The 54,920-nt window shown below is 63.1% G+C and carries 53 protein-coding genes and 1 pseudogene (1 of these 54 running past the window's edge); 27 read left to right on the forward strand and 27 right to left on the reverse strand.

Features of this window, described 5'->3' with window-relative positions; all coding sequences use genetic code 11:
- Positions 1-236: 236 nt before the first annotated feature.
- Positions 237-836 (reverse strand): LysE family translocator, encoded by a 600-nt coding sequence (locus tag NKJ90_RS24875; protein ID WP_023761866.1) that lies wholly within the window; start codon positions 834-836, stop codon positions 237-239.
- A 96-nt stretch (positions 837-932) separates the two neighbouring features.
- On the opposite strand from NKJ90_RS24875, the gene NKJ90_RS24880 reads away from it, so the two are divergent.
- On the forward strand, positions 933-1,802 hold the full coding sequence (locus tag NKJ90_RS24880) for a LysR substrate-binding domain-containing protein (RefSeq protein WP_023761865.1): 870 nt from the start codon (positions 933-935) through the stop codon (positions 1,800-1,802).
- Positions 1,803-1,995: 193 nt separating this feature from the next.
- Here NKJ90_RS24880 and NKJ90_RS24885 read toward each other — a convergent pair whose 3' ends face one another.
- The 3 genes from NKJ90_RS24885 to NKJ90_RS24895 form a co-directional block, all read right to left on the reverse strand.
- Positions 1,996-2,646 carry a dihydrofolate reductase family protein gene (locus tag NKJ90_RS24885; protein WP_023761864.1) on the reverse strand — a complete coding sequence of 217 codons (651 nt, stop codon included), beginning with the start codon at positions 2,644-2,646 and terminating at the stop codon, positions 1,996-1,998.
- Between the two features lie 109 nt (positions 2,647-2,755).
- Entirely contained in the window at positions 2,756-3,610 is an 855-nt protein-coding gene (locus NKJ90_RS24890; RefSeq protein WP_023761863.1) for a protein-L-isoaspartate O-methyltransferase family protein, read from the reverse strand.
- A 90-nt stretch (positions 3,611-3,700) separates the two neighbouring features.
- Positions 3,701-5,065 (reverse strand): Nramp family divalent metal transporter, encoded by a 1,365-nt coding sequence (locus tag NKJ90_RS24895; RefSeq protein ID WP_023761862.1) that lies wholly within the window; start codon positions 5,063-5,065, stop codon positions 3,701-3,703.
- Positions 5,066-5,301: 236 nt separating this feature from the next.
- Between NKJ90_RS24895 and mntR the strand changes: the two genes are divergently transcribed.
- On the forward strand, positions 5,302-5,757 hold the full coding sequence (gene mntR, locus NKJ90_RS24900; RefSeq protein WP_023761861.1) for a manganese-binding transcriptional regulator MntR: 456 nt from the start codon (positions 5,302-5,304) through the stop codon (positions 5,755-5,757).
- 76 nt (positions 5,758-5,833) lie between these two features.
- Here the strand turns inward: mntR and NKJ90_RS24905 are convergent, their stop codons facing one another.
- Positions 5,834-7,903: a hypothetical protein gene (locus tag NKJ90_RS24905; RefSeq protein WP_031260924.1), complete on the reverse strand. Its 2,070-nt coding sequence runs from the start codon at positions 7,901-7,903 to the stop codon at positions 5,834-5,836.
- A gap of 240 nt (positions 7,904-8,143) precedes the next feature.
- Here NKJ90_RS24905 and ypfJ point away from each other — a divergent pair, with 240 nt between their 5' ends.
- Entirely contained in the window at positions 8,144-9,058 is a 915-nt protein-coding gene (ypfJ, locus tag NKJ90_RS24910) for a KPN_02809 family neutral zinc metallopeptidase (protein ID WP_023761859.1), read from the forward strand.
- 119 nt (positions 9,059-9,177) lie between these two features.
- On the forward strand, positions 9,178-10,479 hold the full coding sequence (locus NKJ90_RS24915; protein WP_502904947.1) for a TCR/Tet family MFS transporter: 1,302 nt from the start codon (positions 9,178-9,180) through the stop codon (positions 10,477-10,479).
- A gap of 59 nt (positions 10,480-10,538) precedes the next feature.
- Here NKJ90_RS24915 and carA read toward each other — a convergent pair whose 3' ends face one another.
- Entirely contained in the window at positions 10,539-11,756 is a 1,218-nt protein-coding gene (carA, locus tag NKJ90_RS24920; RefSeq protein ID WP_352487095.1) for a glutamine-hydrolyzing carbamoyl-phosphate synthase small subunit, read from the reverse strand.
- 278 nt (positions 11,757-12,034) lie between these two features.
- Here carA and NKJ90_RS24925 point away from each other — a divergent pair, with 278 nt between their 5' ends.
- Together NKJ90_RS24925 and NKJ90_RS24930 are read left to right on the forward strand one after the other, a co-directional pair.
- Positions 12,035-12,484, forward strand: a complete 450-nt coding sequence (locus NKJ90_RS24925) for a GatB/YqeY domain-containing protein (protein WP_023761856.1) — start codon at positions 12,035-12,037, stop codon at positions 12,482-12,484.
- Positions 12,485-12,733: 249 nt separating this feature from the next.
- Positions 12,734-13,027, forward strand: a complete 294-nt coding sequence (locus NKJ90_RS24930) for a hypothetical protein (RefSeq protein WP_023761855.1) — start codon at positions 12,734-12,736, stop codon at positions 13,025-13,027.
- A gap of 58 nt (positions 13,028-13,085) precedes the next feature.
- Here the strand turns inward: NKJ90_RS24930 and NKJ90_RS24935 are convergent, their stop codons facing one another.
- The 5 genes from NKJ90_RS24935 to NKJ90_RS24955 form a co-directional block, all read right to left on the reverse strand.
- The gene (locus NKJ90_RS24935; RefSeq protein ID WP_023761854.1) at positions 13,086-14,003 is read right to left on the reverse strand and encodes an NADP-dependent oxidoreductase; all 918 of its coding nucleotides are present in this window, start codon (positions 14,001-14,003) and stop codon (positions 13,086-13,088) included.
- A gap of 235 nt (positions 14,004-14,238) precedes the next feature.
- The gene (locus NKJ90_RS24940) at positions 14,239-14,595 is read right to left on the reverse strand and encodes an SPW repeat protein (RefSeq protein WP_023761853.1); all 357 of its coding nucleotides are present in this window, start codon (positions 14,593-14,595) and stop codon (positions 14,239-14,241) included.
- A 200-nt stretch (positions 14,596-14,795) separates the two neighbouring features.
- On the reverse strand, positions 14,796-15,707 hold the full coding sequence (locus NKJ90_RS24945; protein WP_023761852.1) for a hypothetical protein: 912 nt from the start codon (positions 15,705-15,707) through the stop codon (positions 14,796-14,798).
- A gap of 125 nt (positions 15,708-15,832) precedes the next feature.
- Positions 15,833-16,267, reverse strand: a complete 435-nt coding sequence (locus tag NKJ90_RS24950) for a CBS domain-containing protein (RefSeq protein ID WP_023761851.1) — start codon at positions 16,265-16,267, stop codon at positions 15,833-15,835.
- Between the two features lie 395 nt (positions 16,268-16,662).
- Complete coding sequence (locus NKJ90_RS24955; protein ID WP_023761850.1) at positions 16,663-17,640, reverse strand: hypothetical protein; 978 nt, start codon at positions 17,638-17,640, stop codon at positions 16,663-16,665.
- 405 nt (positions 17,641-18,045) lie between these two features.
- Between NKJ90_RS24955 and NKJ90_RS24960 the strand changes: the two genes are divergently transcribed.
- Entirely contained in the window at positions 18,046-18,759 is a 714-nt protein-coding gene (locus tag NKJ90_RS24960; RefSeq protein WP_023761849.1) for a DNA helicase, read from the forward strand.
- Positions 18,760-18,767: 8 nt separating this feature from the next.
- Here the strand turns inward: NKJ90_RS24960 and NKJ90_RS24965 are convergent, their stop codons facing one another.
- On the reverse strand, positions 18,768-19,691 hold the full coding sequence (locus tag NKJ90_RS24965; RefSeq protein WP_023761848.1) for a hydrogen peroxide-inducible genes activator: 924 nt from the start codon (positions 19,689-19,691) through the stop codon (positions 18,768-18,770).
- Positions 19,692-19,950: 259 nt separating this feature from the next.
- Between NKJ90_RS24965 and katG the strand changes: the two genes are divergently transcribed.
- Together katG and NKJ90_RS24975 are read left to right on the forward strand one after the other, a co-directional pair.
- Positions 19,951-22,146, forward strand: a complete 2,196-nt coding sequence (gene katG / locus NKJ90_RS24970) for a catalase/peroxidase HPI (RefSeq protein WP_023761847.1) — start codon at positions 19,951-19,953, stop codon at positions 22,144-22,146.
- A gap of 281 nt (positions 22,147-22,427) precedes the next feature.
- Positions 22,428-22,985, forward strand: a complete 558-nt coding sequence (locus NKJ90_RS24975; RefSeq protein ID WP_023761846.1) for a GNAT family N-acetyltransferase — start codon at positions 22,428-22,430, stop codon at positions 22,983-22,985.
- A gap of 114 nt (positions 22,986-23,099) precedes the next feature.
- Here the strand turns inward: NKJ90_RS24975 and NKJ90_RS24980 are convergent, their stop codons facing one another.
- On the reverse strand, positions 23,100-23,516 hold the full coding sequence (locus NKJ90_RS24980; protein ID WP_352487097.1) for a MerR family transcriptional regulator: 417 nt from the start codon (positions 23,514-23,516) through the stop codon (positions 23,100-23,102).
- Between the two features lie 107 nt (positions 23,517-23,623).
- Here NKJ90_RS24980 and NKJ90_RS24985 point away from each other — a divergent pair, with 107 nt between their 5' ends.
- Positions 23,624-25,822 carry a heavy metal translocating P-type ATPase gene (locus tag NKJ90_RS24985; RefSeq protein WP_023761844.1) on the forward strand — a complete coding sequence of 733 codons (2,199 nt, stop codon included), beginning with the start codon at positions 23,624-23,626 and terminating at the stop codon, positions 25,820-25,822.
- A gap of 11 nt (positions 25,823-25,833) precedes the next feature.
- On the opposite strand, the gene NKJ90_RS24990 is transcribed toward NKJ90_RS24985, so the two are convergent.
- The 3 genes from NKJ90_RS24990 to NKJ90_RS25000 form a co-directional block, all read right to left on the reverse strand.
- Positions 25,834-25,941: a P1 family peptidase gene (locus NKJ90_RS24990; protein ID WP_023761843.1), complete on the reverse strand. Its 108-nt coding sequence runs from the start codon at positions 25,939-25,941 to the stop codon at positions 25,834-25,836.
- Positions 25,941-28,109: an amylo-alpha-1,6-glucosidase gene (locus NKJ90_RS24995; RefSeq protein ID WP_023761842.1), complete on the reverse strand. Its 2,169-nt coding sequence runs from the start codon at positions 28,107-28,109 to the stop codon at positions 25,941-25,943. Before NKJ90_RS24995 ends, NKJ90_RS24990 begins: the two co-directional genes overlap by 1 nt.
- Positions 28,110-28,314: 205 nt before the next feature.
- Positions 28,315-29,418: a glycosyltransferase family 4 protein gene (locus tag NKJ90_RS25000; RefSeq protein ID WP_023761841.1), complete on the reverse strand. Its 1,104-nt coding sequence runs from the start codon at positions 29,416-29,418 to the stop codon at positions 28,315-28,317.
- Between the two features lie 176 nt (positions 29,419-29,594).
- Here NKJ90_RS25000 and NKJ90_RS25005 point away from each other — a divergent pair.
- Positions 29,595-29,855: pseudogene (locus NKJ90_RS25005) on the forward strand (hypothetical protein); the annotation flags it as partial.
- On the opposite strand, the gene NKJ90_RS25010 reads toward NKJ90_RS25005, so the two are convergent.
- From NKJ90_RS25010 to NKJ90_RS25020, 3 genes are all read right to left on the reverse strand, one after another.
- A complete protein-coding gene (locus tag NKJ90_RS25010; RefSeq protein WP_023761839.1) occupies positions 29,798-30,982 on the reverse strand; it encodes an MFS transporter in 1,185 nt (394 codons plus the stop codon). The pseudogene NKJ90_RS25005 and the gene NKJ90_RS25010 sit on opposite strands and share 58 nt — an antisense overlap.
- 174 nt (positions 30,983-31,156) lie before the next feature.
- Positions 31,157-31,354, reverse strand: a complete 198-nt coding sequence (locus NKJ90_RS25015) for a DUF2061 domain-containing protein (RefSeq protein ID WP_023761838.1) — start codon at positions 31,352-31,354, stop codon at positions 31,157-31,159.
- 107 nt (positions 31,355-31,461) lie between these two features.
- On the reverse strand, positions 31,462-33,126 hold the full coding sequence (locus tag NKJ90_RS25020) for a Na/Pi cotransporter family protein (protein WP_023761837.1): 1,665 nt from the start codon (positions 33,124-33,126) through the stop codon (positions 31,462-31,464).
- A gap of 397 nt (positions 33,127-33,523) precedes the next feature.
- Here NKJ90_RS25020 and NKJ90_RS25025 point away from each other — a divergent pair, with 397 nt between their 5' ends.
- The 9 genes from NKJ90_RS25025 (at position 33,524) to NKJ90_RS25065 (ending at position 41,965) form a co-directional block, all read left to right on the forward strand.
- On the forward strand, positions 33,524-33,895 hold the full coding sequence (locus NKJ90_RS25025; RefSeq protein ID WP_023761836.1) for an RcnB family protein: 372 nt from the start codon (positions 33,524-33,526) through the stop codon (positions 33,893-33,895).
- Between the two features lie 141 nt (positions 33,896-34,036).
- Positions 34,037-35,986 carry a DNA primase gene (gene dnaG / locus NKJ90_RS25030; protein ID WP_352487099.1) on the forward strand — a complete coding sequence of 650 codons (1,950 nt, stop codon included), beginning with the start codon at positions 34,037-34,039 and terminating at the stop codon, positions 35,984-35,986.
- Between the two features lie 511 nt (positions 35,987-36,497).
- A complete protein-coding gene (gene rpoD, locus NKJ90_RS25035; protein WP_023761835.1) occupies positions 36,498-38,519 on the forward strand; it encodes an RNA polymerase sigma factor RpoD in 2,022 nt (673 codons plus the stop codon).
- Positions 38,520-38,702: 183 nt separating this feature from the next.
- Positions 38,703-38,996 (forward strand): GYD domain-containing protein, encoded by a 294-nt coding sequence (locus NKJ90_RS25040; protein ID WP_023761834.1) that lies wholly within the window; start codon positions 38,703-38,705, stop codon positions 38,994-38,996.
- A gap of 134 nt (positions 38,997-39,130) precedes the next feature.
- The gene (locus NKJ90_RS25045; protein ID WP_023761833.1) at positions 39,131-39,499 is read left to right on the forward strand and encodes a thiol-disulfide oxidoreductase DCC family protein; all 369 of its coding nucleotides are present in this window, start codon (positions 39,131-39,133) and stop codon (positions 39,497-39,499) included.
- 222 nt (positions 39,500-39,721) lie between these two features.
- Positions 39,722-40,393: a PadR family transcriptional regulator gene (locus NKJ90_RS25050; protein ID WP_023761832.1), complete on the forward strand. Its 672-nt coding sequence runs from the start codon at positions 39,722-39,724 to the stop codon at positions 40,391-40,393.
- Positions 40,394-40,506: 113 nt separating this feature from the next.
- Positions 40,507-40,803 (forward strand): HlyU family transcriptional regulator, encoded by a 297-nt coding sequence (locus tag NKJ90_RS25055; RefSeq protein ID WP_023761831.1) that lies wholly within the window; start codon positions 40,507-40,509, stop codon positions 40,801-40,803.
- Between the two features lie 106 nt (positions 40,804-40,909).
- Positions 40,910-41,392 (forward strand): transcription elongation factor GreA, encoded by a 483-nt coding sequence (gene greA / locus NKJ90_RS25060; protein WP_023761830.1) that lies wholly within the window; start codon positions 40,910-40,912, stop codon positions 41,390-41,392.
- A gap of 132 nt (positions 41,393-41,524) precedes the next feature.
- The gene (locus tag NKJ90_RS25065; protein ID WP_023761829.1) at positions 41,525-41,965 is read left to right on the forward strand and encodes a lipid-binding SYLF domain-containing protein; all 441 of its coding nucleotides are present in this window, start codon (positions 41,525-41,527) and stop codon (positions 41,963-41,965) included.
- A gap of 137 nt (positions 41,966-42,102) precedes the next feature.
- On the opposite strand, the gene NKJ90_RS25070 is transcribed toward NKJ90_RS25065, so the two are convergent.
- Positions 42,103-43,305: an MFS transporter gene (locus NKJ90_RS25070; protein WP_352487100.1), complete on the reverse strand. Its 1,203-nt coding sequence runs from the start codon at positions 43,303-43,305 to the stop codon at positions 42,103-42,105.
- Positions 43,306-43,489: 184 nt separating this feature from the next.
- Positions 43,490-43,948 carry an Lrp/AsnC family transcriptional regulator gene (locus tag NKJ90_RS25075; protein WP_023761827.1) on the reverse strand — a complete coding sequence of 153 codons (459 nt, stop codon included), beginning with the start codon at positions 43,946-43,948 and terminating at the stop codon, positions 43,490-43,492.
- Between the two features lie 169 nt (positions 43,949-44,117).
- Between NKJ90_RS25075 and NKJ90_RS25080 the strand changes: the two genes are divergently transcribed.
- The gene (locus NKJ90_RS25080) at positions 44,118-44,852 is read left to right on the forward strand and encodes an AzlC family ABC transporter permease (RefSeq protein ID WP_023761826.1); all 735 of its coding nucleotides are present in this window, start codon (positions 44,118-44,120) and stop codon (positions 44,850-44,852) included.
- Positions 44,849-45,148: an AzlD family protein gene (locus tag NKJ90_RS25085; RefSeq protein WP_023761825.1), complete on the forward strand. Its 300-nt coding sequence runs from the start codon at positions 44,849-44,851 to the stop codon at positions 45,146-45,148. Before NKJ90_RS25080 ends, NKJ90_RS25085 begins: the two co-directional genes overlap by 4 nt.
- 58 nt (positions 45,149-45,206) lie before the next feature.
- Here NKJ90_RS25085 and NKJ90_RS25090 read toward each other — a convergent pair whose 3' ends face one another.
- The gene (locus NKJ90_RS25090; protein ID WP_023761824.1) at positions 45,207-45,842 is read right to left on the reverse strand and encodes an FMN-dependent NADH-azoreductase; all 636 of its coding nucleotides are present in this window, start codon (positions 45,840-45,842) and stop codon (positions 45,207-45,209) included.
- A 111-nt stretch (positions 45,843-45,953) separates the two neighbouring features.
- Between NKJ90_RS25090 and NKJ90_RS25095 the strand changes: the two genes are divergently transcribed.
- The gene (locus NKJ90_RS25095) at positions 45,954-46,910 is read left to right on the forward strand and encodes a LysR family transcriptional regulator (RefSeq protein WP_023761823.1); all 957 of its coding nucleotides are present in this window, start codon (positions 45,954-45,956) and stop codon (positions 46,908-46,910) included.
- Here the strand turns inward: NKJ90_RS25095 and NKJ90_RS25100 are convergent.
- A complete protein-coding gene (locus NKJ90_RS25100; RefSeq protein ID WP_023761822.1) occupies positions 46,843-47,469 on the reverse strand; it encodes a TetR/AcrR family transcriptional regulator in 627 nt (208 codons plus the stop codon). The genes NKJ90_RS25095 and NKJ90_RS25100 overlap by 68 nt on opposite strands.
- A 66-nt stretch (positions 47,470-47,535) precedes the next feature.
- Between NKJ90_RS25100 and NKJ90_RS25105 the strand changes: the two genes are divergently transcribed.
- Positions 47,536-47,961, forward strand: a complete 426-nt coding sequence (locus NKJ90_RS25105) for a VOC family protein (protein WP_023761821.1) — start codon at positions 47,536-47,538, stop codon at positions 47,959-47,961.
- A gap of 9 nt (positions 47,962-47,970) precedes the next feature.
- Here the strand turns inward: NKJ90_RS25105 and NKJ90_RS25110 are convergent, their stop codons facing one another.
- Positions 47,971-48,936 carry a S1C family serine protease gene (locus NKJ90_RS25110; RefSeq protein ID WP_023761820.1) on the reverse strand — a complete coding sequence of 322 codons (966 nt, stop codon included), beginning with the start codon at positions 48,934-48,936 and terminating at the stop codon, positions 47,971-47,973.
- Between the two features lie 224 nt (positions 48,937-49,160).
- Between NKJ90_RS25110 and NKJ90_RS25115 the strand changes: the two genes are divergently transcribed.
- The gene (locus NKJ90_RS25115) at positions 49,161-50,033 is read left to right on the forward strand and encodes a S1C family serine protease (protein WP_023761819.1); all 873 of its coding nucleotides are present in this window, start codon (positions 49,161-49,163) and stop codon (positions 50,031-50,033) included.
- Positions 50,034-50,041: 8 nt separating this feature from the next.
- Positions 50,042-50,677: a helix-turn-helix transcriptional regulator gene (locus NKJ90_RS25120; protein WP_023761818.1), complete on the forward strand. Its 636-nt coding sequence runs from the start codon at positions 50,042-50,044 to the stop codon at positions 50,675-50,677.
- A 7-nt stretch (positions 50,678-50,684) separates the two neighbouring features.
- Here the strand turns inward: NKJ90_RS25120 and NKJ90_RS25125 are convergent, their stop codons facing one another.
- Together NKJ90_RS25125 and NKJ90_RS25130 are read right to left on the reverse strand one after the other, a co-directional pair.
- Positions 50,685-51,071: a type II toxin-antitoxin system VapC family toxin gene (locus NKJ90_RS25125; protein WP_023761817.1), complete on the reverse strand. Its 387-nt coding sequence runs from the start codon at positions 51,069-51,071 to the stop codon at positions 50,685-50,687.
- On the reverse strand, positions 51,068-51,334 hold the full coding sequence (locus NKJ90_RS25130; protein ID WP_023761816.1) for a type II toxin-antitoxin system VapB family antitoxin: 267 nt from the start codon (positions 51,332-51,334) through the stop codon (positions 51,068-51,070). Before NKJ90_RS25130 ends, NKJ90_RS25125 begins: the two co-directional genes overlap by 4 nt.
- A gap of 167 nt (positions 51,335-51,501) precedes the next feature.
- Between NKJ90_RS25130 and NKJ90_RS25135 the strand changes: the two genes are divergently transcribed.
- On the forward strand, positions 51,502-52,368 hold the full coding sequence (locus NKJ90_RS25135) for an SDR family oxidoreductase (protein ID WP_352487103.1): 867 nt from the start codon (positions 51,502-51,504) through the stop codon (positions 52,366-52,368).
- A gap of 489 nt (positions 52,369-52,857) precedes the next feature.
- Here the strand turns inward: NKJ90_RS25135 and NKJ90_RS33595 are convergent, their stop codons facing one another.
- Positions 52,858-54,920, reverse strand: partial view of an OmpA family protein gene (locus NKJ90_RS33595; protein WP_031260918.1) — the 3' portion only. 154 nt of this gene lie beyond the right edge of the window; only the last 2,063 of its 2,217 coding nucleotides appear in the window; its start codon lies beyond the right edge, outside the window — the gene reads right to left on this strand; the stop codon is at positions 52,858-52,860.

The raw sequence follows: 54,920 nt of genomic DNA on the forward strand, positions 1-54,920 counted from the left end.
TCCCGCTCAGCCACAAACGACTCAAGGCACGATGGGCCGATCAAAACCTGCTTAGCCTCTTTACTCATATGCGATAGCCCTGCCCACAAGGGGGAGGGTGAGGAAGCGCCTCGTCCGCCCGTGCGACAATGGTCTTGTGGGGATGCGAAAAAGCTGCGCTCCCTACCTCCCCCTTGTGGGGAGGTCGGACCGTAGGTCCGGGTGGGGGTACTGGCGCGGATTTTGGCTTGGGCGCTTTATGCCGTCCGCCACATCGGGATGATCGATGCGGCAAGCACCAGCGCCAGCACGATGTTGAGCGCGCGCCATTGCCGCTCGGTCTTGAGCAGCCGGGCAAGCAGCATGCCGGCCACGCACCACAGCGACAGCGAGGCGGCGGCGGCGAGGCCGAAGGTGACGCCGAGCAGCAGCGCGAGCTGCATCGGCCCGCTGGCCAGCGCTGCGAACGAGGCTGCGGCACCCAATCCCATCGCCCAGCCTTTCGGGTTCATCCATTGAATGCCGGCGCCGCCAAGAAAGCTGTTCGGTCTGGCCATGGTCACATCCAGATTGGGCGGTCCGCTGCGGCCGATCTTGATCGCCAGCCAGACGAGATAAAGCGAGCCGATGACCTTCATCGCCAGTTGCAGCGAGGGCACGGCAAGCAGCAGCCCGGCGAGCCCGGCGGCGGTCGCGCCGGTCACGGTGGCGAGGCCGGCGGCGCTGCCGACCAGCAAAGGCACGGAACGGCGAAAGCCGAACTGCGCGCCGGACGCCGTCGACAAGGTCGTGGCGATGCCGGGCGTTGTGGTGGCAACGATCGCAAACAGGATGAGCGGGATGACGGGCTCGAGCATGTGGCTTCCTCTGTGAGAGCAGCGATCGTAGCGGAGAGTTAGCGTCAGTAAATGCAATGTTTGCCATGGTTAGCATTAGCAGCCATAATGCATGCCATGATCCGAAATCTCGACATGGCGCTGATCCGCACCTTCATCACCGTCGCCGACAAGGCCAGCATGACGGCGGCTGCCAACGCGCTGCACCTGACGCAAGGTGCTGTCAGCCAGCAGGTCAAGCGGTTGGAGGAGGCGCTCGGCTCAAGCCTGTTCGAGCGCGACAGGCGCGGCTTGCGGCTGACGCGCGCCGGCGAACAGCTGTTCGGCAAGGGCAAGCGGCTGCTGGCCTTGAATGACGAAATCTGGGCCGAAATGGCGGGCACTCCGGTTGCTGGCCAGGTGCGGCTCGGCGTGCCTTACGACCTTGTCGGCACCTTGCTTGCACCGGTGCTGAAGACATATGCCGAGACCTATCCGCAGGTCGAAATATCGCTGGTCTGCGCTTCGTCGCCCGAGTTGGCCGCTGCCCTTGCGGCCGGGACCATCGACCTCGCGGTGATCGAGGAACGCGTCGGTTCGTCGGCGGGCGAATGCCTTGCCATCGACCGGCTGGTCTGGGTCGGCGCCAAGGGCGGCGTTGCCCGTGCCAAGCGGCCGCTGCCGGTCTCGATCGTCGCCGATACCTGCGCCTTCCGTCCGGCGGTGCTGGCGGCGCTCGGCGAGCATGGGCTGGAGTGGCGCACCGTGTTCGAAAACGGCAACATCGACGCGACGACGGCGACAGTGCGTTCCGACCTTGCGGTCACTACCTGGCTTGCCTCCACGGTGCCGGCCGATCTCGACATATTGCCATCGGAGTCCGGGCTGCCGCCGCTGCCGAATTTTTCGATCAATCTGCATTTGCCGAGGCATGGGGTAGGGCCGGCGGCGCAGGAATTCGCGCGGTATATCAGGGATGGACTCGCACGGCGGCTGGTGGCGGCTTGAGGCCTGGAAGAACTTGGGTTCCTCGCCCCACGAATGTGGGGAGAGGTGGCTCGGCGAAGCCGAGACGGAGAGGGGATTGGCGCCGAAGTGCCAAGTTTTCACAAAGCATCCGCCCTACGAAGCCCCCGCTCCGGCCGCTTCGCGGCCACCTCTCCCCCATGTCATGGGGGCGAGGAACCCAGGCCCTGCAAAGCTACTTCCAGTTCTTGCGCCGCTCGAGTTCGGCTTCCGATGGCTCTCCCGTGACAAAGGAGCCGACCTTGATTTCGCCCGCGCGCTCGTAGGTCGCCATGATCACGCCGGTGCTGGAGACCTGCGACTTGGCAAGCCTGAAGGCGGCCGGCATCGCGTCATCGCCGAACAGCCGCTTGCCCTTGCCCAGCAACAGCGGGAAGGTCATCAGCCGGATCTCGTCGATCAGCCCGTTGGCGAGCAAGGTCTGGATCAGATTGCCCGATCCCTGGATGAGCAGGTCAGGTCCATTCTCCTGCTTGAGGCGGCGCAACGTCGCGACGATATCCGGCCCAAGCGATTGCGTGTTCTGCCAGGTGAGGGTGTCAGGCCGATGCGTCGCCACGTATTTGGTCGCGGGATTGAAGGCATCCGCGATCGAATCTTTCTGATACGGCCAGTACGCGGCGAAGATGTCGTAGGTTCTGCGGCCAAGCAGCAGGGCAAAGGGTTTGGAGAAGAGTTCATCCATTGCCGCGCCCGCCACCTCGTCAAAGTAATGAAACGTCCAGCCGCCGAACTTGAAGCCCCCGACAGGATCCTCTTCCGGACCGCCAGGTGCCTGCATGACGCCGTCGAGGCTGACGAATGTCGCAGCGATGATCTTTCTCATTTCAATGCTCCCTTTTCTTCGCTCCATGCCGTCGTGGCCGGACTTCAACCCAAGGACGGGCGGCCGCTCGCCGGTCCGACAGGACATATGAAATTTTTGCGAACCACCGTCATTTGCGAGGCCTGGTGCGCGGTTCGGCATCGAGATCTTTCGATGAGAACCAGACATCGCCGAAGACTGCGGTGGCCGTGCGGTCCGGCGCCTTGTCCTCCATCAGCCAGATCGAGCGGCTGCGCGCGGCCTGCTCGCGTGTCGGGATTCTAACCGCGGGGCCCGCAACCGAGGCGCCGACACAGGGAATGAACCACGACCGCATGAACGGATCGCAAGCGAAGCCCTTTTCGGTGCGGGTCACCATCACCGCGAGAGGGACACGCTCGGCCGGGCGCCAGGGAAAGATCATGCGGCCGCCTGGTCGCAGCACCTTCAGCCATCCGGCCGGCGGCGCGGCCACGCCGGCATTGACATAGACGATGTCGGATGGCGGCAAGGGCATCGTCACCGCATTGCCATGGACGACGGTTACATTGCCATAGGCTTCGAGATTTCGTTGCGCGAGGTTGGCTAGATCTTCATCGAGTTCGAAAGCGGTGGCGGTGCCGCCTGGTGAAACCAGCCTGGCCAGCACAGCGGTGTAGTAGCCAGTGCCGGCGCCGATATGAGTAACGGCTTCGCCGGGTTTCGGCGCAAGCTTCCCGATCCACATGGCGTGCAGGAACGGCTCGCCATTGTTGATGCCCTTGTCGGCGTCGAGCGCTACCAGAACATTCTGGTAGATGTGCGCCGGATCGGCGCTCGGCGTGGTGATCTTGCCGTTGCCAGCGATGATCGTCCACGGCCCGGGACCGAGGAACGCCTCGCGCGGCACCTCGGCGAAAACCGCCTCGAGGCGCGGGTCGGGCGAGCCAGCATTGGCGGCCATCAGCCGCGCGTAGAACTTCCTGATGTCTTCGATCCGGGGCATGATGCCGGAGAACATAGCGCGGATCGTCGAATTGTCGTGGAAGCTAGCCTCTGCGGGGAGGGGCAGTTCGATTTCCCGGCGAGGCGGAGTTCAGCCGACCCCGAACATGGTCTCGTAGAGCAGCTTGAAATTGAGCACCAGGATGATCGCGGCCACCACCCAGGCAAGAGCAGCGACGCCGCGCGGGATGGCGAGGTTGCCCATCTTCTTCTTGTCGGAGACGAACTGCACCAGCGGGATGACCGCGAAGGGCAGCTGCATCGACAGGATCACCTGGCTGAACACCAGCAGCTGGCCGGTGCCCTTTTCGCCATAGAGCGCGGTGACGACCACCACCGGGACGATGGCGAGGCCGCGCGTCAAAAGACGGCGCGCCCAGTTGGGAATGCGCAGGCGCAGGAAGCCTTCCATGACGATCTGGCCAGCCAGCGTCGCCGTCACCGTCGAGTTGAGGCCGGAAGCCAACAGCGCCACCGCAAACAGGATCGAGGCTATGCCGAGGCCGAGCAGCGGCGACAACAGCTCGAAGGCTTGGCTGATCTCGGCGACGTCATGGTGACCAGTGTTATGGAAAGCGACCGCAGACACGATCAGGATCGAGGCGTTGACGAACAAGGCCAGCATCAGGGCGATAGTCGAGTCCGTCGTTGCCCATTTGATGGCGTCGCGCTTGCCCTTGTCGGTGCGTTCATAGGCGCGGGTCTGCACGATCGAGGAGTGCAGATAGAGGTTGTGCGGCATGACGGTGGCGCCGATGATGCCGATGGCGATGTAAAGCATCGCCGGATTGGTGACGATTGCCGACGACGGCACGAACATCGCATGCAGGATCGAGCCGGCCGGCGGGGCGGCGGCGAAGATCTGGATGGCAAAGCAGCCGAAGATGATGATCAGCAGCGCGATGACGAAGGCTTCGAGATAGCGGAAGCCCTTGTTCATCAAGAGAAGCACGAGGAAGGCATCGAGCGCCGTCAGCATGGCGCCGCCGATCAGCGGAATGCCGAACAGAAGCTGCAGCGCGATCGCGGTGCCGATGACCTCGGCTAGGTCACAAGCGATGATGGCCAGTTCGCAGGCGATCCACAGCACGAAATTGACCGGACGGGGATAATAGGCGCGGCAGGCCTGGGCGAGGTCACGGCCGGTGGCGATGCCGAGCCGTGCTGCCAGCGCCTGGAGCAGGATCGCCATAAGGTTGGACAGCATGATGACGAACAGCAGCGTGTAGCCGAACTGGGCGCCGCCGGCGAGGTCGGTCGCCCAGTTGCCCGGATCCATGTAGCCGACCGAGACCATGTAGCCCGGGCCCATGAAGGCGGCCAGGCGCCGGAACCAGACGCCCGAACCTGGCACGGCGATGGAAGAATTGACTTCGCGCAGGCTGGGCTGTTCGTCCTCCTCCGGCCTGGCGAAGCGCCATGAGGAGCGGGAAACTGTGGCTTCGACGTCGGACATGAACGAGGGCTTTCCGCGAAACTGGGCGATGTTGCCCTAAAGCTATGCCATGGCTCAACATTATGCAATATGCTATATTTCATTGTTCGTGCTTTTTGAGCGGTAGCCCTTAGCGCACGAAGAGGGGCAATTGGAGACGCTGGTTGCACCGGTGGCGGAATGCAAATAAACGGCCTGAAGAATCAGAGCCCGTGCTATGGATGCATGGACAGCAAAAGCCTCTGGAGGAGCGCGTATTGGCGCTGAAGAACAGATCGGTCCCGCGCGAAAAACCGCTGCCTGACGCCGACGTTCATTCGGAAGGCTTCCGGCAGACGCGCGAAGCGCGCCGCAGTGCGCTGGTCGAGGATTATGTCGAGCTGATCGCAGACCTGATCGAGGACGGCAACGAGGCGCGCCAGGTCGATATCGCCGCACGGCTTGGCGTTGCCCAGCCGACGGTGGCCAAGATGCTGACCAGGCTGTGCGCCGACGGGCTGGTGTCGAGAAAGCCCTATCGCGGCGTGTTCCTGACCGATGCCGGCCGCAAGGTCGCGGAGGAAAGCCGCATCCGCCACCAGACGGTGGAAGCTTTCTTGCGCTCGCTCGGCGTCAGTGCGGAAACCGCGCGCATCGACGCAGAGGGCATCGAGCACCATGTCAGCGCCGAGACGCTGGAAGCGTTTCGCAAGGCGATGACGGCGGCGCGCTGAACCGCACCCGCCGCCGGATTTCCCAGTCGCCGGAACCGAACCGGATCTTTCAATTCGCCTTCGGCAAACCGTTCTCTCATTCCCTGACGTCCTGCACCCAACTGCGCGGGTGGCCGTCGACGCGGAACTGGAAGATGAAATAGGGCGGAATGCAGGTGCCCTTGCCGGCTTTTGCTTGCGCCAGATCGTCGTAGCCTGATGTGCAGATATAATCCTCGCGGCAGGGATGCCCCTTGTCGCAGGCGCGCAGGCCGGCGGTCTTGGTGAATTCCCTGGTGCAGAATTTGTGGTCCTTGCCCGAGGCGACGCAGTCGTTGAAACCGGTCTTGGCGAGCCGGCCACAGGTCGCCTCGTCGGGCAGCTTGTCGCAGCTCGCCTTGCGCAGCATACCGCCGGGAAAGCCACCGGTCTTCTGTTCGGGATTGTCGTAGCGCTGGCGCGCCGCACCGTAGCCGGCGAGCTTGACCGGTGGTTTCTTGTCACGAGCCGGATTGATGGCACAGGTCTTGGCGGTGGCTGGCGACAGGCGGCAATACTGGTCGTTGCCCCAGGTCGACATCTTGATCTCGCCGAACTCGACGGGATCACCGACCGCGGTGCCGGCCTCGCTGACGCAGGTGCCGAAGCCTGGATGGATGGAGCTTTCATGGACGCCGGCGCAGCGCAGGCCCGCGCCGCAGGTCCAGTGCTTGAAGCTCAGGTCCTCGCCGCGATAGCAGATCGAGCCCCACCCATTGTAGAGGTCGGTGCCCTTCAGCGCCTCCGCATATTTCTGGTCCGGACGGGCGGCGAAGCCGCGCGTAAAGTCCGGATGCCCGCCGGCTGCGAACTGCTCGACGATAGCGCGGCGGCGCGGCAGGTCGGCGAAGAAGACGGCCGAGCCCGGCACGAAGACGGCGTTGCGGCGCGGCTCGCTGGCCGGATCGGCGCCGGTGTAGTGGAACCCGGCAATGCCATGCGTCTGATGGCAGCCGGTGCAGCTCATCTCGTTGAGGCGCAATTCGAAGCCGGCCACAGACCTGATGGAGGCGAGCGTGTTGCCCCTGGCGACATAGTCCTTCAACGCCTTGTCGACGTCGGCGTCGTCGACTAGCCCGTAGGCGATGTTGTTCTGCGACCGGCTGAGGCCACCGGGTGCGACGGAAACGGCGCTCTTGGCCAGGAATTTTTCGTCGATGACCAGCCGGCCATGATCGAGGTCGTAGATGTTGCGGTCGGTGAGCAGCCATTTGGCGAAGGACGGCTTGTCGGCCAGCACCGTGGTCCGATCGATCTGGTTCTCCATCTTCGATTCGTAAAATGTCGAGCTGGCCGGATCCCATTTGAAGATCTTCAGCAGATATTCGGCATGGCCGCCGAAATCGCGCCGCGTCGAGGCCGACAGCCGAAGCACCTGCATGTTGAGTTCCAGCCGCATGATCTGCGAGGAATTCAGCATGGCACCCGACAGCGGTCCCGCGTCGGAGCGCAGCCAGGCGGCAAGCTGATCGGGCGGCAGGTCCTGTTTCCCGGCAGCCAGCCAGCGCTGGGCGACATCGGCGCAGGACACATCAATGGCGCTTGGCAAGTCCTTCGAGGCGCGGGCTTGTGCTTGATGGGGCTTGGCGTTGAAGACCAGGCTCATGGTCAGCGGCAGGCGCGAGGAAATGCGCTGGCCCGCCTTTCCCTTGGCCGGCTTTTCCGCGACCGAATAGTGGAAGCGGTAGATCAGCCGGATCTCGCCGCATTCGGTGTGGCCGAGATAGCCGCGATCCATGCGGTTGACGACGCCGGTCAGGTCGAGCGTCGAGCCGTCGTCGTCGATGTATTTTGGATTGAATTTCTGGCTGGTGTCCTTCGACTTCGCCATATCAGCAACATAAGGGTCCGGGCTGGTCTTCGGTTCGTTGGCGATCTCAAGCTTGACGGTGTCGCGCACCGTGGCCAGTGCCGGCACCGAAAAAAGGCCGCGATTGTCGACCTCGCGGGTGAGGCCGAGTGCGGGTCCGAGCAGGCGGCTGATCGACAGGCCGCCGCGTTCGAGCGCCTGCAGGGTGGCGGGATCGGTGACGGCGACGCTGGAATCGAGCGTGACGGCGCGGGCGGACCCGATGCCAAAACAGGTCAGTGCCGTCAGGGACAGCAGGAATTGGCCGATCGTCCGCAAGCGCCCCTCGCTTCCATAGAGAACCGGAGAATTCTATATCGCGCACGGCTTCAGGGAAACCGGCGAAAGCGGCCCAACGGGAGAGCGTCTTTTGGGCCTGATGGTGTAGCCGCAGGCGCCCTATGTGGCCTTGAGGCCGTCGAAAAATGCTGTGACTTGCCGCAACCGTTGGGATAATTGTTGTTCGGTTGAGCCGGCTTTACCGGGCAACGGGGGAAGTTTGCAGCGCGAGGAGTTGCCATGCTCTGGAAGGGCCGTCGTCAGAGTGACAATGTCGAGGACGACCGCAGCGACAGTGGCGGCGGGCTCGGCAGCGGCAGCCCCGGCCAGTTCCGCATTCCGATCGGCGGTCGCGCCGGCGGCGGCAGCAGCATCTTCCTCGTCATCCTGGTGGTGCTGGCCGGATGGTATTTCGGCTTCGATCCATCGACGATCCTGGGCGGTGGCGACGGCGGCGGTGGCCAGATCACCGACAACAGCGGCGGTGGCCAGGGCAGCGGCGCGGGTGCGCCCGCCAGTGACGAGATGAAGCAGTTCGTGGCGACGGTGCTGGCCGAGACCGAGGACACCTGGACCGGCATCTTCAAATCGCAGGGCCTGACCTACGAGGATCCGAAGCTGGTGCTGTTCAGCGGCCAGGTCCGCTCGGCCTGCGGCTTTGCTTCCGCGGCGGCCGGACCGTTCTATTGCCCCGGCGACCACAAGGTCTATCTCGACATGACCTTCTTCCAGGAGCTCGATCAGCAATTCGGCGCCTCGGGCGAATTCGCCCGCGCCTATGTGATCGCGCATGAGATCGGCCATCACGTGCAGAACCTAACCGGCATCATGTCCAAGTTCAACCAGATGCGGCAAAGCATGGGCGAGGTCGAGGCCAACCAGATGTCGGTGCGCATTGAGCTTCAGGCCGACTGCTTTGCCGGCGTGTGGGCGCATTACACCGACCAGAAAGGCATATTGGAGCAGGGAGACATCGAAAGCGCGCTGAACGCCGCCAAGCAGATCGGCGACGACACGCTGCAGAAGAAGATGCAAGGCTATGTCGTGCCGGAAAGCTTCAACCACGGCACCTCGCAGCAGCGGCAGACTTGGCTGGCGCGCGGCTACAAGAGCGGCAAGCTTTCGGATTGCAACACGCTGAGCGGGCCAATTTGAATAGCCGCTTCCGGGCGCTGCCCTGACGCCAAGGCGCCGTCAGGGGCTGTCAGGATGAAAGAATCCGATCCGTTCCCGCATTGTTCCTTACATCGGACTCGCCTATAAGATGCGTCCGCCTGCGCCCCAGGGCGACCACAGGAGCCGGACCCGCCATGATCGATCCCAAAACCGCCAGACGGGGCCTTGCGCTCGTCTTCACCACACTGCTGCTCGACATCATCGGTTTCGGCATGATCATGCCGGTGCTGCCGGCCTATCTCAGGGAATTGACCGGGGTCAGCATCAGCGGGGCGGCGATCGAAGGCGGCTGGCTGTTCTTCGTCTATGCGGCCATGCAGTTCTTCTTCGCACCCATCATGGGCGGGTTAAGTGACCGGTTCGGGCGGCGGCCGATCCTGCTTGCCTCGGTGCTGACCTTTTCCGTCGACAATTTGATCTGCGCCGTGGCCTGGTCCTACCCGATGCTGTTCATCGGCCGTGTGCTGGCCGGCATTTCGGGCGCCAGCTATTCGACGACATCCGCCTTCATCGCCGACATTTCGAACGACGAGAACCGGGCGAAGAATTTCGGCCTGCTCGGCATCGCCTTTGGCGTTGGCTTCGTCATCGGGCCGGTCCTGGGCGGATTGCTCGGCACGTTCGGGCCGCGCGTGCCGTTCTATTTCGCTGCCGGGCTCGCCTTCGTGAATTTCCTGATCGCGCTGTTCCTGTTGCCGGAAACACTCGACGACAAGCATCGCCGCCGCTTCGAGTGGAAGCGCGCCAATCCGGTCGGCACGCTCCTCCAGATGCGCCAATACAAGGGCATTGGCTGGATCGGGCTTGTTTTCTTCCTGATGACGCTCGGGCACATGATGTATCCGGCGGTCTGGTCGTTCGTTTCCAATTACCGTTATGGCTGGAGTGAGCAGCAGATCGGCTTCTCGCTCGGCGCCTTCGGCCTGTGCGGCGCGATCGTCATGGCGACGGTGCTGCCGCGGGTGATCCCCCGGCTTGGTGAGTGGAGGACGGCGGTCATCGGTCTTGCCTTTACGGCACTCAGCGCCTTCGGCTACGCGTTCGCATCGCAAGGCTGGATGATCTATGCGGTGATCGTCTTCGGCTGTCTGGAAGCGCTGGCCGATCCACCGCTGAGGAGCCTCGCCGCCGCCAAGGTGCCGCCTTCGGCGCAGGGCGAACTGCAGGGTGCGATGACCTCGATCTTCTCGATCACCTCGATCGTCACGCCACTGCTCTATACGGCGATCTTTTCCTGGTTCACCGGGCCGAGCGCTCCCGTGACCTTCGGCGGCGCGCCCTATCTGGTCGGCGCGTGCTTCCTGGCGCTGGCGCTCATCGTCTTCGTCACGAAAGTTGCGAGGCCGGTGGCGCGCACAAGTGTCACTGCCGGCGTCGCCGAAGATGGAGCACAGATATGAGGCCCCGTCTCAGAAAGAAGTGCCCGGCAGGGCGTTGGGGGCAGCGCTGACGGGTCGAGTCAGGCCCGCTCGGCCAGCAATTCCTCGCCGCGCTTTTCGCGGATCAGGTTGACGAAGCGGCGGAACAGATAGTGCGAATCCTGCGGGCCGGGCGAGGCTTCGGGGTGATGCTGGACCGAGAACACCGGCCGGCCGGTCAGCGTGATGCCGCAGTTCGAGCCGTCGAACAGCGAGACGTGGGTTTCCTCGACGCCTGATGGCAGCGAGTCGGCATCGACGGCAAAGCCGTGGTTCATCGAGACGATCTCGACCTTGCCGGTGGTGTGGTCCTTGACCGGATGGTTGGCGCCGTGATGGCCCTGGTGCATCTTGGCGGTCTTGCCGCCCAGCGCCAGCGCCAGCATCTGGTGGCCAAGGCAAATGCCGAACACCGGAATGTCGGTCTTCAACAGGTCCTGGATGACCGGGACGGCATAGTCGCCGGTGGCCTCCGGGTCGCCGGGACCGTTGGAGAGAAAAATGCCGTCCGGCTGCATGGCGAGGATTTCTTCGGCGCCGGTCTTGGCTGGCACCACTGTGACCCTGGCGCCGAGGCCGGCGAGCAGGCGCAAGATGTTGCGCTTGACGCCGTAGTCGATGGCAACGACGTGCATCGACGGCTCGGTCTGTTCGCCAAAGCCTTCGTTCCACACCCATGGCGTCTCGCGCCAGGCCGACGACTGGCCTGACGTGACCTCCTTGGCGAGATCAAGCCCGATCAGGCCGGACCATGCCGCGGCGCGACGCTTCAGGTCGTCGAGGTCGAACACGCCATCGGGCGCATGCGCGATGACGGCGTTGGGCATGCCCTTTTCGCGGATCAGCGCGGTCAGCGCGCGGGTGTCGATGCCCGACAGGGCGACGATGCCGCGCTTCTTCAGCCACTGGTCGAGACCGGTGCCGGCGCGGTAGTTGGACGGGTTGGTGACATCGGCCTTGAACACCGCGCCGACGGCGCCGGCGCGGGCGACCGGGTTGAGGTCCTCGATGTCCTCGTCATTTGTGCCGATGTTGCCGATGTGCGGGAATGTGAAGGTGACGATCTGGCCGGCATAGGACGGGTCGGTGAGGATTTCCTGGTAGCCGGTGAGTGCTGTGTTGAAGCAGACTTCGGCGACGGCGGAACCGGTGGCGCCCAACCCGCGACCCTCGATGACGGTGCCGTCGGCCAGCACCAGAAGGGCGGTCGGCTTTTCCGTTGCCCAGGCGGGCGTCGAGGCGGCGGTCATATCGGCCATGGCGGCACTCCTATCGGAGCTGCGCGCTTCCATAGGCCCGGCGGGCCATCCGCGCAGCAAACGGCGCCAAGCGGCGATTTCGCAGCTTCCACGCAGTCAAGCTTCAGTTCATGCAAGGCCCAGTACATAGGGGAAGGGGGCAGGGCGGTCAATGATCATGCGAAATGCAATTCCGATTTATTTCATCTAGCAATATCAGAGGCTTGCCCTGGCATTTCAGGGTTTGCGTTGGCTCGCCCCCGGCGCTATTGTCCGCGCCGATCGAAGGAGAATGCACCATGCGCGGCAAAATCGCCGAATCCCTGAAGAGCGCGATGAAGGCGCAGGACAAGCAACGGCTGCCGACATTGCGGCTGATTCAAGCCGCCATCCACGACCGCGATATCGCCAATCGCGGCTCGGGCAAGGAGCCGGCCAGCGACGAGGAGATCCTACAGATCCTGGCCAAGATGGTGAAGCAGCGCGAGGAATCGGCCAAGGCATTCGAAGACGGCAAGCGGCCAGAACTGGCCGCGCAGGAGCGCGGCGAAATGGAGATCATCCGCGCGTTCCTGCCGACGCAGCTTGACGATGCCGCCATCCAGGCTGCGGCGCGCGAGGCGATCACGGCGACGGGTGCGGCCAGCCAGAAGGACATGGGCAAGGTGATCGCCGCGCTGAAGCAGAAATATGCCGGCCAGATGGATTTCGGCAAGGCGAGCGGCATCGTCAAGGCACTGTTGCAGTAGTGCTCGTCTCGTCGCCGGGAAAGCATGACCGACGTGCCCACAGGCAGCATTAGAATCCAATATTCCACGCCGCATGTGGAAGCCATAAAGACGCTGCTTCAGACCTGCCACGCCAGATGCGTGGGCGACAGGATGATGGCGCTGACGTTCCGGTAGTGAGCTCTGACCCCATATGGCGAATGCAAATCCTGAAATTTGGAACTCGGATATCGCCGAGATGTTTATCCGTCATGCAACTGGAGAGATGTCATGACTGAGAACGAAACCCGCTATGAAACCGGTGCGACGAAGTATCCGGCAAAGACCGGTGCCGACGCTTCCGATGAATTCTCCCAGGACGCGGCCGGCAACAAGAAGCCTGCCGGCGGCATGGGGCTCACCCGCCGGATGGGCGAAGTGGAAGACCGAACCCGCCAGTCGGAGGGACAAAACCCGCCGAGGCGAGCCGCGCCGAGTGCCGCGACACAAAAGGCGTCCAGCGCCAGTCCGGCGGTCGCCGAGCGTCGTTCAAAGGACGCCAAGGCTCCGAAGAGCGGGCGGTAGCCAGGAACCTAATTCAGCAAGTGAGCGCTCGGCCGAACCGGGCCACTTGGCGGGAAGCTTAGGCGGACACCTCAAGCACGATCTTGCCGCGCACATGTTCGTTTTCCAGCCGTTCCTCCGCCTTGGCGACCTCTCCAAGCGGATAGACGGCTTGCACGAACGGGGTGACCTTGCCGGCGTCGATGAGACGGCCGATCTGCGCGAGGTGCGCCGCATTCGGCTCGGCCATATAGGAGACGCCACGTGCCCGACGCAAATGTGCCTTTTCCTGCGAGGGTTGAGAAAGAGTTGAAACGAGCGTCCCTCCTGGCTTGAGAACGTCCCAGGAGCGGTCCTGGGTGTCGCGCGCTACCAAGTCGAACACCAGGTCGACCGCATCGACGACCTCTTCGAAACGCTGATCCTTGTAGTCGACCGCCTGATCTGCACCTAGCTCATGGACAAAAACGAAGTCTTGGGCGGAGACGGTTGTGGCGACGAACGCGCCGGCGGCCTTGGCCAGTTGGATCGCCAGATGGCCAACGCCGCCGGCTCCGCCATGGATGAGAACGCTTTGCCCGGATTTGAGGCCGCCATGCTCAAACAGGCCCTGCCAAGCAGTGATGCCCGCAAGCGGCACCGCAGCGGCTTCGACATGGCTTAGACGTTCCGGCTTCGCAGCCGCCTCCGTCGCCTTGACCACGACATATTCGGCATCGCCGCCCCGATCATGACCAAGCATGGCAAATAGCGGGTCGCCCTTCTTCAACGTATGAGCCCGCGTACCGCACGTTTCCACCACGCCGGACACGTCACGCCCCAATGTGACGGGCAATGCCTGACCCGCCGAACCCTCGCGGGTCTTGTAATCGACCGGATTGACGCTCGCCGCGCGAACCCTGAGCACAACCTCGTCGTCAACGGGCTGAGGAAAGGGGACTTGATCGATCGAAAGAACCTCAGGTCCGCCAAAAGCATGGATGCGGACTGCTTTCATGTCGACATATCTCCTCTTCGCTGGCAGTTGGCGACAGTGTCACCGTTAGCCGCTGTGCGGCTCCGGTTGCTATGGCGTCCGAGGGCGTTCATCGGCGATGAACAGAGCGCCGGATTTGGCGGCGGCCATTCGAACGGGCAGGCCGTAGGCCTGGCGGTCAGAGGCATCTGTTTCCTCTTGGTTCGACCGCCAAATCGGCTTCATCACACTCGCTGCCGCAGCGACGCCAGTCCTGCTAGGCCGTAGATTGCGTTGGAGGGTTCTGGTACATCATCCACAGCTCGATCGCAGCAAGGACCGCGACCAGAACGCCGATTACCACATGCACGCTCATGGCCGTGGTTGCCTGGAATCCAAGCACCCAGGGAGACACGATTACCCAAAGGCCCACAACGAGGTTCAACCATTCCTCCCAAATAGCAAAGGCGGAGAGGGCGGCAACCGAAAGCAAGAAAATCACGATGCCGCTGCCCATGGCATTCTGGGACTGCGTCCCCGCCGCGAAGGCGAATATCCAGGGAGAGAAGAAGAGAACTGCTCCGAGGATTAGATTTGCCACGTCACAAAGCTTGGCGTTTGACCACTGGTTCATGATTTTTCTCCATCAAGCGTGCTTTCCACGCTTCCGAAGCTCAGTCGGCTGGCTTGAAACCGCCGGTCCATATGGCGGCATGGCTACAACCGGACTTGCTGGCTCTGTAACTGTATTGCAGGCCATTGGTTCCAATCAACAAATCTGGAGCACCATCCGCTGAGCGTGGTGGCGGGCATTTTTTCCTCGGCTGGGAGCATTCAGCAACTCTTGATCGGCCCGCGAGATACAAACGCAGCGGGAAGGTGCGAGGTGCAGGCCATCACCCATGTGATCGCCTCTCGATCATATTCGTCACCAGAGCGCCAGTCCTCGAAGAAGGCGTTCAACGTGCCGACACGCTCGGGCCAGACGTCGCTGGCCTGCAGCCCTAGTGACACGCCAAAATTGGTGAAAGCGAACTTCGTGTCGCGCAGCCACGGCGTGCGGCTGAAATAACCTGGCGGGTCGACCCACATCGTTTCCAGGGTTCTAAGCGATCGCCTCGTCTGGGCTTCGGCCCATGGTTCAGCGGGGAAGAAGTGGGCGAGCCACAGCATCATGCCGAGACCGAGATCCTGTTCGATATCGAGCGTTTGCCAATCGTGCTCGATCAGGTCACGCATCTGCGCGATTTCGGGCGCCAGCTCGTCTTCATCGAGAATCCGGTAGGAGACATAGCCGTCATAAGCGTCCATGCTGCCGAGGCCATAGCCGGGATAAGGACTGCTCAAGTCCTCCTGCATCTTCCAGACCACACCGCGGCCGGGGATCACAAAAGCCGGGTGAATGTCACGCGCCAGCGCGACACCGCGCGCGCGGTATCGCGGTTTCAGATCCCCGAGACGCGCCAAGGCAAACAGCCACATCGCCAGGTAGTGGAAGTACTGACCGTCACGATCAGCCGCTTCCCCGATCCTCAATCCACGCCGACGGCCGAGCACACGCTCTACATCGGCCACCAGCCGCTCAGCCTCATCCAGCCAGCGCGTCTCGCCGGTTTCCGTGTAGAGTGAGACGTAGAGCACGACCCCGAACGCATCGGTCCAGAGATAACGCAAGCCGTTAGGCCAGATGCCTTCGGCGCGCATCCAATCGAGTTTTCGCAGCACGTAGTCGACGTCACGCAACATTGGCACCAAACCCGAACGGATAGGCCATGCGGTTGCGGCATACCGGGCGATATCCGCCTCTGTTTGGGCTGGCTATCGCAATCTGGTCGGCAGCCCGCAGCCAACGCCGCCCTTGTTCGCTGACCTCAATGCAACTGCGAATGCTGTCCGCCATGCCGCGAGATGCCGCTCAATGCCTCACCCGCTTCTGCCGATTCGCCATTCATGGCGAGGTCGCCCAGCGAAACAATGCCGATCAGCCGCTTGTCGCGGTTCAACACCGGCAGGCGCCTTACTTGAAGCTCACCCATTCTGTGAAGGACGTCGTCTGCGTCTTCGTCACCGAAACAATATTCGACGTCAGGGGTCATCACCTCGCGAATTTTGGCGTCGGGTCCTTTGCCTTGGGCGATGCCGCGGATCGCGATATCCCGGTCCGTTATCATGCCGACGAGCCGGTCGTTCTCACCCACCGGCATGACGCCGGCGTCGAGACGGCCCATGGTTCGAGCGGCCTCGCGTATGGTTTGCTCCGGATTGGCGATCTGGACGTCTTTCGTCATACAATCGGCAATTCTCATCGTAACCTCCTCTAGTTCCGCGGCCCCGCGCCAGCTGATGCTTGAATGAGCGCCCTTGGAAAACGTTCCATGGTTTCGGTCTGCACGAGCAAATAGCCTGCCGGCCCCCTTTGGTCCCCTTTTTCATGTGCGAACCACCGTCGGCGACGGTCGAAGGAGAATGCGCCATGCGCGGCAAAATCGCCGAACCCTGAAGAGCGTTATGTAGGCGCAGCACAAGCACCGGCTGCCGACATTGCGGCATGATCCATTCACGACCGAGGCAGCCGCGGCGTCACGCCAGCGCCGTGGAGGTCGCTTGCTGGCTGGAGTATCCAGCCGAGTTCATGCAGCCTGTGCTCGGTTTTCTACGCTGAGCCTCGGCATGGTCGAGTGAAGTCCGCAGGGAGCGAACTTCATGGCCCTTTGCAAATCGGCACCGGTTGTGGCGGCGGTGCCGGGTGATCCTTGCTGTACTGAGCGATGATCGGCTCGAGGGTCTTTCTCGGCCAGAATTTCGGAGTGCCTATTTCCTTCAGGCAGGACGCGTTCCAGTAAGCGCCCGACTGCGAACGGCTGGACGCTACCGCGGCGATGTCACGTGATTCAGGGTAGATGTAGAGCGTCGTCGGGTTGTCCTTGACCATTGGGATGATCTGCTGGGCATCCGCCGGCGACCAGCTGGTGCAGCCATTGCTGCGGCCGCTTGCGTAGTCCACCAGCTTGCCGAACGGCACGTAGCCATCATGGTCGGCGTGCGAGCTTTTGGGATTTTTGCGCAGGCACATGCCGTGCAGCACCTGGGCAGCGTGGCCGCCGATCACCCGTTGCCTGGCGTTCGCGGCTTCGCCCTCGCCGTCGAACTGTATGAAGGTGCGCTGGAAAACCGCGTCCTGTTTCGCGCCGATGCGGTAGTAGCCCTTGAACGAGGTTTTCGCCTCGCTGGTCATATAGGCGCCTCCGGCGGTCAATGATGAATCCATCGCATTGCCGAAGTTCTTCGCGCAGCGTCTGCCGTTGGCGAAGTCGACGACGCCTTTCAAATTCCGGCCGCTGCCATGGCCCGACGAAATCGCGCGAAACGACTGGCTGGCTTCGCAAATGACATAGTAGCGGTGTCCGGGCTTGCCATCGCCCAGATCGCTGGGGCGCGTCGCGTCCATGGCAAAGTAGCAGGGGTTTTTGACCGCACCTTGCGCCACCTTCTTGAGGTAGAGCGCGCGCGCCCGTTCCAGCACCACCTGTGAGATCTGCCCGTCGCTGTCGCCGACATGGGCCTGTAGCCAGGCCGGAACGTCAGATGGTGCGGCAAAGGATCGGGCCGAGACCGCCACTGCGATGACCATGAGAAGAAGGCTGGCGACGACACCCAGATAGACAGATCTCAACCGCACCGGATCAATTCTCCTATCGAAGGGCCTTGCGATTCCTTGCGCCGCCGAGAATCGATCATAAATGGTCCTGCACCAATCGGCGAAACACATCTTGTTTAGCAGGACCCTTTGTTTTTTGCGTGCCCTCCTGCAAGCCCATTCGAAGAGCCGCGAGGGAGTTCGCGCGTTGAAACGGCCTACGCCCACGCGGCGGTTCCAGGTTTACGGTCAACGACTCAGCATCTTTGACTTATCCGCGATTTTCGATCCACAGGGATTGAGCTATCATCTGATTCTGGCGCGCCCACGCCTCCTCCCTCCGCCGGGAAAGCATCGCTCATGCGGGGCTATTCGATCACCGAACCAACTGTTCGAGCCCAGGCATAAGGAGGGATTGCGGAAACTGCTCGCACCAGGAGGTTTGCAATGAAGTTGTCCGCGCCGGTCTATCATCTGAAACGTCAAGCCAGGCTGTTGTCCCGGCAGCGCAAGGTTCCGCTCCATGAAGCGCTCGATCGTGTTGCAGCACGGGAAGGTTTCAGCAGCTGGAGCCTGCTTGCAGCAAAGGCGGCCGAGGCGGCGCCTGCGGGCGTACTGTTTGCGCAACTTTCGCCCGGCGACCTGGTCCTGGTCGGCGCACGACCAGGCCACGGCAAGACGCTGATGTGCCTCGAACTCGCAATAGAAGCCATGAAGTCCGGCCATCGCGGCGTGTTCTTCACGCTGGAATATACGCAAAGGGATGTGCTCGACCGGTTTCGCGCCATCGGGGCGGATCCGGCGCGGTTCAACGACCAATTCGTGTTCGACAATTCCGATGTCATCAGCGCCGACTACATCGTCAGAACGCTGGCGGCGGCGGCGCGAGGTACGCTGGTGGTCATAGACTATCTGCAACTGCTCGATCAGAAGCGGGAAAACCCGAACCTGATGGCGCAAGTCCGCACGCTGAAGGCCTTTGCCCGCGACAGCGGATTGATCCTCGTCTTCATCTCGCAGATCGACCGGTCATACGATCCGTCGAAGAAGCTGGTCCCCGATATCAGCGACGTACGCTTGCCGAACCCGCTGGATCTGTCGCTGTTCAATAAAACCTGCTTTCTGAACGAGGGCGAGATCCGGTTCCAGGCGGCAAGCTGACGATCCGGTCAGGCAACCTTGACTGGGTGATACTGCGCGCGCAGCGCATCGGACGACTGGCGAACCACTTCGGAGATCAGCAGCAGCTGTTTGGCGATCGGGCTTGTCTTGCGCCAGATCATGCCGATGGTCCGCGACGGCTGAGGACTGGCGAAGTGGGCGATGGAAACCGACGCCGAGCGTGTCTCCACCGGCACGGCCATTTCCGGGATCAAAGTGACGCCGACGCCGGCGCCGACCATTTGCACCAAGGTCGACAGCGAGCTGCCGTCCAGCAACTCCCTTGGCCGTGCCGAATGCATATTGCAGAACGACAGCGCCTGATCGCGGAAACAATGGCCCTCCTCCAGCAAAAGCAGCCGCATCTCGCGCAGCATTTCGCGATTGGGCACCGGCTTTCCCTCGTCCTCGCCGGGCCGGACCAGCACGAAGTTCTCGGCAAACAGCACGATTTCGGTCAGCGACGCTTCCGATACCGGCAGCGCGACGATGGCCGCGTCGAGCCGGCCGTCGGCCAGTTCCTGGATCAGCTTCTGCGTCTGCGTCTCGCGCACGTGGATTTCGAGGCCGTCATGCATGCGGGAAAGGTTGCCGATGATGGCAGGCAGAAGGTAGGGCGCGATCGTCGGGATCACGCCGATGCGCAGCCGGCCCACGAGCCGGTCGCGCGAGGCGCGGGCCAGATCCGTCAGTTCATCTACCGAGCGCAGGATGTCGCGGACGCGCAAGGCAAACTCCTCGCCGAAATTGGTCAGCCGGACCTGTCGCGGACCTCGTTCAAAAAGCTCCGTGCCCAGCGTTTCCTCCAATTCCTTGATCTGCACCGAGATGGCGGGCTGGGAGATGGCGCAGGCATCTGCCGCGCGTCCGAAATGGTTGTGTCTGGCCAGCGCTTCGAAATAACGCAGCTGCTTCAGCGTCAGGTTTGTCATAGCGTAATCTTATCGCTGCAATCAGGAAATCCAACTTAAATTAATCACGCGACTTTGCTATAGGAACTGCGAGGAAGATCAGGAGCAGCCGGGACCATCTGGTCCAGGCGCTCGCAGCGATGGACATCCAAGATATTCGGTCGCGTATCGGGGACAGGTCATCGCGCCTGCCATGAAACGGACCACCTCCAGGGGCATCCAGTGTCCTTGCTCACGCAGCCGTTGAAACAGCTCAACACAGCCACGATCGGAGAAAAACATGGACGCCAACACAGACGACAACAGCAAGGGCAAATGCCCGGTTGCGCATGGGTCCTCCCGCAGGAGCAACCGTGACTGGTGGCCAAACCAACTTGACCTCGGCGTTCTGCACCAGCAATCGAACCTTTCGGATCCGATGGGCGAGGAGTTCGACTATGCCGAGGAATTCAAGTCGCTCGATCTCGATGCGGTGATCAAGGATCTGCACCATGTGATGACGGATTCGCAGGATTGGTGGCCCGCCGATTTCGGCCACTACGGACCGCTGTTCATCCGCATGGCCTGGCACAGTGCCGGCACGTATCGCATCGGCGACGGCCGTGGCGGCGCCGGCGCCGGCCAGCAGCGTTTCGCGCCGCTCAACAGCTGGCCGGACAATGCCAATCTCGACAAGGCGCGCCGGCTGCTGTGGCCGGTCAAGCAGAAATATGGCCGGAAAATCTCCTGGGCCGACCTGTTGATCCTCGCTGGCAATGTCGCGCTCGAATCGATGGGCTTCAAGACCTTCGGCTTCGCCGGCGGCCGCGCCGACGTCTGGGAGCCCGAGCAGGACGTGGATTGGGGTTCGGAAACCAAGTGGCTCGACGACGAGCGCTACTCCGGAGACCGCGAACTCCAAGGCAATCTCGGCGCCGTCCAGATGGGCCTGATCTACGTCAATCCGGAAGGGCCGAACGGCAAACCTGATCCGCTGGCCTCGGCACGTGACATCCGCGAAACCTTCAGCCGCATGGCGATGAACGACGAAGAGACCGTGGCGCTGATTGCCGGCGGTCACACCTTCGGCAAGACGCACGGCGCCGGCGATGCCTCGTTGGTGGGGGCCGAACCGGAAGGCGCCGGCATCGAAGCGCAGGGCCTCGGCTGGTCGAGCAAGTACGCCACCGGCATTGCCGGGGACGCGATCACCTCGGGTCTCGAGGTGACCTGGACCACGACGCCGACAAAGTGGAGCAACAACTTCTTCGACAATCTGTTCAACTACGAATGGGAGCTGACGAAAAGCCCGGCGGGCGCTCACCAGTGGACGCCGAAGGGCGGCGCTGGTGCCGGCACCGTGCCGGATGCGCATGATCCGTCAAAGCGCCGCGCGCCTTCCATGCTGACCACCGATCTCGCGCTGAGGGTGGATCCTGCCTATGAAAAGATCTCGCGGCGTTTCCACGAGCATCCAGACCAGTTTGCCGACGCGTTTGCCCGCGCCTGGTACAAGCTGACCCACCGCGACATGGGCCCGGTCGCTCGCTATCTCGGCCCGCTCGTGCCGAAGGAAGTGCTGATCTGGCAGGATCCGATCCCGGCGGTCGATCACGAAATGGTCAGCGAGCAGGATATCGCATCCCTGAAGTCGAATATCCTGGCATCGGGCCTGTCGGTTTCCGAATTGGTCTCGACCGCTTGGGCGTCGGCCTCGACGTTCCGCAATTCCGACAAGCGTGGCGGCGCCAACGGTGCCCGCATCCGGCTCGCGCCGCAGAAGGACTGGGAGGTCAACCAGCCGGCCGAACTGTCGAAGGTGCTTGCCAGGCTTGAAGGCATCCAGAGCGAGTTCAACGCGGTACAGACCGGCGGCAAGAAGGTCTCACTTGCCGACCTCATCGTGCTCGGCGGCGTCGCCGCGATCGAGAAAGCCGCGAAGGATGGGGGCCATGAGGTGAAGGTGCCGTTCACGCCGGGCCGCATGGACGCCTCTCAGGAACAGACGGATGTTCATTCCTTTGCGCCGCTCGAGCCGAAAATCGATGGCTTCCGCAACTATGCCAGGGGCAAGCAGCCGATGTCGACCGAAGCCATGCTGGTCGATCGGGCGCAATTGCTGTCGCTGACGGCGCCGGAGATGACGGTGTTGGTCGGCGGCTTGCGGGTGCTTGGCGCCAACACGGCCAAGTCGAAGCATGGCGTGTTCACCGACCGGCCGGGGACGCTGACCAATGACTTCTTCGTCAACCTGCTCAGCATGAACACGATCTGGGATCCGGCCGCCGGCTCCGACGAAGTCTACGAAGCGCGCGACCGTAAGACCAAGGCGGTCAAGTGGACCGGCACGCGCGCAGACCTGATCTTCGGTTCGCACGCACAATTGCGTGCACTTGCCGAGGTCTATGGCTCCTCGGACGCCGGGCAGAAATTCGCCAGGGATTTCGTGGCGGCATGGACCAAGGTGATGAACGCCGACCGCTTCGACATCGCCTGAGATCGCGAGAGCGGGATGCATTTGAATTGAACCTGGCATCCCGTTCTAACTGTTTGTTTTAGCCGCATTTCTGCGACGCCAAGCGACTCCGCTTGGCTGCAAAATGCTCTAGTGGCGATCCGGTGCGGCCTTGCCGGAGCGCCATCTTCCCACGACTTGGATCAGGGCCGCGTTTTCAGCGATGGGAACGCGGCCCTGTCGCAAGAGGCTGCCCCTTGGTGGATCGTGCCTTGCCGGGCAATGCTGTTATCTTGTCTGCATAGCGTCTCCGCTGGTGCACCATGATCGAAATCGTCAAACCCGCGCTTGAACATTTGCCGTCCTACAAGGCGGCGCTCGAGCGTGGCTGGTCGCCGGACAATGTGCGGCTGATGGAAGCGACGCGCGAGCAGCTTGCGGCAATCGAAAAAGATCCGGTGGCCTTTCTCGCCGACCTCGACGATCCACAGGCCAGGGGCGGTCCGATCACCTTGCCCGATGGCAAGCAAGTGCCGCGCCTGCCGGGCTTCCGCCGCTGGATCTGGGACGGCGAGGCATCGGGCTCGATCGGCTTCCGCTGGCAGCAGGGCACGGCAGAACTGCCGCCACATGTGCTTGGCCATATCGGCTATGCGGTGGTGCCGTGGAAGCGGCGGCGCGGCTACGCCACCGAGGCGCTGCGGCTGATGCTGGACGAGGCGAGGGCGGTCGGCTTACCCTATGTCGAGATCACCGCCAAACCAGGCAATCCAGCCTCGCACAGGGTGATCCTTGCCAATGGCGGCAGGCTGGTCGAGCGCTTCTTCGAAGACGCCGCCTATGGCGGGGTGGAAAGTTTGCGATTCCGGATCGAGTTGTAGGGTGGGGGGCGGCGCGGCCGGAGGGGCGGAGCTCGGTGGTTGTGCAACGCTGCGGCTCTCTGAGGTCACGGCGCGGAACCCATGCGGCTGCGCCGCGTCGCTCCTTGCTCCGCCTCACCCATGCTCGTCAGTGCACAGCGCGTGGTCGGACAGCGCGCGGATGACGTAGCAGTCGCCGACCGTCTCACCATTGCAGCAGGTGGCGATGCGTTCGAGTTCGGCCTCCAGCCGCTTCAACTGGGCGATCTTGTCCCGCACCGAGATCAGCTGTTCCTCGGCGATCCTGTCGGCGTGGCCGCAGGGCTGCTCGGGGTGGCCGCTCAAGTCGATCAGCGAGCGGATATCCTCGACGGCGAAGCCGAGGTCGCGGGCGTGGCGGATGAAGGCCAGTCGTTCCAGCTCCTGCCTGGAATAGCGGCGCTGGTTGCCTTCCGAACGCTCGGGTGCCGCGACCAGGCCCATCTGCTCGTAGTAGCGGATTGTCGGCACCTTGACCCCGGTGCGGCGCGAGAGATCACCGATCGAAAACATGAATTTTGCCTCTTGAAGCTCTAGTGGCTAGAGCAATTACAGTGCCTCACATCAGCATTCAAGACCAATGCGGCGACGCCGCGCGGGCAAGACAGACAGGCGATGTGATGACGGTGCCTCTCAAGCAGACGCGGTTCAGGATCGGCGGCATGGATTGCGCCTCCTGTGCGGCGAAGATCGACACGGCGGTTCGCCGTCTCGACGGCGTCGCCGATGTCTCGGTTTCGGTGACCAGCGCCAGCATGACGGTCAGTCACGGTGGCGCACTGCCGGAAGGCAAGGTGCTGCGGCAGGTTGCGCGGCTTGGGTATGGCATCATAAAGGCCGAAGCCAGGATCGATGGGCAGGCTTCAACAGTCAAAGCGTATGACCATGCTGATCATGGCGAGCCGGCCAGCAAGCAGGCCGTCGCTTCAACCCATCTCCACATGGGTGGCGAGCCGGGGCAGGCGTGGTGGCGTTCCCGCCGGGCAGTGCTGACGGTGGCTTATGCGGCAGCGCTTCTTGCTGCCTATGCCATCGGCTATCTGTTTCCGGCGGCCGAGCGCTGGGTGTTCTTGGCCACGCTGCTGGTCGGCTTGGTGCCGGTCGCGCGGCGTGCGCTGATGGCGGGACTGGCCGGCACGCCGTTCTCGATCGAGACGCTGATGGCCATCGCGGCGACAGGCGCCGTGATGATCGGCGCGACGGAAGAAGCGACCGCCGTGGTGGTGCTGTTCCTGATCGGCGAACTCCTGGAAGGTGTCGCCGCCGGCCGTGCGCGGGCGAGCATTCAGCGACTTGCCGATCTGGTGCCGAAGACAGCACTGGTCGAGCGCGCAGGCGGCACATCGGAGGTTCCCGCTGAAGACCTTTCGATCGGCGACGTCATCGTGGTGCGGCCGGGCGACCGAATTCCGGCCGATGGCGAGATCGTCGAGGGTTCGAGGTATGTCGACGAGGCGCCGGTGACCGGCGAGAGCACACCGAAGCGCAGGGGTGTCGCGGAAACCGTCTTCGCCGGCACGATCAGCACAGACGGCGTGCTCAAGGTGCGGGTGACGGCAGCCGCGTCGGACAACACCATCGCTCGCGTCGTGCGGCTGGTGGAAGAAGCGCAGGAGGCCAAGGCGCCCACCGAGCGCTTCATCGATCGTTTCTCGCGTTATTATACGCCAGCGGTGCTGGCCGTCGGCGCGCTGGTGGCGCTGCTGCCGCCGCTGCTTGCCGACAGCGACTGGAACGAGTGGATATACAAGGGCCTGGCGATCCTGCTGATCGGCTGCCCCTGCGCGCTGGTCATCTCGACGCCGGCGGCGATCGCCGCAGGTCTTGCGACCGGCGCGCGGCGTGGCTTGTTGATGAAGGGCGGTGCCGTGCTGGAAGGGTTTCGAGGGATCACGGCGGTCGCCTTCGACAAGACCGGCACGCTGACGGCCGGCAGGCCCGTGGTGACCGACATCGTGGCGTATGGCCGCGATGAACGCACCGTGCTGGCGCTGGCGGCGGCCCTCGAGCAGGGCTCCGGCCATCCGCTGGCGACGGCAGTCCTGGACAGGGCCAAGGCAGACAAAGCTCCGGTGCCACCGGCGCTGGCGGCGAAGGCGATTTCCGGCAAGGGCGTCGAGGGCAGCGTCGGCGGCGTCGCTGTCTTCCTGGGCTCCGGCCAGGCGGCAGGAGAACGCGCTAACATGAACGAAGCGCAGCGCCTTGCCGTCGACAGCCTCAACGGCGAGGGCAAGACGGTGTCTGTGCTGGCGGCCGATGGCGTGGTGGCGGGGTTGATCGCCATGCGCGATGAGCCGAGGCCGGATGCGGCGGCGGGTATTGCGGCACTGAAGGCCGAGGGCATTCGGGCGGTGATGCTGACCGGCGACAACCGCCGCACCGCCGAAGCCATCGCCGCTTCGCTCGGCATCGAGGCGCGGGCGGAGCTGCTGCCGCAGGACAAGCAGCGCATCGTCGGCGAGTTGCGGCGCGAAGGGCTCAAGGTGGCCAAGGTCGGCGATGGCATTAACGACGCGCCGGCGCTCGCCGCCGCCAACATCGGCATCGCCATCGGTGGCGGCACCGATGTGGCGCTGGAAACCGCCGACGCTGCGATCCTGCATGGCCGGGTCATGGACGTCGTGCGCATGGTAAAACTGTCGCGGGCGGTGATGGCCAATATCGGCCAGAACATCGGGGTGGCACTCGGGCTGAAGGCGGTGTTCCTGATCACCACCATCGCCGGCATCACCGGCCTGTGGCCGGCGATCCTGGCCGATACCGGCGCCACCGTGCTGGTCACCGCCAACGCCATGCGCCTGCTGCGCTGGCGCGGGTGAGGTCGACAGTCTTACCGGAGGATCGCGGTGACGCCGGTGTTGATGTCGCCGTTGAGCAGCGTGCATTGGCGAACACGCACATCGGGCACATCACTGATCGCATTGTGCGATCCGACCACTAAGAGTGCACCACCAGCGGCACGAGGCCCTCGTGCCGCTCATCGAGATAGCAGACCATGTGGTCGCCGATGCGCTGAAACGTAAGGTCGACCTTCGCCTCACCGACCGCTAAGTGTCGGATCACGATGTTGTCGATGCCTATCGGCAACCGGGGCTGCTGGACATTGATCTCGTGTTTCCAACCGTCGACTCGAATCCCCAGGCAGGCCTGCAGCAACATAAAGGCGGATCCGGCCGACCATGCCTGTGGCAGACAGGCTACGGGGTAGGCTATCGGCGCGTCGCCGATCGCGCGGGTAAAGCCGCAGAATAGTTCCGGCAGCCGCATGTTGAAGCGGACCGCCGCCTCAAACATACTGCTCATCAGCTTTACAACGCTTGTCCGCTCCTGGTAGCGGGCGAGCCCAGCGGCGCAGATCGCCGTGTCATGTGGCCAGATCGAACCGTTGTGATAAGACATCGGGTTGAATGGAAGCTCGTCGTCGGCCAGGGTGCGAACGCCCCAACCGCTGTGGAGGTGAGCTGACAGCAGCTGCGCGGCAATCGACTGCGCCCGTTCCGCTGACGGCAGTCCGACATAAAGCAGGTGACCCGCGTTGGAGGCACGCACGGCGCATTGCTTGCCTTCTCCGTCTATTGCCAAGGCGTAGAAGTTGCTCTCCGGCATCCAAAACCGCGTCTCCACCGCGCTGCGGATCGTTTCTGCCATGGCGCTCCAGCGTGCGGCCTTGGCGTCGTCGCCGCGCTTTGCCGCCAGTGCAGCCATGCCTTGGTAGGCCGCAAAGACATAGCCTTGCACCTCTACCAATGCGATTGGTCCCTTGGGTATCGTGCCATCGGCATGGAAGATCGCGTCGGCGCTGTCCTTCCAGCCTTGGTTGAAAAGCCCCGTATCCGCCCCCCTGTTGTAGGTCACGAAGCCCTCTCCGTTGCGAGCTCCGACCTCCTCCATCCACGCGATCGCCGCACACAGGGAATCCCACATGCGATCGACGAATTCGTGATCGCCCGTGCGATCGGCGTAGGAGCAAGCCAGGTAGACATAGAGCGGAGTGGTGTCGACTCCACCATAGTAGCGGCCGAACGGCAGTTCGCGCAGTACAGCCATTTCCCCCTTGCGCGTTTCATGCATGATCTTGCCGGGCTCGGCATCGTCAAATATCGACGTTTCTGTCGACTGATAGCGGGCAAGGTACGCCAGGACGCCGCGAGCGAGCTCAGGGTTCAGCCACAACATCTGCAAGGCGGAAATGACGCCGTCGCGGCCAAAGGCGGTCGAGAACCAGGGAATCCCCGCGTACGGATATGGCCCAGTTTCCAGATCAGTGGTCAGCAACGCGATGTCGGCGCGCGTGCGCGTGAGCCAGTCATTAAACACGCGACCGGAACTGAACACCGTGGCGCCCTGTCGACGCTTTGAGCGCATGGCAAACCGGGCCCGTGCCGCGGCCGCTCGGAAACGATCACTGGATGGGGCTTCTTCGCTGTGACCGACCTCCAGATACAGCTCTCTTCTGTCGCGCCTTGCCACCAGAATGCGAAACTCGGCGTGATTGGGATGCACCTGATCGGGCCTCATCGAAAACGCGATGACAGATTGGCGCGATACACTGTCGAGGCCTTCGTATCGGAACGTGACGCTCGTCTCGCCGACCAACGCATCATGCGCGCGACCACGGCGGCTTCGGGTAGTGCCTCGCACCTCGAACATATCACGGAAATCGGCGTCAAAGTCGAAACGGACCGGCAGCAGCACCTCGCGCCTGGCGTAGTTCGAGAACGTGATCCGCTCGAACATGCGGTCCTGCCAGATGAACCGGGTCCGATTGATGTGGACGACGCCTGGCAGCGTTTCGCTGCCGTTTGGCCCGATGGTGGCCAGATTGGTGAGATTGGCGTTGAATAGAATGTTGTCCTGCGACAGCGAGGCGCCGAGCAGCGAGGGCATACGGCCGCCAATGAACAGACGGAAGCGCGACAGCACACGCGTATCGTCGCGGAAGAGCCCGTCGCCAGTGCCGCGTATGTCACCATAGCTGTCGGTGACGATGAAGCAGTCCTCATGCTTCAGGGCAAATTGCCTGTGCGGCTCGCGCGGCGCCGATTCGTCCAGTGCCGGGAGAGCCACGGCTGGATCAAGCTTTCGGTCTTCGACTTCGATGGTCATGTCAGCCCTCCTGTTCAGAAGAGACTTGGGCGGCAGAGGCGCGCACATGCTCCCACTCGCTTGCGCCGAACCTCCCTCATCAACAATATTCGCATCAGTCCCGTACTCGGGCGTGCGGTCGCGGATAGCGTGGTTCGAATTCTTGGCGAATGATTGGCAACTTTCGCTCTTTCGGCTCGATCAAACGCGGTTCGAACCATCGGTTCTAGGCGGCCGGCTTGGCCACGACCATCGCAGCCGCATCCGCAGCGCAGCCATTTTGGGGGCCAGGTGCAAGTCGCCTGGTGCCCGCGAGCAAGCGGTAGACCGCCATGTAGTCGCGGCACATGCGTCCAACCGTGAACCGCTTTTCGAAAATTTCCCGCACCCGTGCACGATCGAGATCGCCTACCCGCCGGACGGCCTCGACAGCTTCGCCAACACCTTCCACGATCAGTCCGGACACTCCATCGTCGATGACCTCTGGAACGGCGCCGCGGTTGAAGGCTATCACCGGGGTGCCGCAGGCCATTGCCTCGATGGTTACAAGGCCGAACGGTTCGGGCCAGTCGATCGGAAACAGCAGCGCTGTCGCTCCGCCCAAAAAATCTGCCTTCTGCCGTTCATCGATCTCGCCAACGAACTCGACGTTCGAATGTCGAAGCACCTTGGGTTCGACCTTCTCAGTCCAAAATGATTGGTCCACCGCGTCGATTTTGGCGGCGATCTTCAGCGGCATCCCGGCGCGCGCTGCGATTTCTATCGCGGCTTCCGGCCCCTTTTCCGGTGAGATTCGGCCAAGGAACGCCAGATAACCCGAGGCTTTCGGCCGGAAGGGGAGAATGTCGGGCGGCAGGCCGTGATAAACTGTTCCGAGCCAATCGACCGGTGGCATGGGCCGGCGCTGGTCATTGGAAATCGAGACCAGTGGAAGGTCGTCGAACATCGCGTAAAGTTGCGCCAGGTCCGGAAGGTCGAGCCGGCCATGTAGGGTGGTAACGGTTCGCCGCGCGAACTCACGGATCATTGGAAAGTGGAGAACATCGACGTGAAAATGCAGCACATCGAATTCATTCGCCCGTCTGCGAACCTTTTCAAGCATCATGACGTGATACGGAACATGGTTCTGGGCGCTAGGGTTCAGCCGTAGTGCAACATTGCAACACGCGACCAGTTCGGCCGAGGTGCTTGAATCGCCGCTGGCGAACAACGTCACTTCGTGGCCCTGTCGAACCAGCTCTTCCGTCAAATAGGAAACGATACGCTCAGTTCCTCCATAAAGCCTCGGCGGTACCGACTCGATCAGAGGTGCGATCTGGGCTATCTTCATCTGCGGAATACCTGAAAGCGGAAGTCAGCCTTCAAACCAACCGGCGATGGCACGACCCTCCTTCACCTATTCACATCACCGCCAACTTTCGGATTGCTGATTTGTTCCGGGGAACAATCGCTGCGCCGCGACGCCGCCCCGAACAACGACAAGGGATGCCCATCTCGGCGCGAACCGCCGTCGAAACGGCGGATGCGGCGATCCTGCATGGCCAGGGCATGGACCTCGTGTGCGTGGTAAGACTGTCGCGTGCGATGATGGCCGATATCGGACAGAACATCACCCTGACGCTGGGGCTGAAGGCGGTGTTCCTGGTCACCACCATCGTCGGCGGCCTGTGGGCGGCGATCCTGGCGCGGATCAGGGCTTTGTTCGAGCTCTACTCCGCTGGGGCCGTCAGCGGCGGCGTGGCTTTGCTGCGTCCTTCCCAGACATAAGAGGCGAGCGCCACCGCGACCGCGACCAGCATGGCGACGGCACCGAGCAGCGGCAGGCTGCGATAGCCAAATCCGGCATTGAGCGTGGCGGCGCCCAGCGACGCGGCAAGCGCGATGCCGACATTGAAGCCGGACGGAATGAGCGACGAAGCGAGGTTCGAGGCGTCCGCCGTCCAGGCCAGGATGCGGGTCTGGATCGGTGTGCCGATGGCGAAGTTGAGGCCGCCCCAGACGACGATCGCGACGACCATCGGCAGGGGAAAGGGGCTGACGACATAGATGACGGCTAGCGTCGCCGCCTGCAGGGCCAGCATCGAGATCAGCGACGGCATCAGCTTCCAGTCGGAGAGCTTGCCGCCGAGGAAAACGCCTAGCGTGGCGCCGACGCCATTGAGCAGCAGCACCCACGGCACCCAGCCCTCGTCGAGCCCGGTGACCTCCAGCAGTGTCGGAGTGATGTAGGTGAACAGGCCGAACTGGCCGATCATCAGCATCAACATCAGGATCAGCGAGGTCCAGACCTGCTGGCGGGCCAGCACGCGAACCTCGCGGGCAAAGCCGGCGGGCCTCGCCGACGATCCGGTGGTGCGCGGCAGCAGCGCTGCCATGGCAAGCGTTGCCGCCACGCCCAGCGCGCACATCACCCAGAAGGTGGCGCGCCAGCCCCAGATGTTGCCTATCGCGGTGCCGGCGGGCACGCCGATGACGTTGGAGACAGTAAGGCCGGACAGGATGACGGCAACCGCCATGCCGCGTTGATCCTCGCGCACAAGACCGACGGCGACGACCATGGCGACGCCGAAATAGGCGCCGTGCGCGACCGCGACGGCAATGCGCAACAGCAGCATCGAGGTGAAGTCGGGCGCCAGCGCGCAGGCGGCCTGGCCGATGGTGAAGGCGACGGCGAGGCCAAGCAGCAAGTTCTTGCGCGACAGCAACTTGGTGGCGAGCGCCAGCAGCGGGCCGCCGACGGCGATGCCACAGGCATAGCCGGAGACGAGATAACCGGCGGAGGGAACCGAAACGCCGAGCCCTTGCGCCACTTGCGGCAGCACTCCGGCAATCACGAATTCAGTGGTGCCGAAGGCAAAGGCGGCGATGAACAGGGCGATGAGCGGAAGCGACATGGCCGGAATTGGATCCTCGATTGCAGGCGTCAAACCACGGACGGGCGTCGCGGACAATTCAGAAATTGTTGGCGCCGGTTTAGGTTTTCTTGATCGAGACCCAACGCAACCTGCTGGCGTGACAGCCGGTGAGGGCGCGCCGGGTCGGTCGCGCGAACGCCGCTATGCTACGGTCTAGCGCCCGTAGGGAATTCTCAGCCAGGCGCGTTCATGGGCATAGTAGAGCAAGGATTTGGTGGCGACCTCGGTCAGGCCGATTGTCGCGGCGAGCTTGACGCTTCCCGTCACGACCAGCGAAATGATCATCGTGTCGATGGTGCCGGTCACGCGCCAGGAGAGCGCCTTGGCAAAACTGCGTGAGTGGGTATCCATCGATTTCCTCCGAAAGGCTGGGCTAATGAACCCTTATCCCGACTGGAGGAAACAGAGCAAAGGTATTTTGCCGCAGAAGGGCGCACGGCACCTGATGGTGTCGTGGATCAGCTCGCCTTCAGCCGCGACCCGGTGAGCAGGCCGCGCTCTTCGAGCACCGGATAGGCCATCGAGGCCAGCAGCGAGTTGATCTGCTTCAGGTCGCGGATGGTGTCGAGATGGATCGAACTGGTCTCGACGCTTTTGGCGGTGCCGTCGCGCAGTCGTACGAAATGACTGGCGCTGGTTTCCTTCTCGCGATCGCGCAGCCGGTCCTTTTCCAGCACCAGCTGGCGGGCTGTCTCGGGGTCGCGCGAAACCAGGACGTTGAAGGCCAGCCGTGCATTGGCGAGCACCGAGCTGTGGAAGGCGAACAACTCGCTCCAGCCTTCGTCGGTGAATTCCAGTCCGCGCTCGAACTTCTTCTTCACATGCACCAGCATGTTGCGCACGATGATATCGCCGACCTGCTCCAGCTTGACGCAGGCGCCGATCAGCTCCTGGCAGCGCAACGCCTCGTCCTCGGTCAGCGAATTCCTGGTAAGCTTGGCCAGATAGAGCTTGATCGCGGCGTGCTTTCTGTCGACGCGGTCGTCGAGTGCAGCCAGCGCCTTGATCTTGTCGGCGTCGGTACTTTCATAAAGTTCGATGATGCGCTTCAACATGATCTCGACTGTCTCGCAGACCCGCACCACTTCGCGCGTGGCATTGGCTAGCGCCTGGCTTGGCACGTCGAGAGCGCTCTCGTTAAGCGCGGATAGCTCGACGACATCGAGCGAGGCGGCCGGCACTGGCTTGATGCCAAGCGCGACAATCTTTTCGGAAGCGCGATAGACGAAGCCGGCCAGCGGCAGCCCGGCGAGCAGGATCAGCACATTGAACAGGATGTGGGCGTTGACGATCTGGTCCGCGGCCGTCGAACCAAGAAAGGCGAAGTGCGGCCTGAAGATCATGACCAGGATCAGCATGACCAGAGAGCCAAGCCCGCGCATCAGGAGATTGCCGACCGGCACGACGCGCACTTCGGGGCTCGACGAGCGGGTCAGCATCGGCGCGATGATCGAGGAGCCGAGATTGACGCCGAGGATGAGGACGACGCCGAGTTCCGGCGTGATCAGGCCGCGGCCGGCGAGCGTCGCCATCAACAGAACCGCCGCGATGCTCGACTGGAACAGCCAGGTGATCAGCGCCGCCAACAGGTAGGCGGTGATGGAATCAGTCGAGAAGTAGTTGATGATGACCGGCAGGAGCTGGCTGTTGCGCAACGGCTCCGATGCTTGGCCGATCATTTCCAGCGACAGGATCAGAAGACCGATGCCGACCAGGATGCGGCCGGACTGGCGCCAATCGCGGCGCTCGGTAGCCATGAACATCACCGTGCCGGTGATCAGGCAGAGCGGCACCAGCAGGGTGAGATCGAAGGTCAGCAGCTTGACCACCAGCGCCGAGCCGATCTCGGCGCCGCGCACGGCAAGCTGGCCCGCGGCGCCCGAGACGATGCCGGAGCCGGCGAAGGAGCCGACCAGAAGCGTGACGGCGGTGGAGCTCTGCAACGCGATGGCGAGGCCGGTGCCGGCCAGCACCGCCATGACCGGATTGCGCATGGTGGCGCGCAGACGATGGCGCAGCACGTCGCCATAGGCGCGCTCGACGCCGGTCTTGACCATGCGGGTGGCAAACAGCATCAGCGCCACGGCGCCGGCCAGATGCAGAAGAACGACGGAGCCGCTCATCTTGCCGCACGCATGCGAACAGGGCGCGCAACGCGGCCAGCGTGGCGGGCGGGATGAAAAGCGGGGTTACGAATCATGTTCATGGCAGTCGCCGATAATACTCGAATATTTTAGCCGGATAATAAAATATTGTCGATTTTAATGGCCGTTGCCGCGCGACAGGCCGCGACAGGCGGTGTCGGAAAATGGATTGAGGCGCAAATGGTTGCATTGCCAAGCCGCTGTGGGGCGGCGGATCGGCCAAGTTTGCCGCGCGTTTGGGCTCTTGATTTTGCGAGGATGTCCAACTCTCTCGGATAAATAGATGAATTCATTACACAATTGTAATGCAGGCGTTCAGTTTCGGTTCATCGATGTCCCGCCATTCCTCTGATGTCGAAAACCAAGGAGACTTCTCATGAAACGCATTATCCTTTCGGCCCTCGCTTTCTCGATGCTGGCCGCCACGTCATTCACCGGCCAGGCCGCGTCGCTGAATGCGCCGGTCGCGCCGCAGTCGAACTACAGCCAGGTCGACTGGCAGAAGCCCGGCAAGCATGTCGACGTGCGTAAGCGCGTCGTGGTGAAGAAGAAGGTCGTCGTGAAGCGCAGCCATTGGCGCAATGGCCAGAAATATTCCAGCTGGAAGCGTCACCAACCGATCCGCGATTATGGCCGGTACGGCCTGCATCGTCCCGGTCGCGGTCAGGAATGGATCCGCGTCGGCAACGACTACGTGCTGGTCGGCATCCTCTCCGGCGTCATCTTCGGCGCGCTTGCCGCGCAGTAACCGGCAGCTTACCGGGCATTGAAAGGGAGGCGACCCGCAACGGCCGCCTTTCTTTTTGCCCTGTGGAAACCGGGTACGGCCCGCATTAGGGGTCGTCGGATTTCGCGGGCATGATTATATGGTGGGGAAACGAGTTCCCCGATGCGCTTCCCACCCGCCTTCCTCGACGAGATACGCGACCGCGTGCCGATTTCCCAGCTTATCGGCCAGCGCGTTGCGTGGGACAGGAAGAAGACCAACGCGCCGCGCGGCGACTATTGGGCCTGCTGCCCGTTCCATGGCGAGAAAAGCCCGTCCTTCCACTGCGAGGACAAGAAGGGTCGCTACCATTGTTTCGGCTGCTCGGTGTCGGGCGATCATTTCAAGTTCCTCACCGAACTCGATGGAATGAGCTTTCCCGAAGCGGTCGAGAAGATCGCCGACATGGCTGGCGTGCCGATGCCGGTTCGCGATGCCCAGGAGGAGCGGCGCGAAAAGGAACGCGCCAGCCTGACCGATGTCATGGAGATGGCGACCACCTTCTTCCAGGAGCGGCTGCAGGGGCCGGAAGGCGCAAAAGCCCGTGCCTATCTGCGCGATCGCGGCCTGACACCGGCGACACAGCAATCGTTCCGGCTCGGTTTCGCACCCGACAGCCGCAATGCGCTGAAGGAGCATCTCGCCGCCAAGGGCATTCCCAAGGCCGATATCGAGGCCTGCGGATTGGTGCGCCACGGCGACGACATCCCGGTTTCCTATGACTGGTTCCGCGACCGCATCATGTTCCCGATCCCGGATTCGCGCGGCAAGATCATCGCTTTCGGCGGGCGCGCGCTGCAGCCGGATGCGCTGGCCAAATACATGAACTCGCCCGACACCGAGCTCTTCCACAAGGGCGATGTGCTCTACAATTTCGCCCGCGCCCGCCAAGCGATGGGAAAGGGGGCCCTGGCCAAGGGCGGCACGGTCATCGCCGTCGAAGGTTATATGGACGTCATCGCGCTGGCGCAGGCCGGCTTCGAGAATGTCGTGGCGCCGCTCGGCACCGCGCTCACCGAGAACCAGCTCGAGCTGCTTTGGCGCATGGCGCCGGAGCCGATGCTGTGTTTCGACGGCGACAAGGCCGGGCTCAAGGCAGCGTGGCGGGCCGCCGACATGGCGCTGCCGTCGGTGCAGGCCGGGCGCTCGGCGCGCTTCGCGCTGCTGCCGGAAGGCAAGGATCCCGACGATCTGGTCAAGGCCGACGGACCGGATGCGTTTCGCATCGTGCTGGCCGAGGCGCGACCGCTGGTCGATCTGTTGTGGATGCGTGAGACGGCGGGCGGCGTCTTCGACACGCCGGAGCGGCGGGCCGAACTCGAGAAGACGCTGCGCGAGCTGACCAGCCGCATCCGCGACGAAAGTCTGCGCTACCATTATCAGCAGGAGATGCGCGAACGCGTGCTGAGCTTTTTCGGCTCCCAGCGCAGCACCAGGCAAGGACGCCAGGATGGACGACCGGGCCAGGGCAAGGCCGCCGCGCCCGGCGGTCAGTTCGCCAAGAGCGGTGGCGGCCGCATCGCCATCACCGAAAGCCTTGGCCAGTCGGCACTGGTCAAGCGCGGCAGCGAGGGGATGTCGGTGCGCGAGGCGACGATCATCGTCGCATTGGTCAACCATCCGGCGCTGATCGACGAGAATTTCGCCCATATCGAGTTTCTCGATCTTGGCAACTCGGACCTGAGGCGGCTGCATGGCGCGATCCTCGATGCAATGGCGCATGACATGGCGAATGACCGTCAGGCCGTTATAGCGACGATCGAACGCGCCGGCTGCGCCGAGATCTGGGAGCGTGCCGTCGGCCTGATCCGGCGAATGCGGCAATGGCCGGCATTGGAGACCGCCGCCCTTGACGATGCCCGCGACGCTTTCAGCCAGGCACTGCACTTGCAGCGCAGCGCGCGCACCTTACATAAGGAGCTGAAACAGGCGGAAGCGGCGCTCGCTACTGATCCCACAGACGAAAATTACCGGCACCTGATCGAAATTCAGGCGCAATTTCAGGATGTACAGGCAACGGAAGCGCTGATCGAAGGATTCGGTGTGTCCTCGGGCAGGGCCGGGCGGGCTTAAGGCATGATCCCGAAAAGCGGGAACCGGTTTTCGGAGAAGATCATGCTTCCACCAAGAATGACAAGGCCTTTCCGATCCAAGGAGCGGAACGGGCCTCGCAAGAGAATGACAGTGAGGCGTTGCGCGTCCAAATGGTGCGCGGCGGGCTAAGTCGGGTAATTGATTCGCTTTTTTAAGGCGAATCATGCGAGAGGCGCTTGACCTTCTGGCAGAATGACGGAATCAGGACGATTCGAAACGTTAACCCGAACCCGCGTCGACGGGAAATAAGCGATGTGGGGGTACTGGTCACTGGACAGGCAGCCTGCCTGCCACAGATACCAGGGTTAATCTGGACTTAATGCGTGTCGCCCAAAAGGAAACCGGTTTTGGGGACAACGACATGCACCAAACGACGAGTTGATGCAGTTACTGGCCCGGTGAACCGCGTTCATAAGCGAGCGCATCCGATTTGACTGGTCCGACAGCTTACGCGGCTTTGATGTTCGGCCGCTAGGAGAAGAAAAAGACTATGGCGACAAAGGAAAAGGAAGAGGTCGAAACCGAACGCGAAGGCGCCACCGATGGCCCTCTGCTCGACCTTTCCGATGATGCTGTCAAGAAGATGATCAAGGCCGCCAAGAAGCGCGGCTATGTCACGATGGACGAGCTGAATTCGGTGCTGCCCTCCGAGGAAGTAACCTCCGAGCAGATCGAGGACACGATGGCGATGCTGTCCGACATGGGCATCAACGTGGTCGAGGACGACGAGCAGGGTGAGGAGCCCGAGGCCGCCGACACCGCGGCCGATGCCGAGGAAGACGCCAACGAGCTGGCCGAGCAGACCGGCACGGCCGTTGCCGCCACCACGACGAAGAAAGAACCGACCGACCGCACCGACGATCCGGTGCGCATGTATCTGCGCGAGATGGGCTCGGTCGAGTTGCTGTCGCGCGAGGGCGAAATCGCCATCGCCAAGCGCATCGAGGCCGGCCGCGAGACGATGATCGCGGGCCTGTGCGAAAGCCCGCTGACCTTCCAGGCCATCATCATCTGGCGTGACGAGCTCAACGAATCGAAGATCCTGCTGCGCGAGATCATCGATCTCGAAGCCACCTATGCCGGACCCGAAGCCAAGCAGGCGCCGGTGGTCGAGCGCATCGAGGAAGCCAAGGTCGAGGACAAGCCGCGCCGTTCGCGCGACGAGGAAGACGACGTCACCAATGTCGCCGCCGATACGCGCGGGCTGGTCGATGACGACGAGGAAGACGAGGACGAAGCGAGCCTTTCGCTGGCGGCCATGGAAGCGGAACTGCGCCCGCAGGTGATGGAGACGCTCGACGTCATCGCCGACACCTACAAGAAGCTGCGCAAGCTGCAGGACCAGCAGGTCGAGAACCGTCTGGCCGCCGCCGGCACTCTGTCGCCCAGCCAGGACCGCCGGCTGAAAGAGCTGAAGGACCAGCTGATCAAGGCGGTGAAGTCGCTGTCGCTCAACACGGCGCGCATCGAGGCGCTGGTCGAGCAGCTCTACGACATCAACAAGCGCCTGGTGCAGAACGAGGGCAAGCTGCTCAGGCTCGCCGAAAGCTACGGCGTGCGCCGCGAGGAGTTCCTGAAGGAATATCAGGGTTCCGAACTCGACCCGAACTGGACGCGCGCGATCGGCAACCTGACCTCGCGCGGCTGGAAGGAATTCACCAAGAACGAGAAGGACGCGATCAGGGACCTGCGCGCCGAGATCCAGAACCTCGCCACCGAAACGGCGATCTCGATCCTGGAATTCCGCAAGATCGTCAACCAGGTGCAGAAGGGCGAGCGCGAAGCCGCGATCGCCAAGAAGGAAATGGTCGAGGCCAATCTGCGCCTCGTCATCTCCATCGCCAAGAAATACACCAATCGCGGCCTGCAGTTCCTCGACCTGATCCAGGAAGGCAATATCGGCCTGATGAAGGCGGTCGACAAATTCGAATACCGCCGCGGCTACAAGTTCTCGACCTACGCGACATGGTGGATCAGGCAGGCGATCACCCGTTCGATCGCCGATCAGGCACGCACCATCCGCATCCCGGTGCACATGATCGAGACGATCAACAAGATCGTGCGCACCTCGCGCCAGATGCTGCACGAGATCGGTCGCGAGCCGACGCCGGAAGAGCTGGCCGAAAAGCTCGCCATGCCGCTCGAAAAAGTGCGCAAGGTGCTGAAGATCGCCAAGGAGCCGATCTCGCTCGAAACGCCGGTCGGCGACGAGGAGGATTCGCATCTGGGCGATTTCATCGAGGATAAGATGGCGATCCTGCCGATCGACGCGGCGATCCAGGCCAATCTGCGCGAGACCACCACGCGCGTGCTGGCCTCGCTGACGCCGCGCGAGGAACGTGTGCTCCGCATGCGCTTCGGCATCGGCATGAACACCGACCATACGCTGGAAGAAGTCGGCCAGCAGTTCTCGGTCACGCGCGAGCGCATCCGCCAGATCGAGGCCAAGGCACTGCGCAAGCTCAAGCACCCGAGCCGCAGCCGCAAGCTGCGCAGCTTCCTGGACAGCTAAAACCTGCCGAGATCAAAGAGTTCAAGGGCGCCACTGGCGCCCTTTTTCGTACAGGGGCGCGTGCTCTTGCGGCTCGCACCCTTCGGGAGGATAATTCGGCGTCGGATGCATTTTTTGGGCGACAACCCGGATGCCCGCCCCGGCCAAGCCGCCGTGCTCCGTGGCGCCGGAGGGAGGTGTGCCATGACAAGTTACATCGTGCTGATGAACTGGACCGAGCAGGGCGCCAGAAACGTTCGCGATTCGCCGAAGCGGCTCGACGCCGCCAGGAAGCAGCTGGGAGACATGGGCGGATCGTTCAAGGCTTTCTACCTGACCATGGGCGAATACGACATGGTGGCGGTGGTCGAAGCCCCCGACGACGCGGTCCTGGCGCGTTTCTCGTTGATGCTGGCGGCGGCCGGCAATGTCAGGACGCGGACGCTGAAGGCCTTTCCCGAATTAGCCTACCGCGAGATCATCACCTCGCTCGGATAGGCTCTGTGGTGAAAGGGCCGGAACCGACTGGTCCGAGGGTAGTCTCGTTCGCACGCAACCGATCGAGCGACGTCTTGACGGCGCCCGATCGTTTGTGGTCCTTCAGGTTGCGTTACCAAACAAATGCCGAGACTATGCTGACCGTCTGGTACAACACGCGCTGTCCGGTTTGCGATACAGGCATCAGCAGGCAGAAGCGGCGGCTGATCGAAGCGGTCAAGGCCGGACGGATCGAATTCCGCGACATCAACCTTGAACCGGCAGCGCTTGCCGCATACGGCGCGTCCCTCGAGGATATCCGCCGCCGGCTGCACGCCACCGACGCTGGTGGCCAACTGCTGGTCGGGGCCGATGTGGCGATCGCCGTGTGGAAGGTCACGCCGGGCGAGGGCTGGCTGGCGACTTTGTTCGGCAATCCCCTCGTTTTGCCGCTGACACGCTTTGCCTATGATCGGTTCGCCGACCTGCTCTATGCCTGGAACCGGCGCAAGGGTCGCTGGTAATCCTTGCTTCGCGGGCAGCATTGCGTTCGCAAAGACCACCGGCGGGGCAGCCAACAATTTCGCGCGTCGCCTCGTCGAGCACTCAACACCCCTGTTGCGTTTTGTTCCATCGACATCAAATCGCTGGCAACGCAGTCAGATACATCGTAAGATATATCTTGACTTCCCTGCAGCATGCGCCTAATTAAGATATATCGTAAGATACAACTCAAGGAGCAATCAATGCACAAGCACAATCATTTCGGCGAGCGCATGTTCATGCACATGGCCGGCAAATTTGGTGGCAGAGGGGGCGGCGGCTTCGGCCCGTTCGGGCACGGTGGTCGTGGCGGTGGACGCGGCGGCCCCGGCGACATATTCCGTGCCGGACGAATGCTGGCCGACGGCGACCTCAAACTGATCACGCTGTCGCTGCTGGCCGAGGCGCCGCGCCACGGCTACGACATCATCAAGGCGCTGGAGGAACGCACCAGCGGCATCTACAGCCCGAGCCCGGGCGTGGTCTACCCGACGCTGACCTTCCTGGAAGAGGCCGGCTACGCCGCCTCCGCCGCCGACGGCAACAAGAAGGTATTCTCGATCACCGAGGCGGGGCAGGCGCATCTTGCCGACAACCGCGAGATGATCGACAGCGTGCTCGACCATCTCGAGCGTTTCGGCCTCAAGATGGCCAAGGCGCGCGAGTGGTTCGGCTGGAACGACGAGAGCGACGAGGGCGGCCGTCGTGGCGGTCGTGGTGGCCGTTCGCAAGCACGCGACGAGTTCCGTGCCGTGCGCCACCGGCTGCGCGCGGCTCTCGGCGACTTCGTCGATGCCCCGGCCGACAAGCAGGCCGAGGCGATCGCCATCCTCGAAGCTGCAGCCGAGGCGCTGGAAGCGCTGTCGCACAAGTAAGGTCCGCCGGCACGGCCGGACGCAGCCCTTGCCCGCTGGGGCAAGGACCGATAGTGAAATTCATCCCGCGCCACGCTACATGGTGTGGGATGAATGCTGTTGGAGGAAGCCCGATGTCTTTTCTGAAGCGTCTTTTCGGCGGTGGTGGCGGCAATGAAGCGGCCGAACCAAAAAACGCGGCACCAGCCAAGCAGGTCGAGCACAAGGGTTTTCTGATCAGCGCCACGCCCTACAAGGCGGACGGCCAGTACCAGACCTGCGGCGTCGTCTCCAAGGAGGTCGACGGTGTGCTGAAGGAACACAAATTCATCCGCGCCGACCGCTTCGCCGGGCTCGACGATGCCGTCGACATCTCGATCAAGAAGGGCATTCAATTGGTCGACGAGCAGGGCGAGCGGATTTTCGGATAGGGACGGGATTGGTCGTGGCGACAAACGTCAGCCCCCGCAGGAGGCGGAAATCCGCCACCAGTTTCTCGAATGACGGCAGTAGGCGGCAAGCAGAGAGTCTCGACAATTGAGCGTAGCATTCGCCAAGGAGGAAAGTGCTGAGGCAGCATCGGAAACGATCCTGCCGGCTCGCCCTGTCTCCGATCGGATCAACCTCGTCACGGAGGCGGGCCTCAAGATGCTGCAGGATGAATTGGCTGGCGCTCAGCAGGCTCTCGAGGCCGCCAGCATGCTGGAGGATGTCAATGAGAGGCGACGGCAGTCGGCGGTTCCGGTTCGAGATATGCGCTATTATGCCGAGCGCGTCCGTACAGCTCAACTTATGTCGGTGCCCACGTCCAATGAAGTGATCGCCTTCGGGCACACGGTCACTTTCAAGCGTGATGATGGCCGCATCCAGACCTTCCGCATCGTCGGCGAGGATGAGGCAAACCCGTCTCAAGCTTCGATTTCGCATGGTTCTCCGGTTGGCATCGCGCTGACCGGCAAAACCGTTGGCGACTTTGTCCAACTGGGGCCGTGCGAACTTGAGATCCTGTCCATTTCCTAGTTGGGCATCGGGTATGGCGCACGACCAGTGCGAGTGCCTGGAACCAATGACGGGTGAGACTGTTCAATTGTAACTTCGACAAAACGCTGACGAGCCCAGCCGTTGGGCAAGCGGCCACCTTGAGGAGTTCCTATCATGATTTCGTCCAGAATTCGTTCACTCGCGGTTGCCGTCATCGCGGCAGGGGCAGTCAGCGTTTCCGGCGCCGCGCATGCCGACAGCGGCACGATCCGCTTTGCCGTCTACAAGGCGGCCTTCTTCGTGGGTGGATCCGGAGGCGAGGGCACGCTGACCTTCCATGGTCGTCGCTACCCCATCTCGGTCGCCGGCGTCTCGGGCGGCCTCGCCTTCGGGGTCTCCAAGACGTATTTCCAAGGCACCGTGCGCCATATCAGGCGCGCCCGGGATGTGACAGGCGTATACGGCGCGGCGGGCGGCGGCGGCACGCTCGGCAAAGGGGCTCAGGTGATCGTCATGACCAATGACAAGGGCGCCCAGCTCGAACTGTCAGGCAAGCAGGTAGGCCTGCAGGTCAACGCCGATCTCAGCGGTATGTCCATCACGGTGAAGTAAGAGGTTGGTCAAGGCCTTAAAATGGACCTGGCCGTGGCGGCGCCGCGTGCCCCGGCTCAAACGCCTGCAATCGCGCCGGACAGGCCAGGCTCATGGCGCGCCTGGCCTGTCCGGTCGGAACTCGATCCGGCCGAAGACTAAGCCGGCTGCAGCTCCCTGCGCGGCAGCGGCGGGAAGGCGATGGCGATGCCGACCGCACCAAGCCCGACGAGGGCCGAGCCGATGAACAGCCAGGAATAGTTGGCGTAGGCATCGAACACCATGCCGCCGGCCAGAGGTCCGAGCGCCATGCCGAGGCTGGACAGCATGGTGGCGGCGCCGAACACGGTGCCGAGGATGTGTTGGCCGAAATATTCGCGCGCCAGCACCGCGTAGAGCGGCATGACGCCGCCATAGGTGGCGCCGAAGATGACGGCCAGCATATAGAACTGCTCGAGCCGGCTGATCGAGAGATAGGCGGCGATGACGATCGCCTGGATCGCGAGGCCCGAGATCAGTACCGGCTTGACGCCCAGGCGATCGGCAAGCACGCCGTAGAAAAGCCGCCCGCCGAGGCCGGCAAGGCCCTCGACACTGTAGATCGAAACGGCCGCCATTGGGGCGACGCCGCATAGCACGGCATAGCTGACCATGTGGAAGATCGGCCCGGAATGCGCGGCGCAGCAGGCGAAGAAGGTCAGCCCCAGCACGATGAACTGCGGCGAGCGCAGCGCCTGGCCGACCGTCAGGCCGGCACCATCGGCAGCCGGCGCGGAACCAGTGTCAGCGACGGCTGGCTTCGGTGGCTGGCGGACCAGCAGCACGGCCGGCAACAGCAGCACCCAAGCCGTGATGCCGATGTCGAACATGGCAGTGCGCCAGTCATAGGCCGAGATCAGCCAGCGGGCGAAGGGCGAGATCGTCATCGGCGCCACGCCCATGCCGGCCGAGACCAGCGATACCGCAAGGCTGCGGTTGGTGTCGAACCAGCCGGTGGTCAATGCGATCATCGGCGCAAAGAAGGCGCTGGCGGCGAGGCCGACCAGCACGCCATAGGTGATCTGGAAGGTGAGGAGCGAGCCGGCGCGGCTGGCCAGCACCAGCGCCAGCCCGAGCAGTACCGCCCCGATCGTCACGACGATGCGGGCCCCAAAACGGTCCGACAGGGCGCCCCAGGCGAAGCCGCCAAGGCCCATCACCAGGAAGTTGAGCGTCATGGCGCTCGAAATGCCGGCGCGCGACCAGTTGGTGTCGATCGCCATCGGCTCAAGGAAGATCGCCAGCGAAAACATTGTTCCGATGGCGACACAGGACATCAGCGCGCCAGCGGCGACGATGACCCAACGATAGGAAAGGCTCATTCAAATCTCCCATGCCAGAGGGCAGCGCTGCACGCTGCTTGCATCCGAAGGACGCTGGCATCGAGGCCGATCCTACAATCCGGTTGCATTTTTTATCCAGTCTGAACGGCGCTGTTTTTCGGTGGTCCTTTTTTGGACGCACGTCATTATCCTGAAACCGCTTCGCACTTTTGGGCGGCATGCGTCAGATCGGCAGTTCCGACGTGTATTTGATCGTCTGGCTGGGAACGTCCGTCTTGACGTTCTGCACGCCCTTGATGCGGCTCAGATGCTCCGACTGGAAGCGGCGATAATCATCGATGCCGGCCGCCACCACGCGCACCATGGCATCGCAGTCGCCGAGCATCAGATAGCACTCCATCACCTGCGGCAGCTTGGCGACTTCGGTGGCGAAATGCTCGATCGTGTCCTCGTCCTGTGCCTTCAGCCAGATCCGGGTGAAGAAGGTCAGGCCCTTGCCGATGCTGGCCGGGTTGAGCACTGCCACATAGCGGTCGATGATGCCGGCTTCCTCCAGCAGCTTCACGCGCCGCAGGCAAGGTGAAGGCGAAAGCCCGACCTCATTGGCCAGATCGTTGTTGGCCATGCGGCCGTCGCGTTGCAGCGCCCGCAGGATCCGTCTGTCGATCTCGTCAAGTTTCATGGCGTTTGATTCCATTTATTCGGTGATTGGTGACACCAAATGCCAAAATTCCGTGAAACACAACGATCTTTGCAACCAAATTGCGGGCCGATATCGGTATGTTTGCCGCGACATCAGTTGATTTCAACCGCAGGGAAGAGGCGGCCGCGAGGCCAGCCGATGGATAACCATGAGCATTACACAGGAAGTCGAGACGGCGGGCGATGGCACCGGATCCGAATTCCGGCGCGGCGTGGCGTCATGCGCGCCGATCCTGTTCGGCACCATCCCCTACGCGCTGGTGCTTGGCGCCCAGGCCGCGCAGAGAGGCTTGAGCGTTGTCGAACTGTCGGCAATGACGGGACTGAATTTTGCCGGCGGTTCGGAATTCGCGGCGATCCAGTTGTGGACCTCGCCGCCGCACGTCGTGCTCATCGTCGCCATCACCTTCCTGGTCAACAGCCGTCATTTGCTGATGGGGGCGGCGCTGGCGCCGTTCCTGCGCTCCCTGCCGCGGCGCAAGGTCTTTCCGGCGCTGTTCTTGATGTGCGACGAAAGCTGGGCGCTGGGCTTGGCCGACTCCAGGCAGCGCAGGGCTGCCGGCATCACGCCGGCCTTCAGCCCGCGCTACTACATGGGCGCGGCATTGGCGATGTATCTCACCTGGGTGGCCTTCACCACGCTGGGTACCTTGCTCGGCCCGATGCTCGGCGACGTCGGGACCTACGGTTTCGAAATGGCGTTCCCGGCCGTCTTCCTGGTGCTGATGCGCGGCATGTGGACGGGCATGGCGGCGGCGCGGCCCTGGCTGGTCAGCCTCGTCGTCGCGGCACTGTTTTATCTCTTCATCCCGGGCGCCTGGTATGTCGCCGCCGGTGCGGTGTCGGGGCTGGTCGCGGCCTGGCTGATGGCAGGTGATGTATGATCGACGCAACGACCGTGCTTGCCATCGTGCTGATGGCCGGCGTTACCTACCTGACGCGGATCGGCGGCTATGTCTTGCTGCGCAACCGCACGCTCAGTGCGCGTGCCACGGCGGTGATGGAGGCAGCGCCCGGTTGCGTGCTGATCTCGGTGATCGCGCCTGCCTTCGTGTCGCGGAATCCGGCCGACCTTCTGGCGCTGGCGATCACTTTGATCGCGGCGACGCGGCTGTCCATGCTGCCGACCGTTCTGATCGGGGTCGCTTCGGCGGGGCTGTTGCGGCATCTGATTGGCTAGAACGAAAAAAGGCAGGCGCGGCGCGCCTGCCTTTTTCAATCCAGATGATCGGTGTGACTTACGCTGCCGCCGCGACATCCCGGGTGGCGGCCACTACGGCGTCGACCTTTGCGGTCGCCTTGGCGAGCGCCGATGCTACCGCGTCAGGCCCCATGCTGACGCCTTCGATGCGAATGACGTCGACATCGGTCATGCCGAGGAAGCCGAGCACGCCGCGCAGGTAGGGAATGGCGTGATCGAACTGCACGGCAGCACCTTCCGAATAGATGCCGCCGGAAGCCAGCACGATATAGACCTTCTTGCCGGTGACGAGGCCCTTGGGGCCGTTCTCGCCATAAGCAAAGCTCTTGCCGGAGCGGGCGATGTGATCGACCCAGGACTTCAGCGTCGAGGAGATGTTGAAATTGATGAAGCCGGTGGCGAGGATCACCGTATCCGCTGCGAACAACTCGTCCAGCACGACATCGGAAACGCCGACCACCTCGGCCTGACGCTCAGAGCGGGCTTCGGCCGGCGTATAGATGCCGGTCGCATAGTCGGCATCGATGTGCGGCAGGGGGTTGGCGACGAGATCACGCACCACGAGCGTGTTGGACGGATCGGCGGCAAGCAGTTTCTCGGCGAATTCGGTGGCGATGCGGGTCGAGTGCGAAGCAGCGCCACGCGGGCTTGAGGTGACAAGAAGAATGGACATGTTGGCTCTCCAGCGGGTTGTGATGAATTGTCCCGGCACATATGGGGCTACCAACCCATTCGATAAACGGATATAATTTCTATACGATCCATCCATAAAGTAGATATAGCGATGCAGCCCAACCCGACGCTCGACCAACTTCAGATACTGGTGACGGTCGCCGAAAGCGGCAGCTTCTCGGCGGCCGGCCGTAAGCTCAACCGATCGCAATCCGTCATCAGCTACGGCATTGCCAATCTTGAGGCGCAGCTCGGCCTGAAGCTGTTCGAGCGCGAGGGTACGCGCGAGCCGCAGCTGACCGATATCGGGCGGGCGATGCTGGAAGATGCGCGTCGTATGATCGGCGTGCTGCAGCGCATGCGCTCGCGCGTCGACAGCCATCACCAGGGGCTTGAGGCTGAAATTGCGCTGTCGGTCGACGCGGCGCTGCCCTCACCGGTGCTGGTTCGAGTGCTGAAGGCATTCGAGGCGCAGTTTCCGACGGTGATGTTACGCGTGCACATTGGTACGCTTGGCTTGATCCCCGATCACGTCGTCAGCGGCCAGGCCGACCTTGGCATTGGCGGCCTGCTGGGCGAGGTCGACGTGCATCTTGTGCGTATCGGCTTCATGTCGATCGTTCTGGCAGCCGCGCCCACCCACCCGCTGGCCTTGCTGCCAAAACCGGTGGCGATCGAGGATGCGCGCGAACACACCCAGCTGGTCGTCACCGACCAGTCGGAGCGCACCAAGGGACGTGACTTTGGCGTCTACGCCTACCGCACCTGGCGGCTGACGGACATGCGCACCAAGCATACGCTGATGCGCGAGGGGTTGGGCTGGGGCGGGCTGCCGCGCTGGCTGATCGCCGACGATCTGGCGAGCGGCCGGCTGGTCGAAATCGATCTCGAGTCCTTCAGGGAGGTGAGTTCTCCCTTGTTTGCCATGCACCGCAACGATCGCAGCCCGAAGCCGGCAGCGGCCTGGCTGATCGATCAGTTCAAGCGCCAACTCGGCTGCTTCAACGAGTTCGAGCCGGGCGAGGTGCCTGAAGACGGGCCGGAGACAGCCCATCGATCAGCGCTATGAGCACGGCGTGATAATCCTGCGCTGATTCGCCGGCTTCGATGGCGAGCGCGGCGCGGTCGAAGGCAGCGGCAAAGAGCGCCGTCAGTGCCTCCGCCGGCAATCTCGTCATCGTCTGCGCCCGCATTGCCGCAACCAGACCTTCGCGCAGCGAGCGGTTGCCGTGACGGTTGTCGATCTCGTCCATGGCGGCGCGGCCAAGCACGGCCGGCCCATCGAGCAACAGCAGCCGTGTGCGGCCGGGCGCACGCATGGCGGCGAGATAGGCACACGAACCGGCAATCAGCGCGTCGCGCGCATTGAGCGAGGGCGGCGAGGCGTGCTCGATCTCCTCGGCGACAGCTGCCGCCTCCTGCTCGACCACGGCGGCAAACAGCGCCTGCTTGTCGGCGAAATGGTGATAGAGCGCGCCGCGCGTGACGCCGGCGGCGGCGACAATCTCGGGCGTGCCGGTCTCTGCATAGGATTTTTCGGTGAACAACTTTCGCGCAGCGGCGATCAGATCGGCGCGCGTCGCCTCGGTGCGGTCGCGGTTGGAGCGACGTGCGGAGTCCTGTTGCATACATGCAGCCTGTATGTTAATTCAATCTACATGCAGACTGTATGTTAATAGACGGGAGAAGGAAAGATGAAGACCACGAGCTATTATCCGGTGCTGATGACCGGCGACGTCGCCGGCACAACGGCTTTTTATGTCGAGCATTTCGGCTTCCAGCCGCTGTTTGAAAGCGGCTGGTACGTGCATCTGCAATCGGTGGAGAGCAAACGTGTCAATCTCGGCATTGTCCAAGGCGACCACGAGACGATCCCTGAGGAGGGGCGGGGCCGCACATCGGGCCTGTTGATCAATTTCGAGGTCCGCGACCCGGACGCGGTCTATGAGCGGATCCTTGCCGCCGGCCTGCCGATCCTGCGCTCTCTGCGCGACGAACCCTTCGGCCAGCGCCACTTCATCACCAGGGATCCCAATGGCGTGCTGATCGACGTCATCAAGCCGATTGCGCCGAGCGAGGAATTTCTGGCGCAATATGCGGAAGGGGCGGCGGGAGCCTGAGCGTCAGCCCTAGCCAGCCCTTGCCACCGGCGTCACCGTCACCTGGCTGACGCCGGTGCGGCGCACGACGGTGCACAGCGTTTCGCGGCCGATGCGATCGGCGTCGAGCATACGCACCAAATCGTCGACCCCGGTGACCGGGCGGCCATCGATGGCGGCGATGATGTCGCCTTCCTTGAAACCCGCTATTGCCGCCGGGCCGTTCTTCTCGACGCTGCGCAGCCGGACCGCCGTCTTGCTCGACACTTGCGACAGAAGCGCGGCGCGGCGTGGCAGACTGGTGGTGTCGGCCGAGACGCCGATGAAGGCGCGGCGCACGCGGCCGAAGCGAATGATCTCCGAAATGACGAAGTTGGCGGTGTTGGAAGCGACGGCGAAGGCGATGCCTTGCGCGCCATGGATCATGGCGGTGTTGACGCCGATGACCTCGCCGGCCGACGAAACCAGCGGTCCGCCGGAATTGCCGGGGTTTAGCGCCGCATCGGTCTGGATGACATCGTCGATCAGCCGGCCGGTGGAGGCGCGCATCGAGCGCCCCAGCGCCGAGACAACGCCGGAGGTGACGGTCCACTCGAAGCCCAGGGGGTTGCCGATGGCAATGGCGATCTGGCCGCGCCGCAGCCGCTTGGAATCGCCCAGCGGCGCGATATCGGCAAAGCTGCCGTCGGCGCGCACCAGTGCTATGTCGGTGTCCGGGTCGCGGCCGAGCACGTGGCCTTCTCGCGAGGCGCCGTCCGGCATCGAGACGCGCACCGTTCTTGCGTCGCCCACGACGTGAAAATTGGTGACGACCAGCCCGTCCTGCGCGATGACGAAGCCCGAGCCATGGCCGCCCTGACCGCTGATGCGCTCGATGCGGCAGACGGCAGGGCCGATGCGGTCGACCGCGTCGGCAACCGTCGTCGAATAGGCGTCGAGCAGCGTGCCGTCGGCTAATCTGTCGTCAGTTTCGAATTTCGGGGCGAGGCGGGCCATCGGCGGGGTTCCATGTTGTCGGGCGCAAGGACGATTTTTTCCTGCGCGCCGTTGTCCCAAAACCGCTGAGCACTTTTGGGCGACACGCACTATATGTGCGGAGCGGCTGGACCGGCCGCGACCTGACCAGATGGCCAGTCAAACCGCCAACTAGCCGTCAGGCGAGTACCTTCGGGCGCGCTGTCGAGCGATATCTGGGGCATGAGAAAACCCAGGAGACCAACATGAGCGATTTCAATCTGAGTGCGTTTTCGGAAGCCATCGCCGATCTCGCCGCCAAGGCGGCACCGGCAACGGCAAGTTTCGCCACGCATCAGCATCGGACGGCAAGCGCCTTCCACTGGCGTGACGGCTACTTCGTCACCGCCGAAGAGGCTGTCGAGGCAGGCGAGGAGATCGAGCTGGTGTTGGCCTCGGGTGAGACGGTGAAGGCCGAGCTCGTCGGCCGCGATCCTTCGACCGGCGTTGCCCTGCTGAAGCCGGCTGCTGCCGTCAACGCAGCGCCGTTGGCCAAGGCCGGTGCGGTGCGGCCCGGCAATGTCGCCATCGCCATCGGCAACAGTGACGGTTCCGCTCTGGCCGTGTCGGGCTCGGTCGGCGAGGTCGGTCCGGCCTGGCGCTCGATGCGCGGCGGCAGCATCGACCGGCGCATCAATCTTGCGGTCGGTGCCGGCGGCCGCTTCGAGGGTGGCCCGGTGCTCGACGCCAAGGGCGCACTGATCGGCATGCTCTTGTTCGGACCGCGTCACCGTGCGCTGGTGATGCCTTACGAGACGATCGAGCGAGCGGTCGCGACGCTGCGCGAAAAGGGCCATGTCGCGCGTGGATATCTGGGCGCCGGCCTGCATCCGGTGCGCGACCGCGACGCGCATGGCGCGATGGTGATGAGCCTCGACGAGGATGGCCCGGCCAAGGCTGCCGGCCTCTCTCTTGGCGATATCATCGTAGCGTGGAACGGCGAGGCCGTGCATGGTCCGCGCGACCTGATCCGCAGGCTCGGGCCCGACAGCGCCGGCGCTTCGGTGACGCTCGGCGTCGTACGCGGCGGCGAACAGCGCGATGTCGCGCTGTCCGTCGGCGAAAAGCCGCTTTCCTGAGAGGAGTGATGGATACGCTCACCAGCGACCGGATCATGACTGACGGTGCCGTCTCGCGGCGGCTGGTGGTGCTGATTGCGCTTGGTGACGCGTCGCGCGCCGAGCGCCTGGCTGCCTCGCTTGCCGCGAGCGAAGACCTGCTGCCGGTCGTGGCCGGTGATGGCAAAGCCGATGTCGCCATCATCGACGACAGGAGCGTGGACGCCGTGCCGGTGTCCACGCCACGGGTGCTGCTGTCGGGACGCGCCAATGGCGGGCGACCCGCTGGCGAGGTATTGGCCGTCATGCCTGTGGACGCGGACGATTTGTTGATCGCTGCCGCGGCGCGACTGGCTGCGGCCGGCTATCGCGTATCGGGCGACGGCAGAAGCGGGCGCCTTGAGGACTTCCATCCGGGCGACGGCGAGCCGTTCGAGGATGAAGCCTCCGACGAGCATGCGATCCGCCCAACACTGTCGCCGCGCGAGGCGGAAGTATTGGCGCTGCTGGCCGAGGGAGCGCCCAACAAGGTTATCGCACGGCGGCTGAACATTTCCGTGCACACGGCGAAGTTTCATGTCGCCGCGATCCTGATCAAACTTGGCGCCGCCAACCGCACAGATGCCATCGCTATCGCGATGCGGCAGGGGCTGGTGCTGGTCTAATTGTACATCACACCGCTTCGATGTCGGTTAGCCGGAAATCATCACCCTTGAACAGCAGCGGCATGGCTTCGAGACGCGCCGTGGCGTAGGCGATGCAGTCGCCAAAATTCAGCGCGGCCGGATGCCGGCCCTTGCCGTAGCGCAGGAAGGCCTGGCGTGCGACCGCGGCATGGTCGGCGGTAAAGGCAACGGTCTCGATCGAGGCGGTGCGCAGGAAGTCGTCTAGGCGATCAAGGATTTCATCCTGCCTGCCGCCGGCGAGCACCATCGTCGTTTCAAGAAACGTTGGCGCCGCCAACAGCCGCCTTTTGGCCTGTGCGATCGCCAACACGAAACGATCGTAACCAGGCTCGGCGCGCAGGATAGCAACCAGGGCCGAGGAATCGATGATCATTTCGTCGGGATCCCGAACTCGTCGTAACCGAGGATTTCGTCCTCGGTCATCGCATTTTCGCGTTTGGGGATTTTTCCGGCACTGTCGGAGATAGCCATCAACCGCTGAAACAGGTCGCTGGTTTCATCGCGCGGCACCAATCGCTCGCGCGCAACTTCGCGCTCGAGACTCTGGCGGATGGCCTCGGTCACCGACACGCGGCGGCGGCGAGCGAGTTCGCGCGCCATTTGCTCGACTTCCATGTTCTTAATCGACAGTGCCATGCTATATTCTACCTATCTGTATAGAATATATACATCGAACGCTCAGCAATTCCAATAGGTTTGGACCGTAGGCCGCAGCGTCACCATGGCATCCCGCCGCAAGCTCTTGTATCCGTGACCGCCACAGGCAAGGATTGCGCAAGGAAAAATACGCAGGCGGAGGAAAAATGTCGCTCAAGGGAAGGACGCTGTTCATCTCCGGCGGGTCGCGTGGCATCGGGCTGGCGATCGCGCTGCGTGCCGCGCGTGACGGCGCCAATGTGACGATCGCCGCCAAGACCGCTGAGCCGCATCCCAAGCTGCCGGGCACGATCTACACGGCGGCTGAAGAGATCGAGCGGGCCGGAGGCAAGGCGCTACCTGTGCTGTGCGATATCCGTGAAGAGGCGCAGGTTGCCGACGCGGTCGCCAGAACCGTCGAAAAGTTCGGCGGCATCGACATCTGCGTCAACAATGCCAGCGCCATCCAGCTCACCGGCACGTTGGAAACCGACATGAAACGCTATGACCTGATGCATCAGATCAACACGCGCGGCACCTTCCTCGTTTCCAAAATGTGCATTCCACACCTGAAGTTAGCCAGCAATCCTCATATCCTGAATCTGGCGCCGCCGCTCGACATGAAGGCCAAATGGTTCAAGAACCACGTCGCCTACACGATGGCCAAGTTCGGCATGTCGATGTGCACGCTGGGGATGAGCGCCGAATTCGCCAGGGATGGCATTGCGATAAATTCGCTGTGGCCGATCTCGACCATCGACACGGCGGCGGTGCGCAATCTGCTCGGCGGCGCGACAGTGGCGGCGATGAGCCGTTTGCCCGACATCATGGCCGATGCCGCGCATGCCATCTTCATGCGGCCGGCGCGCGAGACCACGGGCAATTTCTACATCGACGAAGAGGTGCTGCGCGCCGAGGGCGTCAGCGATTTCTCGGTCTATTCACCTGACGCGAACGGGCCTCTGGCCGGCGACTTTTTTGTGCCGGACGAGGTGTTTGCTAATTCGAGCACGAAGATAAGAGGGATCTATTAGAGTAATTCCAGGAAAAGCGTGAAACGGTTTTCCCGGGAAAAGCGCATAGCGCTTTCCTTGGGAGTTGCGTCAAAAACAAAGAGTTAGAGCAGTTTTCAGAACTCAGAAGCGCGGAGCCACCAGCGCGTCGATTGACGAGCTGTCAGCTGATCCGTGATGGCGTGTCCGTGGGCTGAGCGAGCTCCGCCTGGTTCCGGTCGGCGCTGCGGGCTGCGGAGCTATTTCGGTCAGGTCGCTCCGGTTTGCAATTTGCAAGACAAAACCCCGCCGGAGAGGGTCCGGCGGGGCTCAATACGTCCCGCTGGAGTCGGGACGGGGCAGGGAACGCCCAATCCTGAATCTGGGGTAGGTGCGCCTTCTATTCAATGAGCCCGGTTGCATACCGGAACATTTCTTGAACTTGGGACGTCGATCCATCCCCGGTGAAGCCGGGGATGGATGCTTCTCGTGCCGATTCCACAAACCAGGTCATGGCATTGAAATCATGGCTTAATTGTTGCTGGCGACAGGCGCCACCAGCGGGGTGATACGGCGGATCGCAACGCGTCGGTTCTCGCGGTTGGGTCCCGCCGTGTTGACCTTCAGATACTCCTCGCCATAGCCCTGTGTCGTCAGGTTTTCCGGCGGGATGCCGAACGCGTTGGTCAGCGCCTGAGCCACCGCTTCCGCGCGGCGATCGGACAGAGCCAGGTTTGCCTCTGGCGTGCCCACCGCGTCGGTGTGGCCTTCGATCAGGAAGGTCTCGGCCGGGTTCTTCTTCAACAGCTTCTCCATGGCGGTGGCGACGCCCTCGAGCTTCTGCACCTCGGTGTCGGAGATCGAGGCCGAACCGAAATCGAAGTTGAGCGTATCGAGATCGACGCGCCGTGCGATGTCGCGCACACGGGCCGAGCGCTTGACCTCGTCGATTGAGTAGAGGCGTTGCACCCGTTCCACCGGCGGCTGTTCGAGGAAGGTGTAGTAGTCGTCGGGATCCTCTACATTCTCGGAGTCCAGAATGTACTCCTCGCGCGGAATGGTGAGCCGCATCGGCGGCAGGTCGTCGCCCGGATCGCGCCAGTCGCCCTCATCCTCATACTGGCTCTCGTCGACATAGCTCAGCACATACTCGTGCCCATCCGGAGCGATTCGCGAACGCTGGATGATGTCGCCGTAGCGGTTGCGGATGGTGATGATCCGGACACCGTTGTCACGCTCGACAATTTCCCGGGTGCGATCGCCCGACAGGTCCTCATAATACACGTTCCTGGCGCCGCGATGCATACGTGGAGCGTCACTGCTTTCCACGATCGTCTGGTTGTTGAACTGGAGGATGACGCGGTCGCCGAGTTCCCTGACGACGTCGACGCCTTGCGGACGCCGGCGGTCGCGGACGTTCTCATCGGGTGCGCGCTCGACGCGTTTGCCCTTTTCCTCCGTCACGGGAGCGATCTTTTCAGGCTGGATTGCCTGCTGGGCCGCCCTGTCGTCGGTGGGTGGTGGTCCCTGGTCGACCGGAGCAGGCTTTGGAGCCTGCGCCTGCTGACCATTCTGCTGGGTGGGCTGGTTGGCCTGCTCACTCGCATTCTCGCCTCCCTGCCGGCCATTCTTGCCCTTGCGCTTGCGCAGGACATCCTTCTGGCTGTCTAGGATGGGGGCTGCATTCTTGTCGGCCGGGGCCTCAGTCTGGGTCGCATTTTCACCTTGGGCCGGCTGTTCACCTGGGGCCGGCTGTTTGCCAGTCAACGGCTGCCGGCCATTGGCGGGTTGTTCGGCCGTCGACGGTTGTTCTCCGGTGGCCGGCTGCTCTGCCGTTGCCGGCTGTTCGCCGACAGGCTTCTTGCCGCGCTTCTTCTTTTCCTGAGGCTGTTTGCCCTCGGCCGGCGCCGCCTGTTGCTCGGGCTGAAGCGGCTCGGCCTGCGGAACCGGCTCGCCGGCGGGCGCTTGCTTCCTGGCCGGCGCTTGTTCGGCGGGTGCGGCTTCGATCTGCTGGTCCTGCTTGTGCTTCTTGCGCAGGGGCTGTGGATTGTTGTCGTTTGCCGGGGCGGCCTGCTGTGCAGGCTGTTCAGCCGGCGCCTGCTCCGTCTGCTGCTGCTGGTCGCGCTTCTTCCTGCGCGGCTGTGGTTGCTCGGCCGGAGCGGCCTGTTCGGCAGGCGCCTGCTGGGTCTGCTGCTGCTGATCGCGCTTCTTCCTACGCGGCTGCTGTTCTTCGGCCGGAGCGGCCTGTTCGGCCGGCGCCTGCTGGGTCTGCTGCTGCTGATCGCGCCTCTTCCTGCGCGGCTGCTGTTCTTCGGCCGGAGCGGCCTGTTCGGCCGGCGCCTGCTGGGTCTGCTGCTGCAGATCGCGCCTCTTTCTGCGCGGCTGCTGTTCCTCGGCCGGAGCGGCCTGTTCGGTCGGCGCCTGCTGGATCTGCTGCTGCTGATCGCGCTTCTTCCTGCGTGGCTGCTGCTCCTCGGCGGGCTGCTCGCGCTGGGCAGGCGCTGCCTGCTGTTCAGGCTCGGGCCTCTTGCGCTCGGGCTTTTGTTTCGGCTCGGCCTGCTGCTTCTTTGCGCAGGCTTCTGCTGATTCGCCCT

This window comes from Mesorhizobium sp. M0051, assembly GCF_040323235.1.
GTDB lineage: Bacteria > Pseudomonadota > Alphaproteobacteria > Rhizobiales > Rhizobiaceae > Mesorhizobium.

Excerpts from the sequence above, each read along its gene's own strand:
- NKJ90_RS24875 (WP_023761866.1), bottom strand. The coding sequence starts at position 836 with ATGCTCGAGCCCGTCATCCCGCTCATCCTGTTTGCGATCGTTGCCACC.
- NKJ90_RS24880 (WP_023761865.1), top strand. The coding sequence starts at position 933 with ATGATCCGAAATCTCGACATGGCGCTGATCCGCACCTTCATCACCGTC.
- NKJ90_RS24885 (WP_023761864.1), bottom strand. The coding sequence starts at position 2,646 with ATGAGAAAGATCATCGCTGCGACATTCGTCAGCCTCGACGGCGTCATG.
- NKJ90_RS24890 (WP_023761863.1), bottom strand. The coding sequence starts at position 3,610 with ATGCCCCGGATCGAAGACATCAGGAAGTTCTACGCGCGGCTGATGGCC.
- NKJ90_RS24895 (WP_023761862.1), bottom strand. The coding sequence starts at position 5,065 with ATGTCCGACGTCGAAGCCACAGTTTCCCGCTCCTCATGGCGCTTCGCC.
- ypfJ (WP_023761859.1), top strand. The coding sequence starts at position 8,144 with ATGCTCTGGAAGGGCCGTCGTCAGAGTGACAATGTCGAGGACGACCGC.
- carA (WP_352487095.1), bottom strand. The coding sequence starts at position 11,756 with ATGGCCGATATGACCGCCGCCTCGACGCCCGCCTGGGCAACGGAAAAG.
- NKJ90_RS24925 (WP_023761856.1), top strand. The coding sequence starts at position 12,035 with ATGCGCGGCAAAATCGCCGAATCCCTGAAGAGCGCGATGAAGGCGCAG.
- NKJ90_RS24930 (WP_023761855.1), top strand. The coding sequence starts at position 12,734 with ATGACTGAGAACGAAACCCGCTATGAAACCGGTGCGACGAAGTATCCG.
- NKJ90_RS24935 (WP_023761854.1), bottom strand. The coding sequence starts at position 14,003 with ATGAAAGCAGTCCGCATCCATGCTTTTGGCGGACCTGAGGTTCTTTCG.
- NKJ90_RS24940 (WP_023761853.1), bottom strand. The coding sequence starts at position 14,595 with ATGAACCAGTGGTCAAACGCCAAGCTTTGTGACGTGGCAAATCTAATC.
- NKJ90_RS24945 (WP_023761852.1), bottom strand. The coding sequence starts at position 15,707 with ATGTTGCGTGACGTCGACTACGTGCTGCGAAAACTCGATTGGATGCGC.
- NKJ90_RS24950 (WP_023761851.1), bottom strand. The coding sequence starts at position 16,267 with ATGAGAATTGCCGATTGTATGACGAAAGACGTCCAGATCGCCAATCCG.
- NKJ90_RS24960 (WP_023761849.1), top strand. The coding sequence starts at position 18,046 with ATGAAGTTGTCCGCGCCGGTCTATCATCTGAAACGTCAAGCCAGGCTG.
- NKJ90_RS24965 (WP_023761848.1), bottom strand. The coding sequence starts at position 19,691 with ATGACAAACCTGACGCTGAAGCAGCTGCGTTATTTCGAAGCGCTGGCC.
- katG (WP_023761847.1), top strand. The coding sequence starts at position 19,951 with ATGGACGCCAACACAGACGACAACAGCAAGGGCAAATGCCCGGTTGCG.
- NKJ90_RS24975 (WP_023761846.1), top strand. The coding sequence starts at position 22,428 with ATGATCGAAATCGTCAAACCCGCGCTTGAACATTTGCCGTCCTACAAG.
- NKJ90_RS24980 (WP_352487097.1), bottom strand. The coding sequence starts at position 23,516 with ATGTTTTCGATCGGTGATCTCTCGCGCCGCACCGGGGTCAAGGTGCCG.
- NKJ90_RS24985 (WP_023761844.1), top strand. The coding sequence starts at position 23,624 with ATGACGGTGCCTCTCAAGCAGACGCGGTTCAGGATCGGCGGCATGGAT.
- NKJ90_RS24995 (WP_023761842.1), bottom strand. The coding sequence starts at position 28,109 with ATGACCATCGAAGTCGAAGACCGAAAGCTTGATCCAGCCGTGGCTCTC.
- NKJ90_RS25000 (WP_023761841.1), bottom strand. The coding sequence starts at position 29,418 with ATGAAGATAGCCCAGATCGCACCTCTGATCGAGTCGGTACCGCCGAGG.
- NKJ90_RS25010 (WP_023761839.1), bottom strand. The coding sequence starts at position 30,982 with ATGTCGCTTCCGCTCATCGCCCTGTTCATCGCCGCCTTTGCCTTCGGC.
- NKJ90_RS25015 (WP_023761838.1), bottom strand. The coding sequence starts at position 31,354 with ATGGATACCCACTCACGCAGTTTTGCCAAGGCGCTCTCCTGGCGCGTG.
- NKJ90_RS25020 (WP_023761837.1), bottom strand. The coding sequence starts at position 33,126 with ATGAGCGGCTCCGTCGTTCTTCTGCATCTGGCCGGCGCCGTGGCGCTG.
- NKJ90_RS25025 (WP_023761836.1), top strand. The coding sequence starts at position 33,524 with ATGAAACGCATTATCCTTTCGGCCCTCGCTTTCTCGATGCTGGCCGCC.
- dnaG (WP_352487099.1), top strand. The coding sequence starts at position 34,037 with ATGCGCTTCCCACCCGCCTTCCTCGACGAGATACGCGACCGCGTGCCG.
- rpoD (WP_023761835.1), top strand. The coding sequence starts at position 36,498 with ATGGCGACAAAGGAAAAGGAAGAGGTCGAAACCGAACGCGAAGGCGCC.
- NKJ90_RS25040 (WP_023761834.1), top strand. The coding sequence starts at position 38,703 with ATGACAAGTTACATCGTGCTGATGAACTGGACCGAGCAGGGCGCCAGA.
- NKJ90_RS25045 (WP_023761833.1), top strand. The coding sequence starts at position 39,131 with ATGCTGACCGTCTGGTACAACACGCGCTGTCCGGTTTGCGATACAGGC.
- NKJ90_RS25050 (WP_023761832.1), top strand. The coding sequence starts at position 39,722 with ATGCACAAGCACAATCATTTCGGCGAGCGCATGTTCATGCACATGGCC.
- NKJ90_RS25055 (WP_023761831.1), top strand. The coding sequence starts at position 40,507 with ATGTCTTTTCTGAAGCGTCTTTTCGGCGGTGGTGGCGGCAATGAAGCG.
- NKJ90_RS25070 (WP_352487100.1), bottom strand. The coding sequence starts at position 43,305 with ATGAGCCTTTCCTATCGTTGGGTCATCGTCGCCGCTGGCGCGCTGATG.
- NKJ90_RS25075 (WP_023761827.1), bottom strand. The coding sequence starts at position 43,948 with ATGAAACTTGACGAGATCGACAGACGGATCCTGCGGGCGCTGCAACGC.
- NKJ90_RS25080 (WP_023761826.1), top strand. The coding sequence starts at position 44,118 with ATGAGCATTACACAGGAAGTCGAGACGGCGGGCGATGGCACCGGATCC.
- NKJ90_RS25085 (WP_023761825.1), top strand. The coding sequence starts at position 44,849 with ATGATCGACGCAACGACCGTGCTTGCCATCGTGCTGATGGCCGGCGTT.
- NKJ90_RS25090 (WP_023761824.1), bottom strand. The coding sequence starts at position 45,842 with ATGTCCATTCTTCTTGTCACCTCAAGCCCGCGTGGCGCTGCTTCGCAC.
- NKJ90_RS25095 (WP_023761823.1), top strand. The coding sequence starts at position 45,954 with ATGCAGCCCAACCCGACGCTCGACCAACTTCAGATACTGGTGACGGTC.
- NKJ90_RS25100 (WP_023761822.1), bottom strand. The coding sequence starts at position 47,469 with ATGCAACAGGACTCCGCACGTCGCTCCAACCGCGACCGCACCGAGGCG.
- NKJ90_RS25105 (WP_023761821.1), top strand. The coding sequence starts at position 47,536 with ATGAAGACCACGAGCTATTATCCGGTGCTGATGACCGGCGACGTCGCC.
- NKJ90_RS25110 (WP_023761820.1), bottom strand. The coding sequence starts at position 48,936 with ATGGCCCGCCTCGCCCCGAAATTCGAAACTGACGACAGATTAGCCGAC.
- NKJ90_RS25115 (WP_023761819.1), top strand. The coding sequence starts at position 49,161 with ATGAGCGATTTCAATCTGAGTGCGTTTTCGGAAGCCATCGCCGATCTC.
- NKJ90_RS25120 (WP_023761818.1), top strand. The coding sequence starts at position 50,042 with ATGGATACGCTCACCAGCGACCGGATCATGACTGACGGTGCCGTCTCG.
- NKJ90_RS25125 (WP_023761817.1), bottom strand. The coding sequence starts at position 51,071 with ATGATCATCGATTCCTCGGCCCTGGTTGCTATCCTGCGCGCCGAGCCT.
- NKJ90_RS25130 (WP_023761816.1), bottom strand. The coding sequence starts at position 51,334 with ATGGCACTGTCGATTAAGAACATGGAAGTCGAGCAAATGGCGCGCGAA.
- NKJ90_RS25135 (WP_352487103.1), top strand. The coding sequence starts at position 51,502 with ATGTCGCTCAAGGGAAGGACGCTGTTCATCTCCGGCGGGTCGCGTGGC.